Origin of the sequence: Pseudoalteromonas sp. Z1A2 (assembly GCF_011378755.1) — a bacterium.
Lineage (GTDB): Bacteria > Pseudomonadota > Gammaproteobacteria > Enterobacterales > Alteromonadaceae > Pseudoalteromonas > Pseudoalteromonas distincta.
This window is the reverse complement of record NZ_WTKX01000005.1, coordinates 57,672-115,342: the sequence shown is the minus strand read 5'-3', so window position 1 is coordinate 115,342 and position 57,671 is coordinate 57,672. Positions and strand designations below refer to the sequence as shown.

49 protein-coding genes and 2 pseudogenes (2 of these 51 cut by a window edge) are annotated in these 57,671 nt (G+C 38.2%); 29 read left to right on the top strand and 22 right to left on the bottom strand.

Annotated elements, in window-relative coordinates; genetic code table 11:
• The 3 genes from GQR47_RS05990 to GQR47_RS05980 form a co-directional block, all read right to left on the bottom strand.
• Window positions 1-215, bottom strand: partial view of a response regulator transcription factor gene (locus GQR47_RS05990; protein ID WP_002959806.1) — the 5' end (the start) only. 460 nt of this gene lie to the left of the window's left edge; the window shows 215 of its 675 coding nt (coding positions 1-215); it begins with the start codon at window positions 213-215; the stop codon falls past the left edge of the window.
• 3 nt (window positions 216-218) lie between these two features.
• Complete coding sequence (locus tag GQR47_RS05985; RefSeq protein ID WP_024594903.1) at window positions 219-476, bottom strand: PepSY domain-containing protein; 258 nt, start codon at window positions 474-476, stop codon at window positions 219-221.
• A gap of 160 nt (window positions 477-636) precedes the next feature.
• Window positions 637-939 carry a YciI family protein gene (locus tag GQR47_RS05980; protein ID WP_024599115.1) on the bottom strand — a complete coding sequence of 101 codons (303 nt, stop codon included), beginning with the start codon at window positions 937-939 and terminating at the stop codon, window positions 637-639.
• Between the two features lie 189 nt (window positions 940-1,128).
• On the opposite strand from GQR47_RS05980, the gene GQR47_RS05975 reads away from it, so the two are divergent.
• Window positions 1,129-2,553 (top strand): sodium-dependent transporter, encoded by a 1,425-nt coding sequence (locus GQR47_RS05975; protein ID WP_024603391.1) that lies wholly within the window; start codon window positions 1,129-1,131, stop codon window positions 2,551-2,553.
• Between the two features lie 274 nt (window positions 2,554-2,827).
• Window positions 2,828-3,280, top strand: coding sequence for a DUF1311 domain-containing protein (locus GQR47_RS05970; protein ID WP_024594852.1), 453 nt, complete (start codon window positions 2,828-2,830; stop codon window positions 3,278-3,280).
• A gap of 54 nt (window positions 3,281-3,334) precedes the next feature.
• Here GQR47_RS05970 and glp read toward each other — a convergent pair whose 3' ends face one another.
• Window positions 3,335-4,552 (bottom strand): gephyrin-like molybdotransferase Glp, encoded by a 1,218-nt coding sequence (glp, locus tag GQR47_RS05965; protein WP_024594851.1) that lies wholly within the window; start codon window positions 4,550-4,552, stop codon window positions 3,335-3,337.
• Window positions 4,553-4,648: 96 nt separating this feature from the next.
• Here glp and modA point away from each other — a divergent pair, with 96 nt between their 5' ends.
• The 3 genes from modA to GQR47_RS05950 are packed head-to-tail and all read left to right on the top strand — an operon-like array spanning window position 4,649 to window position 7,044.
• The gene (gene modA, locus GQR47_RS05960) at window positions 4,649-5,350 is read left to right on the top strand and encodes a molybdate ABC transporter substrate-binding protein (protein WP_024594850.1); all 702 of its coding nucleotides are present in this window, start codon (window positions 4,649-4,651) and stop codon (window positions 5,348-5,350) included.
• On the top strand, window positions 5,337-6,014 hold the full coding sequence (modB, locus tag GQR47_RS05955; protein ID WP_007375247.1) for a molybdate ABC transporter permease subunit: 678 nt from the start codon (window positions 5,337-5,339) through the stop codon (window positions 6,012-6,014). Before modA ends, modB begins: the two co-directional genes overlap by 14 nt.
• A 1-nt stretch (window position 6,015) precedes the next feature.
• On the top strand, window positions 6,016-7,044 hold the full coding sequence (locus tag GQR47_RS05950) for an ATP-binding cassette domain-containing protein (protein WP_024595621.1): 1,029 nt from the start codon (window positions 6,016-6,018) through the stop codon (window positions 7,042-7,044).
• On the opposite strand, the gene moeB is transcribed toward GQR47_RS05950, so the two are convergent.
• Window positions 7,045-7,803, bottom strand: a complete 759-nt coding sequence (gene moeB / locus GQR47_RS05945; protein ID WP_024595622.1) for a molybdopterin-synthase adenylyltransferase MoeB — start codon at window positions 7,801-7,803, stop codon at window positions 7,045-7,047.
• A 288-nt stretch (window positions 7,804-8,091) separates the two neighbouring features.
• On the opposite strand from moeB, the gene GQR47_RS05940 reads away from it, so the two are divergent.
• The 12 genes from GQR47_RS05940 (at window position 8,092) to GQR47_RS05885 (ending at window position 21,872) form a co-directional block, all read left to right on the top strand.
• Complete coding sequence (locus GQR47_RS05940) at window positions 8,092-9,561, top strand: NarK family nitrate/nitrite MFS transporter (RefSeq protein WP_024595623.1); 1,470 nt, start codon at window positions 8,092-8,094, stop codon at window positions 9,559-9,561.
• 13 nt (window positions 9,562-9,574) lie between these two features.
• Complete coding sequence (locus tag GQR47_RS05935; RefSeq protein WP_024595624.1) at window positions 9,575-11,317, top strand: bifunctional protein-serine/threonine kinase/phosphatase; 1,743 nt, start codon at window positions 9,575-9,577, stop codon at window positions 11,315-11,317.
• A gap of 9 nt (window positions 11,318-11,326) precedes the next feature.
• A complete protein-coding gene (locus tag GQR47_RS05930; protein ID WP_024595625.1) occupies window positions 11,327-12,520 on the top strand; it encodes an alginate export family protein in 1,194 nt (397 codons plus the stop codon).
• Window positions 12,521-12,747: 227 nt separating this feature from the next.
• Window positions 12,748-14,271 carry an FAD-dependent oxidoreductase gene (locus tag GQR47_RS05925; RefSeq protein ID WP_024595626.1) on the top strand — a complete coding sequence of 508 codons (1,524 nt, stop codon included), beginning with the start codon at window positions 12,748-12,750 and terminating at the stop codon, window positions 14,269-14,271.
• 26 nt (window positions 14,272-14,297) lie between these two features.
• Window positions 14,298-16,994: a nitrate reductase gene (locus tag GQR47_RS05920; RefSeq protein ID WP_154903768.1), complete on the top strand. Its 2,697-nt coding sequence runs from the start codon at window positions 14,298-14,300 to the stop codon at window positions 16,992-16,994.
• Between the two features lie 16 nt (window positions 16,995-17,010).
• Window positions 17,011-17,982, top strand: a complete 972-nt coding sequence (moaA, locus tag GQR47_RS05915; protein WP_024595225.1) for a GTP 3',8-cyclase MoaA — start codon at window positions 17,011-17,013, stop codon at window positions 17,980-17,982.
• A gap of 1 nt (window position 17,983) precedes the next feature.
• Window positions 17,984-18,682: a molybdenum cofactor guanylyltransferase gene (locus tag GQR47_RS05910; protein WP_139015406.1), complete on the top strand. Its 699-nt coding sequence runs from the start codon at window positions 17,984-17,986 to the stop codon at window positions 18,680-18,682.
• Window positions 18,679-19,218 carry a molybdenum cofactor biosynthesis protein B gene (gene moaB / locus GQR47_RS05905; RefSeq protein WP_024595223.1) on the top strand — a complete coding sequence of 180 codons (540 nt, stop codon included), beginning with the start codon at window positions 18,679-18,681 and terminating at the stop codon, window positions 19,216-19,218. Before GQR47_RS05910 ends, moaB begins: the two co-directional genes overlap by 4 nt.
• 1 nt (window position 19,219) lies before the next feature.
• Window positions 19,220-19,690 carry a cyclic pyranopterin monophosphate synthase MoaC gene (gene moaC / locus GQR47_RS05900; RefSeq protein ID WP_007375236.1) on the top strand — a complete coding sequence of 157 codons (471 nt, stop codon included), beginning with the start codon at window positions 19,220-19,222 and terminating at the stop codon, window positions 19,688-19,690.
• Window positions 19,668-19,967 carry a MoaD/ThiS family protein gene (locus GQR47_RS05895; protein ID WP_024603480.1) on the top strand — a complete coding sequence of 100 codons (300 nt, stop codon included), beginning with the start codon at window positions 19,668-19,670 and terminating at the stop codon, window positions 19,965-19,967. Before moaC ends, GQR47_RS05895 begins: the two co-directional genes overlap by 23 nt.
• Window positions 19,967-20,425 carry a molybdopterin synthase catalytic subunit MoaE gene (gene moaE, locus GQR47_RS05890; protein WP_024597454.1) on the top strand — a complete coding sequence of 153 codons (459 nt, stop codon included), beginning with the start codon at window positions 19,967-19,969 and terminating at the stop codon, window positions 20,423-20,425. The genes GQR47_RS05895 and moaE overlap by 1 nt, the downstream gene beginning before the upstream one ends.
• A gap of 127 nt (window positions 20,426-20,552) precedes the next feature.
• Window positions 20,553-21,872: a hypothetical protein gene (locus GQR47_RS05885; protein WP_024597453.1), complete on the top strand. Its 1,320-nt coding sequence runs from the start codon at window positions 20,553-20,555 to the stop codon at window positions 21,870-21,872.
• A 143-nt stretch (window positions 21,873-22,015) separates the two neighbouring features.
• On the opposite strand, the gene GQR47_RS05880 is transcribed toward GQR47_RS05885, so the two are convergent.
• Together GQR47_RS05880 and GQR47_RS05875 are read right to left on the bottom strand one after the other, a co-directional pair.
• Window positions 22,016-23,185 (bottom strand): putative zinc-binding metallopeptidase, encoded by a 1,170-nt coding sequence (locus tag GQR47_RS05880; protein ID WP_024597452.1) that lies wholly within the window; start codon window positions 23,183-23,185, stop codon window positions 22,016-22,018.
• A gap of 69 nt (window positions 23,186-23,254) precedes the next feature.
• Window positions 23,255-24,028, bottom strand: a complete 774-nt coding sequence (locus GQR47_RS05875) for an SHOCT domain-containing protein (RefSeq protein ID WP_024597451.1) — start codon at window positions 24,026-24,028, stop codon at window positions 23,255-23,257.
• Window positions 24,029-25,048: 1,020 nt separating this feature from the next.
• Between GQR47_RS05875 and GQR47_RS05870 the strand changes: the two genes are divergently transcribed.
• The 8 genes from GQR47_RS05870 (at window position 25,049) to GQR47_RS05835 (ending at window position 37,115) form a co-directional block, all read left to right on the top strand.
• Entirely contained in the window at window positions 25,049-28,360 is a 3,312-nt protein-coding gene (locus GQR47_RS05870) for a transglutaminase family protein (RefSeq protein ID WP_024603479.1), read from the top strand.
• Between the two features lie 112 nt (window positions 28,361-28,472).
• On the top strand, window positions 28,473-30,992 hold the full coding sequence (locus GQR47_RS05865) for a circularly permuted type 2 ATP-grasp protein (RefSeq protein ID WP_024603478.1): 2,520 nt from the start codon (window positions 28,473-28,475) through the stop codon (window positions 30,990-30,992).
• Window positions 30,989-31,867 (top strand): transglutaminase family protein, encoded by an 879-nt coding sequence (locus GQR47_RS05860; RefSeq protein WP_024590933.1) that lies wholly within the window; start codon window positions 30,989-30,991, stop codon window positions 31,865-31,867. Before GQR47_RS05865 ends, GQR47_RS05860 begins: the two co-directional genes overlap by 4 nt.
• 46 nt (window positions 31,868-31,913) lie before the next feature.
• Entirely contained in the window at window positions 31,914-33,368 is a 1,455-nt protein-coding gene (locus tag GQR47_RS05855; RefSeq protein ID WP_024595285.1) for a circularly permuted type 2 ATP-grasp protein, read from the top strand.
• 1 nt (window position 33,369) lies between these two features.
• Window positions 33,370-34,302, top strand: a complete 933-nt coding sequence (locus GQR47_RS05850) for an alpha-E domain-containing protein (RefSeq protein ID WP_007585221.1) — start codon at window positions 33,370-33,372, stop codon at window positions 34,300-34,302.
• A 123-nt stretch (window positions 34,303-34,425) separates the two neighbouring features.
• Window positions 34,426-35,085, top strand: coding sequence for an MOSC domain-containing protein (locus tag GQR47_RS05845; RefSeq protein WP_024596061.1), 660 nt, complete (start codon window positions 34,426-34,428; stop codon window positions 35,083-35,085).
• A 129-nt stretch (window positions 35,086-35,214) separates the two neighbouring features.
• Entirely contained in the window at window positions 35,215-36,669 is a 1,455-nt protein-coding gene (locus GQR47_RS05840) for a HAMP domain-containing sensor histidine kinase (RefSeq protein WP_024596060.1), read from the top strand.
• The gene (locus GQR47_RS05835) at window positions 36,666-37,115 is read left to right on the top strand and encodes a response regulator (RefSeq protein ID WP_024596059.1); all 450 of its coding nucleotides are present in this window, start codon (window positions 36,666-36,668) and stop codon (window positions 37,113-37,115) included. The genes GQR47_RS05840 and GQR47_RS05835 overlap by 4 nt, the downstream gene beginning before the upstream one ends.
• 146 nt (window positions 37,116-37,261) lie before the next feature.
• On the opposite strand, the gene GQR47_RS05830 is transcribed toward GQR47_RS05835, so the two are convergent.
• The 6 genes from GQR47_RS05830 to nirB all read right to left on the bottom strand — a co-directional run bounded on the left by GQR47_RS05830 (window position 37,262) and on the right by nirB (window position 45,837).
• Window positions 37,262-38,986 (bottom strand): GGDEF domain-containing response regulator, encoded by a 1,725-nt coding sequence (locus GQR47_RS05830; protein WP_154903770.1) that lies wholly within the window; start codon window positions 38,984-38,986, stop codon window positions 37,262-37,264.
• Window positions 38,987-39,044: 58 nt separating this feature from the next.
• Entirely contained in the window at window positions 39,045-40,238 is a 1,194-nt protein-coding gene (locus tag GQR47_RS05825) for an ATP-binding protein (RefSeq protein ID WP_024594749.1), read from the bottom strand.
• 275 nt (window positions 40,239-40,513) lie between these two features.
• The gene (locus GQR47_RS05820; RefSeq protein ID WP_024594748.1) at window positions 40,514-41,776 is read right to left on the bottom strand and encodes a nitrate- and nitrite sensing domain-containing protein; all 1,263 of its coding nucleotides are present in this window, start codon (window positions 41,774-41,776) and stop codon (window positions 40,514-40,516) included.
• A 274-nt stretch (window positions 41,777-42,050) separates the two neighbouring features.
• Window positions 42,051-42,914, bottom strand: coding sequence for a uroporphyrinogen-III C-methyltransferase (gene cobA / locus GQR47_RS05815; RefSeq protein WP_165723647.1), 864 nt, complete (start codon window positions 42,912-42,914; stop codon window positions 42,051-42,053).
• Window positions 42,915-42,923: 9 nt separating this feature from the next.
• Entirely contained in the window at window positions 42,924-43,277 is a 354-nt protein-coding gene (gene nirD, locus GQR47_RS05810) for a nitrite reductase small subunit NirD (RefSeq protein ID WP_165723646.1), read from the bottom strand.
• A complete protein-coding gene (gene nirB / locus GQR47_RS05805; RefSeq protein ID WP_165723645.1) occupies window positions 43,264-45,837 on the bottom strand; it encodes a nitrite reductase large subunit NirB in 2,574 nt (857 codons plus the stop codon). Before nirB ends, nirD begins: the two co-directional genes overlap by 14 nt.
• A 394-nt stretch (window positions 45,838-46,231) precedes the next feature.
• Here nirB and GQR47_RS20465 point away from each other — a divergent pair, with 394 nt between their 5' ends.
• On the top strand, window positions 46,232-46,462 hold the full coding sequence (locus GQR47_RS20465; protein WP_165723644.1) for a hypothetical protein: 231 nt from the start codon (window positions 46,232-46,234) through the stop codon (window positions 46,460-46,462).
• Between the two features lie 34 nt (window positions 46,463-46,496).
• Here the strand turns inward: GQR47_RS20465 and GQR47_RS05795 are convergent, their stop codons facing one another.
• From GQR47_RS05795 to GQR47_RS20460, 3 genes are all read right to left on the bottom strand, one after another.
• The gene (locus GQR47_RS05795; RefSeq protein ID WP_024596346.1) at window positions 46,497-47,348 is read right to left on the bottom strand and encodes a universal stress protein; all 852 of its coding nucleotides are present in this window, start codon (window positions 47,346-47,348) and stop codon (window positions 46,497-46,499) included.
• 10 nt (window positions 47,349-47,358) lie between these two features.
• Window positions 47,359-48,849 carry a SulP family inorganic anion transporter gene (locus tag GQR47_RS05790; protein ID WP_154903773.1) on the bottom strand — a complete coding sequence of 497 codons (1,491 nt, stop codon included), beginning with the start codon at window positions 48,847-48,849 and terminating at the stop codon, window positions 47,359-47,361.
• Window positions 48,850-49,225: 376 nt separating this feature from the next.
• The gene (locus GQR47_RS20460; RefSeq protein ID WP_279167436.1) at window positions 49,226-49,489 is read right to left on the bottom strand and encodes a hypothetical protein; all 264 of its coding nucleotides are present in this window, start codon (window positions 49,487-49,489) and stop codon (window positions 49,226-49,228) included.
• A gap of 146 nt (window positions 49,490-49,635) precedes the next feature.
• Between GQR47_RS20460 and GQR47_RS05780 the strand changes: the two genes are divergently transcribed.
• Window positions 49,636-50,091, top strand: coding sequence for a carbohydrate binding domain-containing protein (locus GQR47_RS05780; RefSeq protein WP_240915872.1), 456 nt, complete (start codon window positions 49,636-49,638; stop codon window positions 50,089-50,091).
• A gap of 184 nt (window positions 50,092-50,275) precedes the next feature.
• Here GQR47_RS05780 and GQR47_RS05775 read toward each other — a convergent pair whose 3' ends face one another.
• A complete protein-coding gene (locus GQR47_RS05775) occupies window positions 50,276-51,229 on the bottom strand; it encodes an MBL fold metallo-hydrolase (RefSeq protein WP_024594959.1) in 954 nt (317 codons plus the stop codon).
• Between the two features lie 278 nt (window positions 51,230-51,507).
• The gene (locus GQR47_RS05770; protein WP_240915869.1) at window positions 51,508-51,840 is read right to left on the bottom strand and encodes a DoxX family protein; all 333 of its coding nucleotides are present in this window, start codon (window positions 51,838-51,840) and stop codon (window positions 51,508-51,510) included.
• A 164-nt stretch (window positions 51,841-52,004) separates the two neighbouring features.
• On the opposite strand from GQR47_RS05770, the gene GQR47_RS05765 reads away from it, so the two are divergent.
• Window positions 52,005-52,892, top strand: coding sequence for a LysR family transcriptional regulator (locus GQR47_RS05765; protein ID WP_002962592.1), 888 nt, complete (start codon window positions 52,005-52,007; stop codon window positions 52,890-52,892).
• 27 nt (window positions 52,893-52,919) lie between these two features.
• On the opposite strand, the pseudogene GQR47_RS05760 reads toward GQR47_RS05765, so the two are convergent.
• The 4 genes and pseudogenes from GQR47_RS05760 to GQR47_RS05745 all read right to left on the bottom strand — a co-directional run.
• Window positions 52,920-53,072 (bottom strand): annotated as a pseudogene (locus GQR47_RS05760) (transaldolase family protein); the annotation flags it as partial.
• A gap of 36 nt (window positions 53,073-53,108) precedes the next feature.
• A pseudogene (locus GQR47_RS05755) lies at window positions 53,109-54,119 on the bottom strand (xylose isomerase); the annotation flags it as partial.
• 282 nt (window positions 54,120-54,401) lie between these two features.
• Entirely contained in the window at window positions 54,402-55,769 is a 1,368-nt protein-coding gene (locus GQR47_RS05750) for a TrkH family potassium uptake protein (RefSeq protein WP_165723643.1), read from the bottom strand.
• On the bottom strand, window positions 55,766-56,425 hold the full coding sequence (locus GQR47_RS05745; protein WP_024596486.1) for a TrkA family potassium uptake protein: 660 nt from the start codon (window positions 56,423-56,425) through the stop codon (window positions 55,766-55,768). Before GQR47_RS05745 ends, GQR47_RS05750 begins: the two co-directional genes overlap by 4 nt.
• A gap of 182 nt (window positions 56,426-56,607) precedes the next feature.
• On the opposite strand from GQR47_RS05745, the gene GQR47_RS05740 reads away from it, so the two are divergent.
• Window positions 56,608-57,671: the 5' portion of a DUF4118 domain-containing protein gene (locus tag GQR47_RS05740; RefSeq protein ID WP_165723642.1), read on the top strand. 241 nt of this gene lie beyond the right edge of the window; 1,064 of the gene's 1,305 nt are visible here — the first part of the coding sequence; the start codon lies at window positions 56,608-56,610; its stop codon lies off the right edge, out of view.

Sequence of the window (57,671 nt, the reverse complement as noted above, 5' to 3'; positions counted from 1 at the left end):
GTAATGCCTTGTGCTCGTGCTTTATTGATTAGCTCAATACCGTCTATTTTAGGTAAACCTAAATCAACTACTGCCATATCAAGCGGGTATTCTGTAATGTGGAAAAGACCTGCTTCACCATCGTGACATAAATCCACGCTGTAACGTTCTTTTTCTAAAGCATTACGTAGGTTATCTGCTAAATGTAAATCGTCTTCAATAACTAAAATTCGCATTTGTTAATCCTTTTTCACTTCGCCGGTTTTTTTATTAATATGTAAATCAACGACGTGGCCGTCAGATTTGAGTATTCGTACGGTATAAAAATCTGTTTTTTCGGTAATTTTTAAGGTCTTACCGCCAATTGTTTTCTTTGCGAGTATTACGGCTTTCTTTTTGTCCACCTCAGCATGAGATGCTTGGGTGGCGGTTGCTGCTTGACTAAAGTTAGCTAAGCTAACACAAGCAATAAAACCGAGGCTTAATAATACGCGCATAATGGAAAACTCCTAGACCAGACTCACTTAGTTTAATTAACTAAGTTACTAAAATTCAAGTAAAAACGGTAAATTCGTTTTTATCCTGATAATTTTAATTAAAAACCTGTGAACAAACCCTGAATTACAGTGCAACGCACGCTCTAGGGTTTAATACTTTTTAAGCAGGAAATACCTTTTTAAAAGGTTTAACAATTGTATTTTCATAGATGCCAGCGGCAACGTAAGGGTCTGCTGCTGCCCACTCTCGAGCTGCTTCAATTGATTCAAATTCAGCAACCACTAATGAACCGGTAAAACCTGCTTCTTGAGGATCTTCACTATCGACTGCCGGTAATGGACCGGCGGTAAGTAGACGGTTTTGTGAATCAAGCTCACTAAGGCGTGCTAAATGTGCCGGGCGTGCTGCTTTTCTAAGCTCTAAGCTGTTTTCAACGTCTGTTGAGTGAATCATGTACAACATAAGGAATCTCATAAAAATTGTTAAATTTGATTAACGCAATACTACCACAGCGTTGAAAATTGGTGAATTAAAAGCGTATTTACACAGGTTTACACTTCGATTTTATTTTTAAGCTGTAATTGCTTGAAAATCTCTGTGTAACACTGGTAGAGTCGCTGAAATATACAAAATAATAAAAAGGTTTTATGCATGAGCGAAAATAGAGAACGATTTAGTTCCCGCCTTGGATTCATAATGGCAGCGGCCGGTTCAGCTGTTGGTATTGGTAATTTAGTTGGTTTTCCGGTTTCTGCTACTAAAAATGGTGGTGGCGCATTCTTATTAATTTACGCTTTATTTGTCATATTCATTTGTTTACCAGTCATGATGGCTGAAATGGCAATGGGTCGTAACGCTCAAAAAGATCCACTTGGTTCGTACAAACTATTATCTAATAACGATAAAAAATGGAAGTTAGCTGGGTTTTTTGCGGTGCTTACACCATTTATGATTGCTGTATTTTATATGGTGATTACGGTTTGGATCTTTGGTTATTTAACGCAAACAGGCCTCGGTAATTTAGATTTACTTGCAGATCCTGGCCACTTTGGTGTTTTTATTAATAGTTACACTGTGTTTGGTTATATGGCTGTTGTGGTTATTATGGTGAACTTAATTTTGTTAGGTGGTGTTAAACAAGGCATAGAAAAAGCCGCCAAATTTTTAATGCCCGCTTTATTAGTTATGCTACTAGCTCTAGTTACTTATGTATTAACGCTTGATAACGCAATGGCCGGTGTTAAATACTACATTATTCCTGATTTTTCTAAGATGAGTGCAAGTGTACTTAATGGCGCATTAAGCCAAGCGTTTTTCTCGCTATCGCTGGGCATGGGCATCTTAATGACTTACGCGTCGTATATTTCTAAAAAGGATGACATTGTAAGTAGCGCTAAAATGGTTGCTATTACTGACTCACTTGTTGCGTTTGTAGCTGGTTTAATGGTGCTACCGGCTATATTTAGTTTTGATCCTAATACAGACCCAGCTGCACTTTCTGACTCGTCTGTATCGATGATTTTTGTATACCTACCTAAAATCTTATTAGCACTGCAAAATGATATTGGCTATGTAGGTGCATCTATTGTTGCATTCTCGTTCTTCTTATTAGTATTTTTTGCAGCAATTACCTCACTTGTTTCAATAGTAGAAGTCCCGACTGCAACCCTAAGTGACCGTAAAGGTATTAGCCGTAAAAAAGCATTGGGCATCCTTACACTTTCAACCGGTGTACTTACTATTTTATGTACAATGTCGTTTGGTATGATTGACAGCCTTACATCTTTCACCAGTTATGGCGGCGTTAGTAAGAGCTTTTTTGATATTATTGTTGATGTATTTTACGACACAATTTTACCGCTTAATGGCTTAATGGTGTGTTTGTTTGTAATGTACCGCTGGAAAAAAGCACGATTAACACAAGAGCTAAGCTTAGGTTCGCCTAATTATGCGGGAAGCTTGATGGAAAAGTACGTTAACTTTTCACTTTCAACGTTTATTCCTGTCATTCTAGCTGTAATATTTATAAATACAGTGGCGACTAAGTTTTTTGATTTAAAAATATTTGGTTTTTAATAGGCCTCTATAAAAGCTTATTGAATAATATAATGCCGCTCAGTTAAGCTTAGCGGCATTTTTTATAGGCGTTTTTTACAGGTATCTGGTCTAACTATTATACCAACCTGCATAAATCTTTGATCAATTTAAGGAATTAAATTGCACTATAACGTCGTTAAAAATTTTTTATTTAGAACAACTAGATACAAAAATTTTTGCCTAGTTCTAGCGTAATTTTCTTAACGTTAAATAGACCCCATATATAAGCAGATTGGTATTAAAGGGATTTAAAATGAATAAAATTATTATTGGGTTTGCTTTTGCTATTTCATCATTTGGCGCATTTGCACAAAGTACTGATGATTGGCCTGAAGGCGGTGCAATGCACACGGGCAATACTTATAATTTAGAGGGCAATAGATACAAAACTAAAATCAGTAAAATGATGGATGAGATCTACTCTCAACTAACTGATGATTACCAAGTAGATGCAGTTAAAGCGCAAATAAAAGCATGGGAGCAGTATATAGATGCTACATGTAACGTTGTTGGCATAGCAACGGGTGCCGGTGGCTCTTGGCCCTCAACGTATAGTGTTAAATGCGAAAGAAGCCTAAGTTATGATAGATACTTTGCGACTAAAAACGCGCTGAAGTGCGTTAATAGATTAAGTAAAGAAGAGTTTGTAGGGCGTAGCGAAAAGTTAAATTGTTTAATTCAAACATTAAATATAAAAATATTTTAAGGTTTGCAGCAGCGCTACAGCTAAATTATACAGTTAGCTGTAGCATTTTAGGCTTTATAGCAACTCAATACTTACTGTTGCACCTTTTTCGATATTGCCGCTTTGTGCTGGCACTACAATTAGGCAGTTAGCTTTACTAAGCGACGAAAGTACACCCGAACCCTGTTTATTAAACGGGGCAACCACTAAGTCACCTTGCTCGTTAATTGTTGCAGTACCGCGTTGAAAGTCAGCTCTGCCAGGGCGCTTTTTAATAACGGATGTAGTAACCGCGTTAAAGCGCATTTTAGGGTTTACTACACCAAGCCCCGACAGCTTTTGCAGTGCAGGCTCTACTAACTGATTAAACGTAACAGCAGCCGACACAGGGTTACCTGGCAAGCCAAAAAAGTAACTGTTAGCTAGTTTACCAAAGGCAAAAGGTTTACCTGGTTTCATGGCTATTTTCCAAAAGTGAATTTCGCCAATTTCGTTGAGAACTTCTTTAGTAAAGTCGGCTTCACCAACCGATACACCGCCTGAGCTTATTACGGCATCGGCAAGTTCGTTCGCTTTCAAAAATGCATTAGTGATGAGTTCTTTGTCATCAGGGATTATTCCTAAATCAAGCACGTCTATATTTTTTTGTTGCAGCGCACTAATAATAACAGCGCGGTTGCTTTCAAAAATAGCGCCTTGTTTAAGAGGCTGACCAGGTTCAATTAGCTCATCGCCTGTAGAAAGCACGGCTATTTTTAAGGTTCTTACCACGTCTATATTGGCAATCCCTAAAGATGCAAGTAATCCCACATCAACGGCTTTTAATTTATCCCCTGCTTTTAAAATAACATCGTCTATTGCAATATCTTCGCCAGCAAAACGTACGTTTTCATTTAGCTCTGGTTGCGCGGTAAACGTAATTTTATCGCCATCTACCGAGGCGTTTTCTTGCATTACAACGCCGTTAGCGCCAGGTGCAATGGCGGCGCCGGTCATTATTCTTACGCATTGCCCTGGGGTAAGTGTTCCTTCAAAAACTTGACCTGCAAACACGCTTCCTACTTGTGTGTAGGTTAAGCTTTTATCTGAAATACACAGCGCATAGCCATCCATTGCTGAGTTGTTATGAGCGGGTACGTTTATAGTTGACTTAACATCGCTTGCTAAAACGCGATCAACACTTTGCATTATAGAAATGGTTTCAACGTCTTTAACAGGCGTTATTGTGCCAAGTATATTTTGTATTGCAGTTTCAATTGGCAATAAACCGGGTGCATTGCAAACATCGTTCATATATATTGCTTACTTAAATCATTTTATTTTGAAACAATACTTATAATGTCAAAGCTTTACAATACATGGTTGGGTTATTTTTTGTGTGTGATATGCATGTTTTCGTGCAGCGTAAACGCAAAAGAAACGCTGCAAGTAGCCGTAGCGAGTAATTTTAAAACTGTATTGGAAACCCTACTAAAAAAATCCCCATTACCTAATGTTGACGTGAAAATATCAGCCGCTTCTAGCGGTGTTTTATATTCGCAAATAGTGCATGGCGCGCCATTTGATGTGTTTTTATCGGCCGACGATTTTCGCCCGCAATCGCTTATTAAAGAAGGTTATGCCGAGCAAAGTAGTTTGATCACTTACGCGTTAGGCGAACTTGCTTTGTGGCAACCCAAAGCTGAAAAAGTAAATGATAAAGTAGCCATTGCTAATCCGCGTTTTTCACCATACGGACGTGCCTCAGAGCACTACGCGAATAACCATTTTAAAAAACCAATAAATTATGTGTACGGGAATAATATTACGCATGCGTTTCAGTTTGTGCAAAGTGGTAATGTAGGAGTAGGGCTGGTGGCTGTTTCATCCCTAAAGGCGGCTTACCGTAACACGCAAGATCAAAAATATTTAGATTATACCGTGCTGCCTACCAATCAATATCCCGATATAATTCAACAAGGCGTTATTATTAGCTCGACTAAAAAACATGCTAGTGCTAAGCAACTTATGCAATTTTTAATGGCAGAAGCTACGCAGCAGCAGTTAATTGAATTAGGTTACAGAATAAAGGACAACAATGCTTCAAAGTGATTTAACCGCGCTGTGGTTAACTATAAAACTTGCCTTTATAACCGCAGTACTTCTTCTTATTTTTTGTATTCCTCTGGCTTACAAGCTCGCTGGCTATAACGGTAAATTTAAACCATTTTTAGAGGCATTAATTGCAATGCCTTTAGTGCTACCGCCTACGTTGTTAGGGTTTTATTTACTTGTTTTGTTTTCGCCTGATCACGCTTTTGGGCAGTTTTGGTTTTGGCTAACGGGTACGCAGCTTGCGTTTAGTTTTCAGGGCGTGGTTATTGGCTCGCTTTTTTATTCGCTGCCTTTTGTAATGCAGCCGCTTGTGGCTGGGTTTAAGCATATTAATCAAACCTATAACGAAGCTGCCATTGCGCTTGGATTAAGCCCATTTAAACGCTTTGTGCATTTAATTATTCCGCTTTTAAAACCCAGTATTGGTAGCGCATTTGCTTTAGGCTTTGCGCATACATTGGGTGAATTTGGTTTGGTATTAATGATTGGCGGTAATATTCAGGGGCAAACACAGGTGGTGTCTATTGCGCTTTATGACCATGTTGAATCGTTAAATTATACGGCGGCGCATCAGCTTTCACTTATTTTACTGGCTATTTCGTTTGCCTGTTTAGTGCTGTTATTTAAGTTTAATAAAAGCATTGTAGGGGTTAAGCAATAACATGATTAAGTTAAGCCTTTTTAAAGCACTCAATAATTTTGATTTAGATATAAACCTTGAGCTTGAGTCGTTTAATGTATTGGGTGTTTACGGTCCTTCAGGCTCCGGTAAGTCAACATTACTGCGTTGTATTAGTGGTTTAGAGCCTGCAAAAAGTGTTCATATTAATAATCAGCCAGTGCATGAGTTGCCAAGTGATAAACGCGGTATAACGCTTCAGTTGCAATCGTGCCCGTTGTTTCCTCATTTAGATGTGGCAGGTAATTTAGCGTTTACACAAAAACACTGCGAAAATAAGCAAACCAGCTTAACGCTTCAATACGTTGTTAAAACACTTGAATTACAAGATTTACTAAATCGTGATGTACAAAGCTTATCGGGTGGCGAGCGCCAGCGTGTAGTATTTGCGCGCACTTTGCTTGCCGGTCAAAAATTTATAATGCTTGATGAGCCTTTTAGTGCGCTTGATTGGTCATTGCGTTTTAAAACGCTCACTAAACTCAATGAGTTAGCCGTTAAGTTTAATATTAAATTTATAATAGTAAGTCACTCATTAAAAGAGCTGCTATTTTGCTGCGATACCCTTATTCAGCTTGATAAAGGTAAGGTGATAAACCAAGGTGCAAGTGCGCACGTTGCAAAGGCTATTTACGCAAACGACAGGCAAACACCGCTGAGCTTAATTAATTACGATGTGGTTAAATTTGATAAAGACTACGGGCTATATCAACTGCAATTACAGCAAAGTGAGCAACCGCTTTTTGTGCTTCCTGCACTTGTCGATAGCAGTAATAAGCTAATTATAGAAAGTGAGCAAATGTCGCTTAGTGTGTTAAAGCCTGAGCAAACAACGCACAGTAATGTTTTAAGGTCGGTATTAACTCAGGCTGAGCTTATTAATAATAAGTGGCAGTTAACGCTTAATGTTGACGGGCAAACTTTGTTTGGCTTGGCTTCAAGGCGAGTGTGGGACAAAAACAACTTTAAAGTTGGCGATGTGCTTTATACAACAATCAGTAATCTAGAATAACTAAATGCTGCACACCGCACATTGACTGTTTTTAGCTATTTTAAAACGATTAAACTCCATGCTTAAACCATCCACCAGCAATAAGTGTTTGTCTAAGCCACTTGGCAAACCAGCAAGCATTTTTAGCGCTTCAGTTGCCTGAATACTGCCTATTAGCCCCACAATAGGAGAGAGCACACCGGATTCAGAGCAGCTTTGTGTTTGTTCACTAAAAAATTGCGATAAACAACCATAACAATGACTGTTTTCATCCATAGTAAAACACGCGACTTGTCCTTCCATTCGTATTGCAGAGCCTGACACTAGCGGAACTTTAGCTTTAAAACAGGCGCTATTAAGTGCATTACGCGTTGCTAGGTTATCTGAGCAATCAATTACTATATCAATGTTATTAAATAGCTGCTCTGTAGAGGTATTTGCATCAAAAAATGCCTCAATAGTATTTATGTTTATTTCACTATTAAGCGCGTTAAGCTGTTTTTTAGCAACACTGCATTTTGAGCTACCAATGTCGCTTTCTTTATACAGTATTTGCCTTTGCAGGTTGGTCACGTCTATTTCATCGTTATCAACTAAGGTAAGCGTGCCAACGCCAGATGCCGCTAAGTATTGACCTACCGCGCAACCAAGCCCACCCACACCAATAATTAAAGCATGCGATTGCCATAGTTTCTCTTGTCCGTCTATATCAAGCTGCGGCAGCATAATATGCCGAGAATAGCGTAGTTGCTGTTGGTACGTTAACGGTGCTTTTTGCATTTTTAAATATCTCATACTTTTTTTGAACAATACCAATTTGTTAAATCCTAGAGCAAGTAGTAACGCTTTTTATTTGCACTGTAACAGCCCTTACCCCCTCACTCATATAGTGCAACTATAACGCATTAAAATAATAAATACATATAACTAGCTGAAATATATGGTTTTTAATTTGTGGCTCAGTAATTGCTGTGTTTGGTTAACTAAAATTTAACAAAGTTTGAGCTACTACTCATATAAAAGAGTGGGGCATTTATAAAACAATAATACGTTTACGAGGAAATAAACATGCAACCGAGTTCTGGATTTAACTTAATATCCTTTAAAGGAAAAATGAAAGTATTACATCTGAGTTGGATGGTCTTTTTTGTGTCATTTTTTGTATGGTTTAACCATGCTCCTTTATTAGGTGCAATTGCGGGCTCGCTTGGTATTACCATGGCACAAGTTAAAACATTACTAATTTTAAATGTAGCGTTAACTATTCCTGCCCGTGTTGTGGTGGGTATGCTGACCGATAAATTTGGTCCCCGGATTGTTTATGCCGCGCTACTTATTACCTGTAGTATTCCGTGTTTTATGTTTGCTATGGCAACCACATTTGAACAAGCCGCTATAGCGCGTTTTGCGCTAGGCTTTATTGGTGCTGGCTTTGTTGTGGGCATTCGTATGGTGAGTGAATGGTTTCCTGCTAACGAGCTGGGCATAGCAGAAGGTATTTATGGCGGCTGGGGTAACTTTGGTTCAGCAGCAGCGGCTATGTTATTGCCAATTATTGCACTTATGTTTGGTGGCGAAGATGGTTGGCGTTACGCAGTAGGTTTAACGGGTGTATTAAGCGTTATATTTGGTATTATTTGGTACTTAAATGTAACCGATACACCAAAAGGCGGTACATACTTTAAGCCTAAAAAAGTAGGCGCAATGGAAGTAACCAGTAAAGGCGACTTTGTATTACTTCTTATTATGAAAATCCCTATGTATGGTGCACTAGCATTACTTACTTGGAAGCTTTCACCAACCGGTGCTAACCTAATTTCGGCTAACTTTGTACTTGCCGTGTATGCTTTTTTAGTTCTGCTTTATATTTACGAAGTGTATAAAACCTTTGACGTAAATGGTCATATTTTTAAAGAGCCTGTACCTGAGTCTCATCGTTATGAATTTAAGCAAGTGGCTGTTTTAAATATTTTATATTTTACAACTTTTGGTTCTGAGCTTGCAGTTGTATCTATGTTACCGCTATTTTTTATGGATGTGTTTGCGCTTGATATGGTGTACGCGGGTATTTTAGCCTCAGCTTATGCATTTATGAACTTAGCATCTCGCCCAGGTGGCGGTTGGATTTCAGATAAATTAGGTCGCCGTATTACCCTTATTGTACTTACAACGGGTCTTGCTGTTGGTTATTTTGTAATGGGCTTGGTTGATGCATCTTGGCCTTTATGGCTTGCAGTTGTTGCGGCTATGGCGTGTTCGTTCTTTGTGCAAGCTGGTGAAGGCGCTGTATTTGCCGCAGTACCGCTAATTAAGCGTCGTTTAACTGGGCAAATAGCTGGAATGACAGGTGCTTACGGTAATGTAGGTGCAGTAGTGTACTTAACGGCATTGTCACTTGTTGATTATCAAACTTTCTTTTTCATTATTGCGGGTAGTGCATTACTTGGTCTAGCTGCACTGTTTTTTATGAGAGAACCAGATGGCCATATTACCGAAGTAAATGAAGACGGCACCGTTGAACTTATTTCAGTGACTTAAGGCATTATTGACTATGTTTGATGAAACACTCCACGCTAAATCGCTAAAAAATGAACTCAACGTTTCATTTGGCGGGCACAGTGCTAAAGGGTTAAAAGCAGAAAACCAAGATGCGTTTGCAGCTCTCAATACCAAAGCGCAAGAAAAAGAGTCTAAAGGCGTTATTGCCTGCTTAGCCGATGGGTGTTCATCAGCAAAAAATGCTAAACAAGCGTCTCAACTTTCGGTTACTCATTTTATAAATGAGTATTTAAATACCCCCGAAAGTTGGGCGGTTAAAAAGTCAGTGTCGAAGGTGTTAGCAAGTTTAAATCAGTGGCTTTATTCGCAATCGGTTAATTACAATCACTTAGGTCAGCGTCAAGCCGATTGGATGACGACTTTTACAGCACTTATTTTAAAGTCGGCAACGGGTTATATATTCCACTTAGGTGATACGCGTATTACTCGCTTGCGAGGAAATAAAATAGAGGCAATAACACGGGATCACAAAGTAAACGATACGCTAACGCGTGCTCTTGGCGCGCAACTTCATCAAGAAATAGATGTATACGAGGTTGACCTAAAAGCAGACGATATTTATATATTAACCTGCGATGGCGTACACGATGTGCTCCCAAGTAGTGATATAGCTAAATTAATTAACGAGTACACTAATTTAGAAAATGCAGCTAAAGCAATTACCGAACTTGCATTAGCACGAGGCAGTGACGACAACGTAAGTTGTTTACTGGTAAAAGTAGAAAATATTGCCGAGCAAAAGTTAGATGAACTTTACCATTCGCTAACACGACGAAAAATTCCACCTGCGCTTAATGTTGGGCAAAAAATTGATGATTACACGGTTATTCGTAAATTACATGCTAGTAGTCGCTCGCACATTTATTTAGTGCAACAAGCGCCCGATATACCGCCAGTGGTTTTAAAAGCACCTTCGGTTAATTTTGAAGACGATGTGCACTACCTTCAAGGCTTTATAAGAGAAGGCTGGGTAGGGCAACGCATAAACCATTTAAACGTGATGAAAGTGCTAAGTACGCAATCGCAGAGTCGTTTTTTGTATCATATTTGTGAGTACATGGACGGGCAAACACTCAGTGATTGGAAGCACGACGTGCCGCACCCAGAAATAACTCAAGTACGCAGTATTATTGAACAAATAGTACATGCACTAAGGGCGTTTCAGCGACTCGATATGGTACATCGTGATTTAAAACTCGATAATGTAATGATAGATGCGCACGGTAAAGTAACGCTAATAGATTACGGCACAGTAAGTGTTGCGGCCATGGACGAGTCGGTTAAACAAATTGCGGATGATTGCCCGCAAGGCACTGCCGACTACACCGCACCCGAAACACTTATTACTATGCACGCCGATTTTAAAAGTGATTTGTTTTCACTTGGCGTGATTGCATATGAGTTATTGTGCTCAAAATTGCCTTATAAACCACTGCCACTTAACCACGTAGCGCCAAAAGATTACAGCCATTGGCATTACACAAGTATTCGTAAATACAGAGCCGATATTCCGTTTTGGTTAGATCAAGCCCTTATGAAGGCGCTTGCCCCTAAACCTGAGCTCAGATACCAAGCTTTTTCTGAGTTTATAAACGATATCAACAAACCTAATCCTTATTTAGAAAGTACCGCTAATAAAAGTTCAATAATGAAACGCGATCCAGTTATGGTGTGGAAATGTATTTCGCTGTGTTTATTTATTGCTTTGGTATGTGTATTAATAATTAAAACTTAGAGAACCAAAATGCTTAATTACAAGAACAACTTACCTATTATTTTTATACTGGGTTGCTTCACTGCGCCTTTAATAAGCCAAGCTGCGCAAACTGATCTTGATTTTAGACTGCGCTTTGAAAGCGTTGATCAAGAAAATGCTCTAAAAGATGCAAGCGGCTTAACACTTAGAACCCGCTTAACGCATCAAACAGACGAGGTGAATGGTTTTTCAGCACTTATTGAAGTAGAAGACACTCGCAGCCTATTGGGCGTAGATGATTACAACAATACAGTGGGGAAAAACACTAATTATTCTGTTATTGCAGACCCAGAAAACACCGAGATAGACCAAGGCTTTGTTAAATATGTACGCGATGGTCTATCGCTAAAAGTAGGGCGCCAAATAATAGCTCTTGATGGGCAGCGTTTTGTTGGGCACGTAGGTTGGCGCCAAGACAGACAAACCTTTGATGCCGCGACCATTAATTACGCATTTAATAACATAAATTTACAGTACAGTTATTTAAATAAGCGTAACCGCATATTTGCTGACGATAAAGACATTAAATCGTCCGATCATTTAATTAATGCAAGCTTTAAAACAGACTACGGTAAAGTGGTTTTATACAGTTACTTATTAAGTGACGATGCACTACAAGACGACAGTTTAGATACTTATGGCGTTTCTTTTAACGGTAATAAAACCCTAAACGACATAAAATTTTATTACAAAGCGGAGTATGCAACGCAGTCTGCTTCAACAAGCGTGAGTGATTTTGATGCCGATTACTATGCACTTGAAGGCGCTGTCGATTTAAATGGGTTGGGCATAAAAACAGTAACATTAAAAGTTGGCATAGAGTCACTTGGCTCTGATAATGGCGATTACGGGTTTGCAACACCGCTTGCCACGTTACATAAATTTAATGGTTGGACAGATACGTTTTTAAATACACCCACACAAGGTTTGAACGACACTTACATAAGCTTAAACGGTAAAGCGTTTGACGGAAAATGGCTGGTGGCTTATCACAGTTTTGATGCTAATGAGCAATCAAATGGGGTTGACGATTTAGGCAGTGAACTAAACGTACAATACGTTAAACCTATTAATAAACAATACGCAGTAGGTGTTAAGTATGCTGATTACTCAGCGGGCGATACTGCTGCTAATAAAGTCGATACTCAAAAATTGTGGGTATGGATGAGCGCTAAATTTTAACCCTCTCTATCTTCTAATATTCACTTGTAATTTATAGCGACACACGATGGTGCAATTGCACCATCTTGTGGGACTTTATGCTTTTCACCTCTGCACCAATGTAGGCAACTTGCTGATTTTAAATGCTTATATATTTGGCTTACATATTGCTACAACAAACCTATAACAAATTATTCGATTTCAATTTTAGTCAATTACTAAAATAGGTATCACTTTAAGGTGGGTGAATGTTAAGCAAGCAGCGTGTTGTAGTGGTAGGAAACGGAATGGTCGGGCACCATTTTGTGCAACAGCTAGTTTCTCAAAATCAAGCTGATGAGCAATTTGAAATTACGGTACTTAGCGGTGAAGACCGTTTAGCGTATGACCGCGTACAACTATCCTCTTTTTTTAAAGGCAAAACCGCAGACGACCTCGCACTTACATGTAATAAAACCTATGACGATTGGCAAGTACGCTTTCATACTCATTCTAAAGTGGTTGATATAAATCGTGATACGCAAACTGTAACGACCGCTAAAGGGGAATTGTTTGAATACGACAAACTTGTGCTTGCTACAGGTTCATTCCCATTTGTACCGCCTATACCGGGTAAAGATCGCGAGCATTGCCTTGTTTATCGCACCATTAACGATTTACACGCAATAAAAAATTCAGCCCACGGCAGCAAAGTAGGCGTGGTAATTGGTGGCGGTTTACTGGGGCTTGAAGCTGCAAACGCATTAAAGCAATTGGGTTTACAGACTCACGTAATAGAATTTGCACCGCAACTTATGGGTGTACAAGTTGATGCTGGTGGCGGTCGGTTACTAAAAAACAAAATTACGGATTTGGGCGTTACTGTACATACAGCGGTAGCAACTGAGGAAATAGTAGAAGGCGAAAGTTGCCGTTATAAAATGTGTTTTAAAGGTGGCAAAACCCTTGAAACAGACATGATTGTATTTTCGGCGGGTATTCGCCCTTATGATAATTTAGCCCGCGAGTTTAATTTAGAGTTAGGCGAGCGCGGCGGTATTGTAATTAATAACCACTGCCAAACGAGTGATAAAAACATATACGCTATTGGTGAATGTGCACTGTGGAATAATTTTATTTTTGGCTTAGTGGCACCCGGTTACGCCATGGCTAAAATAGCAGTTGGGCATATTTTACAAGATACGCAGCAAGGTACTTTGCAAAGTACTGGCTTAGACAATAAAGCCGATGAATTTAATGGTGCCGATATGAGCACCAAGCTTAAATTAATGGGTGTTGAAGTAGGCTCTATTGGCGATGCACATGCACGCAGCGAAGGCGCAATAAGCTATTACTTTGAAGACCAAGCCAATGGTATTTATAAAAAAATAGTCACTAACTCACAAAGTAATAAGCTGATTGGCGCGGTACTTGTTGGCGATACCAGCGATTACGACAATTTGCTGCAATATCATTTAAACGACATTCAACTTACCACCGCTCCCGAAGCGCTCATTATGCCCCTTGCCGGCGACATAGCAGAGCTAAGCGCCGATGACTTGCCTGATGACGCCATTATTTGCGCTTGTCATAAAGTAACTAAACACACCATTGAACAAACAGTCGCTAAAGGCTGCATAGATTTGGCAAGTGTGCAGCAAAGCACCAAAGCCAGTACAGGCTGTGGAGGGTGTGAAAAGCTCGTTCAAAATGTAATAAACAGCGCGCTCGCTAAGGCAAGTAACACTATTAACGTAGTTACCCTTAATGAGCCTGTAAAACAGCCTGCATAAATTAAAGCACACTAAAAGAGAGCAGTATGACAACCGCAAACACATCACCAACTATAAATAAAACGAGTTTAAAACAAACAACATGTGCTTACTGTGGTGTAGGGTGCGGTGTTGATATTTCACTTTTTAATAATGTGCCAACCAAGCTTGAAGGCATGCGAGAGCACCCCGCAAACTTTGGTCGTTTATGTGTAAAAGGCACGCATTTGCTAGACACCACAGGCAGTGATAACCGCTTAACGTCGCCCCTCATTAATAATAAAGCAGCCACGTGGGATGAAGCAACCGACCACGTTGCCAATAAATTTAACGACGTAATACAAAAGCACGGACCCGATGCGGTGGCATTTTATGTGTCAGGGCAGTTACTTACTGAAGATTACTACATCGCGAATAAATTAATGAAAGGCTACATAGGTTCAGGCAATATCGATACAAATTCGCGCCTGTGTATGTCATCTGCTGTGGCAGGTTACAAACGCGCTTTTGGTGAAGACGTAGTGCCGTGTACCTACGAGGATTTAGAGCAAACTGAGCTGCTTATTTTAATTGGCTCAAATGCAGCGTGGACTCATCCGGTTTTGTATCAGCGAATGGAGCGTGCAAAACAGCTTAACCCAAATATGAAAGTGGTGGTTATTGATCCGCGTAAAACTGACACCGCTGAGCTTGCCGACACATTTCTAAATATAAAACCAGGCAGTGACGCCGCACTTTATAACGGTTTGCTTAATTATTTAAATGAGCATAGCCACCTCGATACGCAATTTATTGCTCAGCACACAAACGGCTTTGAAAGCGCATTGCAAGAGGCACAAAAGTGGAGCTGTGAGGCAGTTAGCGACTTTTGCGATATAGCAATTGAGCAAGTTACTGAGTTTTATGCGCTATTTGCTAAAAGCCCAAGTGCGATTAGCTTTTATTCAATGGGTATAAATCAATCAAGCTCGGGTGTAGATAAATGCAACGCCATTATTAATGCACATTTAGCCTCAGGTAAATTACTTAAGCCAGGCAGTGGTCCGTTTTCGATTACTGGGCAACCTAATGCGATGGGCGGGCGCGAAGTAGGTGGTTTGGCTAATCAGTTAGCGGCGCATTTAGATATTGAAAACGAAGCGCATCAATCACTTGTACAACGTTTTTGGCTCTCGCCAACTATCGCTAAAAAAGCAGGCAGCAATGCCATTGATATGTTTGATGAAATAGCCGCAGGCAAAATAAAAGCAGTGTGGATAATGGCAACAAACCCAATGGTGAGCTTGCCAAATAACGCTGCAATTAAAAAGGCATTAGAGACCTGCGAGCTGGTGGTTGTATCTGACTGTATTGCAAAAAGTGATACATTAAAATTTGCCGATGTTGCTTTTCCATCAACCGGATGGGGCGAAAAAAACGGCACAGTAACTAACTCAGAACGCAGAATATCAAGGCAACGCCCGTTAGTAGCGCCTTATTCGGGTGCTAAAAATGATTGGCAAATTATGTGCGACGTTGCTAAAAAAATGGGCTTTGAAGGATTTGATTTTATAGACCCAAGTGGCATTTTTGAAGAATGGGCACAATTAACCGACTTTGAAAATAACGGCAGCCGATTACTAAATCTTTCTGGTTTAGTTGGGCTCACAAAAAGCCAGTACGATAACTTAAAACCCATAATGTGGCCTGTTGTTAAAAATCAGCCTTATAAAAACGGTCAGGTTTTTACAGATAACCAATTTAGCACCGCTGATAAAAAAGCGCGTTTTATACCCATAACGCCGCAATTACCTGTGCAACAAACATCAAGTGATTATCCGTTTATAATGAACTCAGGACGTATACGCGACCAATGGCATACCATGAGCCGCACAGGTAAAAGCACTGCGCTTTCATCGCATATTACACGCCCGTACATTGAAATTAATCCGCTTGATGCCAGTAAATTAGCAATTAAACAAAACGATTTAATAAGTGCAATTGCCCTAACTGGGCAGGTTACCGCGCATGCAAAAGTAACCGATGCCGTGCGCAAAGGTGAATGCTTTATGCCTATTCATTGGAATAAGCAATTTGCGTCATCAGCAACAGTAAGTGGGTTGTATCAATCGGTAGTTGACCCTCTATCTGGTCAGGCTGAGTGCAAACACGGTGCTGTTAATATAGTTAAAGCACCCTTTGTGCAATATATGCAGCTGTTTACTAAAAACGAACTTGTTATAAACAGTGATTTTTGGCTCAAAGTTAATGCTAGTAATTGCTTTAATTACCAATTGGCGCTTAATGAGCCACAAAGTGATTTACTGTATTACTGCCAAACCTTAACTGGTTTACAAGGGCAGTGGTCGGCTATGAATACGGCAAAAGCCATGCATGTGCAGTGTATTCAAAACGATCAATTAGCGTTTGTTGGTGTTATTTCTAATGAACAAAAAGAAATATCACTTGAGTGGATAAACCATTTGTCTGCAGAGCCATTACTGACTTTTACACAGTTACAGTCTTTGCTTTATGCAACCCCCGATGAAGAATTTACCCAAGGCGTGCAAGTGTGTAGCTGCTTTAAAGTAAGAGAGCAGCCAATTATAAACGCCATTAAAAACGGTGCAAACACAGTCGAGCAATTGGGGTCTGAACTTAAATGTGGAACGAACTGTGGTTCGTGTAAAACACAATTAAGCCAATTAATAAAACAACATTACAAAGCAGGTTCTAGCAGCATTGATGTTGCGGTTGTAATGTAAACAAACAAGGAAGCATATGCTTAATGATCAATTTGGTCGGCAGTTTAACTATTTGCGCCTCTCAATAACCGATGTATGTAATTTTAGTTGTAGTTATTGTTTACCAAACGGGTATCAGTGCGATACGCCGCGTAATTTTTTAAATAAAAACGAAATTAGCACGCTAGTAAATGCGTTTGCAGAGCTAGGTACTAAAAAAGTGCGTATTACAGGTGGCGAACCGTGCTTGCGAAACGACGTCACCGATATTATAAAACTCTGTAAAAACACGCGCGGCATAGAAAAAGTAGCCATTACTACCAACGGGTTTAATTTATTAAAGAAAATTGATGAATTTGCAGAAGCTGGGCTTGATGCGCTTAATGTCAGTATTGATAGTTTAAATTCGAGTATGTTTAAACTCATAACAGGGCACGACAAACTTAACCTTATTTTAAAAGGAATTGAACGTGCGGTAGAGCTGGGCATAAAAGATATAAAAATAAATGCAGTGCTTGCCAAGCAGTTTAATAAAAACCAATTGAAGGATTTTTTAGCGTGGGTAAAACACCACAAAGTTACAGTACGCTTTATAGAATTAATGGAAACCGGTGACGGCGCCACCTTTTTTGAAGAAAACCACTTAAGTGGGCAAACGGTTAAAGCCCAGCTTTTAGCTAAAGGCTGGTTACAAGTAGTTAGGGGAAAATTAAACGGACCCGCTGAGGAATTTTGTCATCCTGATTACGATGGTCGTATTGGTTTAATAATGCCTTACAGCAAAGATTTTTGTAAAAGCTGTAATCGCTTAAGGGTATCGGCACTGGGTAAATTACACTTATGCTTGTTTGCCGAGCAAGGTATAGATTTACGCGAACTACTCAACGAGGACGATACTGCAGCGACCGTAAAGGCAATTCGAGCCGCTATGGGCAATAAAGAAATAAGCCATGAGCTGGATAAACGCTTAACAGGTGCGACAACTCACTTAGCCATGTTAGGCGGCTAATATGGAAGCTAATATAAAATCTAATATGAAAGTTAAGCGAGATTTTACAGGCGTTGTGCTTGCTGGTGGTAAGTCATCAAGAATGGGCACAGACAAAGCCGATTTAGTTTTAAAAAATAAAACGCTATTGCACAATGCGTGTGATTTATTAAAAGACGCAGGCGCTAAAAACATACTTATAAGTCGCAACGTTACAAATCCAGTCAAGTCATTGAACCATTATTCACAGAGCGATTATCCCTCAGAAAAGTACGTTAAAGATATATACCCAAATAGTGGACCCCTTGGCGGAATTTATTCCACATTAATAGCCACTGAGCACGACTTACTTATTACTGCGGTAGATATGCCTCTACTTACGAGTAGTTTGTTAAGCGCAATAGTGCTGGCTTCTCAGTCAAATAACGTACAAAGTGTGAGCAATCAATTAAATCAGTCACAAATACATGCTTGGCACTTTGAAAATGAACCACTACCGCTGTATATTCGTAATACAAGCAGTGTAAAAAATCATTTAAAACACATACTCACAAACGCTAACAGTCATAAATCAATAAAACAGTTTACCCAAAGCATTGGTGTGCAAACGCTTTTATGTAATAAAGCGCACGCATTAATAAACACCAATACACCGGCGCAATTTAAAGCTGTAAATGAGCATTTTGACCAAAGCATTAATCAATTAAGAAGAACATTATGAGTCACACAACTGAGTCACAAATAGCATTAAACATTGCCGTAATGACGGTAAGCGATACACGCGATGCGATTACCGATACTTCTGGTCATTACTTAATTAAAGCGCTAACTGAAGCTGGTCATCACTTAGCTGATAAAGACATAGTTAAAGATGATGTTTACCAAATGCGCGCTATTGCATCACAGTGGATAGCCGATGACACCATTCACGCTATTTTAGTGACTGGTGGTACAGGATTTACTGAACGTGATTCAACACCTGAGGCATTTGCGCCGCTGTTTGATAAAAGCGTAGACGGCTTTGGTGAGCTATTTAGACATATATCGTACGGTGAAATTGGTAACTCAACTATTCAATCTCGTGCACTTGCAGGACTTGCTAACAACACCGTTATTTTTTGTATGCCAGGCTCTACAGGCGCATGTAAAACTGCCTGGACAGGCATTATAAAAGATCAACTTAACTCAATGCATAAACCATGTAACTTTGCACCGCACATTACTATTGGTAAAAAGTGTGAATCGCGTGAGCAATAGTATGTTGAGTCACGTTGACGAAAACGGCCAAGCGAATATGGTTGATGTATCGCTCAAAGACGTAACCTTGCGCGATGCCTCAGCTGAAGCATTTATTAGCATGAGCAAGCTTGCCTTTGAACAAGTAATGCTTAATCAAAACAAAAAGGGTGATGTGTTAGGCGTGGCACGCATTGCAGGTATTCAAGGCGCTAAAAAATGCGCTGATTTAATTCCGCTTTGTCATCCGCTTGCACTTAGTAAAGTCGCTGTTGATTTTGAACTTGATGAAGCAAACAGCCAAATTAAAATAACCAGCTACTGCAAACTTGCAGGTAAAACGGGGGTTGAAATGGAAGCGTTAACAGCGGTATCTGTGGCTAGCCTTACTTTGTTTGATATGTGTAAAGCAGCCGACCCACTAATGGAAATTAGCGGCATGCGCGTTACTCAAAAAGCAGGGGGCAAAAATGGTAGTTGGCAACGCGATTAATCCAAACGATGTTGTATCTAGCGCCCAAAATGTAGAGTTATTGTTTTTTGGGCAACTAAAAGAGCGGTTAAAGTGCAGTAAATTAAGTCTTGAGATTACGCAGCCGCTTACTATTTCAGAGCTTAAATTAAAATTAGTGAGTCAATACCCGCACTGGCAACCGTGGCTGGAAGAGCGTGAGCTACTTGCAGCGCTTAACCAAACTATGTCATCAAGCGACGAAATAGTGAAAGCAGGGGATGAGCTTGCCTTTTTCCCGCCGGTTACAGGTGGCTAATGAGCATACATATTCAAGTACAAACCGATGATTTTAATGTAGGTGACGAGCACAATACGCTTTGTAGTAATAATAAAAGCGATGGCGCTGTTGTCACCTTCACAGGTTTGGTAAGAGAGTTCAGCAGTGGCGATAACGTTATTGTACTTGAGCTTGAACACTACCCTGGTATGACCGAGCAACTCCTTCAATCTATTGCAGAGCAAGCACAAACTCGCTGGCAACTGGCGCGAATATCTATTATTCACCGCGTTGGTTACTTAGCACTTGGCGAGCAAATTGTATTTGTAGGCGTAACGTCCCGCCATCGCCAAGCCGCGTTCGAAGGCGCACAATTTATTATGGATTACTTAAAAAACCACGCCACGTTTTGGAAAAAAGAGCACTTTAAAGACTCATCAAATTGGGTTGAGTTTAAACAAAGTGACAAACAAGCGCTGGATAAGTGGGAAAAGTGATGCAGATATTTCATTACTTGTGCTCTACAGAGGTTATATAGCTCTCAGTTTGCGTGTGAAGTCTGCGTTTTTCGTGTTATAAATCAGCAATATTAGATTGTTAGCTCGACCCAAGTCTGGAAGGCATATGCGCACATCAAAAATGTTATATTTTACAATATTATTACTTGTTCTACTTTCAGCTTTTCTTGCTGTATGGGTATATGATTTAAAAGAAGGTAAAGATTTACTGAGCTTTACCATATCAACAGTAAGCTTTTGTATAGCCGTATTAGCTTTATTTATTACTGTTAGAACATATACATCAATTGATAGTGTAAATAATATTAGCAAAATGGAAGGTAACATTTTAGATAATGAAAATTACGTAACCTCACTTCCAGAGTTAATTAACCAGTTTAAGTCCCAAAATGAAAATACACTAGAGAAAGAAATTTTTGACTCTATTGAGCATAAACTAAAAAAAGAGTCAGAAACCGCCGTTCTTTTTGCCGATACCCTTCAGTATATAATTGACCTAATTGTATTATTTCCAGCTGTTTTTAATGCATCAGAAACTAACAAAGTACTTTATAAAAAGCGTATGGATACAATTTTGTCAGAAGTTGATAGGCGCTGTGAAATATTGCACTCGGTGAGTAAAGGTAATTCAATTCAAATAACGGAAACGATAAAGCTATTTAAAGCTGTTGTGTCTTACCAAAGTTTTGTAGCTGATGATAATTTTAATATTCATGCAGACTTACTTCATGTGAGAGGTCCAATTCTTCGTAATCCAGTTACAAAAACCATTTACCATAATTACCTAGGTTTGTATTACAACAAAAAAGGCATGCATTTGCTGCGAGAGTCGCTAAATATGAACTCTGTAGATATTTTGTCGATTGATGGTTTAGAGCTGGCTCAAAAAAATATTAATACCATAGAGCCATCAATACTTGAAGAAGTAATTATGTATCTTAGATCTGCCGCTGAGCAGTTCGATAAAGCACTTAAAGTATCTAGCGAAGATGTTATGTGGCCTGGTTTTATTAATTACAATAAAGCACGTACGGTATATTTTCTAGCTTTACTATCAAATAGCGAACTTAATTGGTTAGATATTCTCGACGAAGCAATAGAGTCTCGCAGCAGGTTAAATCGACTAATTGACGAAATTTTAATGATAGACAGATCAAAATCAGCCAATATTGTTAGCACACATTTAAGAGAATTTTTTCTATATCAAGAAGAGTTAGCACGTACAGTAAAATTGAATATTTTACTGTCGAATAATCTAACCAGACAAAATAATGCACCTATTATATATAAAGGGATTAATATCACTGATATATCAAACGAAAAACTAACTGACTTATTTGTTTCAATACAAAAGTTTTCTACAGTTAGTATTTATCAAGAAAAAATTATAAGTCGACTTAAGAATAACCTCGCTGTGACAAACTAACAAAGCTTCAGCGAGAAAGTAGGGGATATACTATTTTTACGGCTTTTTGCTCATCATAAAAAAGCCACTTACCTATGCATGAAAAGTCATAGCAAGAATAAATGGCTCTTTATTAAAATGTTTTTTGGACTGAACTTATTTTATTACACTTTTCCAATGCTCAAATCAGGCATTAAATTGAGCCTGTTATGGATAGCATGATGGATGAAAGATAACTTAGTTCGCACCGCTTGAGTTAGTACAAATGGGTAGGCATCGGCAAGTCCCATGCTGCGATTTAGTGAATTTAGAATGATCGAAAATTCCATCCAAGTATCTAAAATAGCATCAATCGATGTTTGTGAATTAAAGTAATATGCACTTTGTGGCAATCTAAGCTCGTCTGCTTCATCTAATTCAAACTCATTACCCGTTGTTGAGCCTGTAATTGAAAAGTTTTTGGCTGTTTCTAAAGTATCGATAATATGCATGTAATGCGCCCATGTTTCCGCCCAGTCTTCATAAGGGTGCATAGTAGCGTATTCACTGATAAAGGTTTCATGCCAGTTAGCTGGCGCGCCTTGCTTGTAATGAGTATCGAGCGCTTGCTGGTAATCTAATTCGTCATCACCAAAATATTGCTTACATAAAGCATGTTTTTTTGATGAATTTGCGATTAGTTGATCAAAATAATAATGACCAAGTTCATGGCGAAAATGACCAAGTAAAGTACGGTAACGCTCGCCCATTGCTATTTTAGCTTGAGAGCGTGCTACGTCGTCTGCCTCGGCTAGATTTATAGTGATATGGCCACAGTCGTGTCCTGTAAATACAACGTCTTGACCTATAATAGGGCTTACAAAGTGATCGCTTACGTTACGGTCTGCTATAAAATCGAAGCTTAATCCGCTCTCAGGTTCTTGAATCGTGGTATTTAAAGGGAGTGATAATGATTTTAATGTATACAAAGCGCGACGTTTTGCTGTCTCCATTTTTTTCCATAATGGAATATGTTCAACAATACTTAAATCGGGCACCGTTTCATTAAAGCGGCATGAAAAACACAGCACTTCGGCTTTATCGGCAACGGGTATAAATGTATCTAAATTAACCATACCATTACAAACGTGGTACTGAGCATTGTTATCACATTTTTTATAAAAAACGTCAGGCGCTTCTGCTTTGTAAAATAGACCCGATTGTTCATCAATTTCATAGGGTTCAACTTGGTCGAACTCATCATCTATACCAACGGTTCTGCCACAAGCCAAACAATGGCTGCTTTCAAAAAATAAAATAAGTTGTTCTGTGCAATTACATTTAAATGTTTTCATATGTTACCGAATAAAAAAGAGACCGTATAAACCACTTTTATTGAGCGTTATGCTATTGGAGGATAGTGGTTAAATCCTTTTTAAAAGTTCAGACTTTTTAATATTAAATTCATCATCACTCAACGCATTTGAATCGCGTAGTTGTGCTAACTTTTCAATAATTTGAAGTGTTTCGTCTACCGAGTATTGCCCCGTTGTATTATTAACAGGTGCTTCAATTTGGCTAGGCGTTAATAATGCAAAATTGGGCTGCGTTACTTGCTGTGTAAAGTCTTTTTGTGGTTCTGGAGTCGTTGGCGTTTGCCCTGAAATTAATGGCAGGGTATTTACATTAATTGTCCCCCACTGACTGTTAAATGTAAGGGAGGTATTATTGCCTTGCTGTTGGCTTACACCACCAATATTATGATCTAACGTGTCGTATACGCTCACTTGTCCATTTAATTCAACGGCTAAGCGATTAGGGAATATAGCGTAGCGAATATTATTTTGCGCACCACTGCTAAATGGGCTGCCTAGATTACCTGGCCACCACTGATTGCTGCCAGGCGATCCTGCAGGAATAACCGGAAATATTTGGTTATTGCTCAATATATTAGCAAGTTCGTTGCACAAGTTATCAACGGTTGATTTTAAACCGTTGTTAAACATGTCGCCAACCATTGTCATTCCGCCACGCATCCATTGACCAGAACCACCAAGTTCTGGGCAATTAAACTGTGCCATTGAGCAACCGCCGTTATTAACGCTAACTAACATGTGAATTACTGCATCGTGACTGAGGTTATAACGAGATGCTATACCATTAACTAAGTTTTCACCGACATCTGTTAGCTTTTGCATAAGAGAATATCCTATTAGGTAGATTGGGTTGATTTAAAAAATCTTAAATACGCTAGGGCGTGTTGTTTTTTGGGATTGAAATTTGTTCAATCTAGGGGCGATTTAATCGCGGCGCGAGGTTTGTAACCTAGTGGGCTAAGTAAAAACCGAGCAACAAAGAGTCAATCGTCCCTAGAAAGAACCCAGGGGCAGCGCATGTTTGGCATTTATGCTGCGTTATCGCCTATGTATGGGGAACAACCACACATCATAGACTCTGCCTTGCTTAAATACCAAACACACTGCTGCAAATTCAACCACCAAAGAACAATACGCCCTAGTGCTGCATTACCTTTAGCTTTGATGATAATGAAAAATTAACAGGTTAGTGAGGTGTGCTGGTTTTTCAAATTGGACGTGTTCTGTTTTGTTTGAAATTAAAACACACCACTGCAAAACTAATCTTTAAAGTAAGCATCTATGTATTAAAAGTTGCTTGTTTTATGTCATCGAGATTGTTAGTTTTACTGTAACGTAAGCGGTTAAAAATCGATCTAGTATAGCACCGTTACTTACTTTAACAGCAGCTTTATTGTGAACTATTTCTTACTATTTAATGATTATTTTTAATGATTTTTAAACTCTAAATAAATACTTTTAATTATAACCGTTTAGCGTTATAAATAACGGAGTAAGTATTTTTAAAAATTAACTTTATTTGTTTTATTTCAATATTTTAAATTAATTAGCTTTAATTGTAAGTTATTTTAAAGCACTATTTTGGTGCATTTTCTGCACCATTAAAAATCTAAAATTGATGGTTTAAATTACACTAAGTTTACTATTTATTAAATAGGTGTGTTTTTCCTATTAATTAGGTCAAAACCTTTATGCATAACGTTGCTTTGTGCAAGAGCCGCGAGTGGATGAACAGTACTACTTAAGCAAGTCTTTTGGTATAAAAATTGCACAAGTGAATTAGTCCAAATAATATTTTCAGCGTTATATTGTGGCCATACATTATTAAAGGGGAATTAATAGATGACAATTACAGTTGGGATTTCGCACCATACTCAGTATAAATACGACCGGTCAGTTAATATGGGGCCGCATATATTCCGATTACGTCCAGCGCCACATAGCCGTACAAAAATTAAAAGTTATTCTTTAAAAATAGTTCCAGAAGATCATTATATAAATTGGCAACAAGACCCTTTTGGTAATTACCAAGCGAGGGTGGTGTTTAACAAGCCAACTACCGAATTTAGTTTTACAGTTGATTTGGTCGCCGAACTAACGGTTATTAATCCTTTTGATTTCTTTTTAGAAGATTACGCCGAAAACTTCCCGTTTGTTTACGATGCTATTTCAAAGTCAGAACTCTCTCCTTATTTAAAAAAACGCAAAGCCAGTCCAAAATTTAAAGAGTTAATTAAATCTTTAAACCCTAAAGAGCCGCTTAGAAGCGTTGATTTTTTAGTCGCTGTTAATCAAGCTATTTATGAGTTAGTTGGTTATGGCATTCGTTTAGAACCTGGCGTACAAACACCGAACGAAACAATAAGTAAAAAAACAGGTTCGTGTCGTGATTCTGCTTGGTTGTTAGTACAATTGTTTCGTCATTTAGGGTTGGCATCTCGATTTGTATCGGGCTACCTAGTACAGCTAACCTCAGATCAAAAATCACTAGATGGCCCAAGCGGTCCAGAAGAAGACTTTACCGATTTGCATGCATGGACCGAGGTGTATATTCCGGGTGCAGGTTGGATAGGGCTTGATCCTACCTCGGGTTTATTTGCTGGTGAAGGTCATATTCCATTGGCGTGTACGCCAGAGCCAAGCTCGGCAGCGCCGGTAACAGGCGGCATAGACGACTGTAAATCTGAGTTTAGCTTTTATAATAAAGTAACGCGTGTACACGAAGACCCACGTGTTACTAAGCCGTATTCTGAGGCGCAGTGGGCGGCAATTAACCGCTTAGGTCAGCACGTTGACAATGTTTACAATGAAGAAAACATACATTTAACTATGGGTGGCGAGCCTACGTTTATTTCTATTGACGATATGGAACATCCTCAGTGGAATACTGATGCCGATGGTAAAGAAAAAAGAATATTAGCTCAAAATTTATTTGTAGAAATGAATAAAGTATACACAAAAGGTGGCTTTACTCATTACGGACAAGGTAAATGGTATCCGGGTGAGCCATTACCACGTTGGCAATACGCATGTTATTGGCGCAAAGATGGTGAGCCTTTATGGCAAGATGCTGCACTATTAGCCGATCCTAATAAAGATTACAAATTTGATCATACCGATACTAAAAAGTTTGCTGATAAACTGTGTGACTCACTTGGTCTTGAAACCAAGGCACTTACTACGGCTTATGAAGATATTTTATATCACATGTGGCAAGAAGCCTCATTACCTACCGAAATAAAGCCAGATCAACCAGAGCTTCTTCATGCAATGAGCCGAAAAGGCTTTTTAGCTAAAATGGATAAAGGCATAGAAAAGCCTGTTGGCTATGTTCTACCTTTAAAATGGAACGATAGTAAAAACTGTTGGCAGTCGTGTACGTGGGAGTTTAAACGGGGTCATTGTTTTTTATTACCGGGTGAATCACCACTTGGTTATCGCCTACCTTTAGACAGCCTTGAGTGGAGCGGCAATATTATTGACCGCGACCCGTTTGATATTCCAGAAAATTTTACCAAAGCTAAAAAGCTTAAAAAGGGCTTTATTGGTAAAGAAATGGTTAAAACTGCGCTTGTCATGGAAGTGAGAGAGGGGCGTTTATATATATTTATGCCACCAACAAGTCATTTTGAACATTACATGGGTTTAATAAGTAGTATAGAGAGTGTGGCTAAAGAACTTAAAATGCCGCTTGTTATTGAAGGCTATAGCCCACCTAAAGATAGCCGCGTAGAAAAATACGCTGTAACGCCAGATCCAGGTGTTATTGAAGTAAATATTCATCCTTCAACATCGTGGGATCAATTAGTCAGTCGAACCACAACGCTATATGGTTTAGCAAAAGAATGCCGATTAGGTACCGATAAGTTTATGGCAGATGGTCGCCATACTGGTACTGGTGGTGGTAACCACGTAACGCTTGGTGGCGAAACACCTGATCAAAGCCCATTTTTACGCAGACCTGATATTTTAAGAAGTTTTATTACCTATTGGCAGCATCATCCTGGTTTGTCGTATTTGTTTTCGGGGCTTTTTATTGGTCCTACAAGCCAAGCACCGCGAGTGGATGAAGCCCGTGATGAAGTTTTATACGAGCTAGAAATTGCTTTCTCACATATGCCCGAAGGTGAGGTGCCTGAGCCTTGGTTAGTTGATAGGTTACTGCGTAATTTATTGGTGGATTTAACGGGTAATACACACAGAGCAGAATTTTGTATAGATAAGCTCTATTCACCCGATTCAGCCACAGGTCGTTTAGGGATTGTAGAATTTAGAGGCTTTGAAATGCCTCCACATTCACAAATGAGTTTAGTGCAAATGCTACTGTTGCGTACTTTACTTGCTTGGTTTTGGAAAAAACCTTACCACAAGCCATTAATACGTTGGGGTACTGAGTTACACGATAAGTTTTTATTACCACAATATGTAGAAAACGATTTAGCTGAAGTAAGCCGCGATTTACAACAAGCAGGTTTTCAATTTCAGTTAAGTTGGTTAAATCCATTTTTTGAATTTAGGTTTCCGGTATGTGGCACGCGAGAACTTGATAACGTTACACTTGAGCTTAGAACCGCAATCGAGCCTTGGCATGTACTAGGCGAAGAGGCAAGTGCGTCGGGTACGGCGCGCTATGTAGATTCGTCATTAGAAAGAGTGCAAATAAAAGTACAAGGAGTAATGAGCGATCGCTATGTTGTAACGTGTAATGGTCGAAGAGTGCCGCTTAAACCGGTTAAAGGTAAAGCAAAAGATGAAATGGTCGCGGGTATACGATACAGAGCTTGGCAACCACCTACAGCGCTTCACCCAACTATTGGCGTACATGCACCATTAGTTTTTGATTTAATCGATACGTGGGAAGGACGTTCAGTTGGAGGCTTTGTATATCATGTGAGCCATGCTGGTGGGCGTAATCCTGAAACGCTACCGGTTAATGCATTTGAAGCAGAAGGGCGCAGAGTCGCAAGATTTTGGGAGCATGGGCATACACCATCTTTACTTGCATCAGCAGAACCAAGCTGGAGCCCATCGGCGGTTACGCATAGTTTTCAGTCGGCGCAAAGCGCAAGTGAATACGTGGTACCTGATGAAGAAAGTAGTAATCCTGATTATCCAAATACCTTGGATTTACGCAGGCAGCCTAACTTTAAATAATAATTGATAGTTGTGTCATTCCACTTTGAAATTATTTAAAGTGGAATGACTAAATATTTTTAAAGCATCATTATGAACACGGCTATTTACTATAAATTGGAGCACTTTCAGCTTGTATATTAACAATAACGCGATGCCGGAATTGCCTGAGTGGTTGTCTTTATACCTTGATAAATCACATGGACATGATGAACTAGCAAACCACAGTGGTTTAAACCCAGACCATTGGGATACTTTATTTAAGCGTTTAGCTAGCCTAACAGCAGATGATGTTAGTAGCCGCGCTACAGAAATTAGCCAATTACTACAAAATGGCAATATTAAAAATGAAAGTAATAAGCAATGGCACTTCGACCCGTTGCCTTTTATGTTATCAAAAGCTGATTGGACCTTGCTCGAAGAGGGAATAAAACAAAGAACCCTTCTATTAAATAAAATTCAGCAAGATATTTACGGTGACCAAACTCTATTAGTTGATGGCCATATTCCTGCAAAGCAGCTTTTTCAAGACCCTAATTACTTACGCGAAGGTTTTAGTTTACCTAGTAACGAATTAACACTTTTTTTTACAGCATTAGATGTTTACCGCACGCCAACAGGCGAATTTAAAGTATTAAGCGATCATTGCCAGTGCCCGCTGGGCTTAGGGCTATTAATTAAAAGCCGTATTATTGCAAGGCGTGTAATGGCTGAAGAATTTGCAGAATGTAATGTTCAGCAAATTAAAGAGTTTTTAAACCTATTCCAAGAGGGTATTAATGAATATACCCACTATATGGATGACCCACGCATTGTAATTCTCACCCAAGGAATTGATGACCCTAACTACAACGAGCATGCATTCCTATCTACCTACTTTGGCTACACATTAGTACAAAGCGCCGACTTAACCGTACGTGGTGGTGACGTTTGTTTAAAATCGTTACAAGGCTTGGGTAAAATTAATGTCATTTTACGCTGGGTTTCTGATCGTTGTATTGACTCTTTAGAGCAAACTGAATATTCACTTCATGGTATTCCGGGCTTATTACAATCGGTACGACAAGGGTCGGTTAAGGTTTTAAACCCGTTTGGTAGCGGTGTGCTCTCGTCACCTTCAATAAAGTGCAACTTAGAAAAGTTATCGCAGCAAATTTTAAAACAACCGCTGTTATTAGGTGAGCCAAATTATTTAAGTGTAAAAGAAGCGCAAGCCGTTGATTGGAATAACCTCGAACTACTATCTGCTATAGACCCTACACTCAAGTTAGATGGAGTGTTAGACGAGCAAGAAATAAAGCTACTTATTAGCAAAGAACCCGATAATTACTTTTTCCAAGAAAAACCTTCTTTTAGCAGTGCACCATTTTGGCATGACGGGCAATTAATCTCCAAGCCAGTGGTGTTTAGGTGTTATGCATTAACCACTGAAAATGGCGTAGAAGTACTTCCTTCAGCACTGTGTTTTTCGAACGAAAAAAGTAACAACCCAAGAGTATCTGGTTGGATCAAAGATACATGGATAAATACAGCCGATAGAGTTGATTTAGGCGAGCATAATCCACCGGTGCCAATTAGAAAAAGAATGGATGTAACGCTACTCGAAGGGGTTATTTCGAGCCGTACGGCTGAGCACCTTTTTTGGTTGGGCCGATACTTAGAACGCTGCGAAAACACCATACGTATATTGCGTATTTTTATAGACAAGTACACCGAATTTTCTGTTTACCCAGATTCAATACGAAAAAGTATAGTTGCACGGCTTTCTAATGCCATTAGGTCGCAATATATTGTTTATCCCTATATAGAACCTGATTTAAAACTAGATGGAATTGATGTAAATCTGTCTAAAGAAACTGCCTTTCAACTCCTTGCAGACGAGCAATGCGCTGGCAGTATTATTAATACATTAAAGTACATTGCTAATGCGTCGGTGCAAATTCAAGAATTACTATCTCATGATAGCCGCCGAATAATTGATGATATTAATGAGCAAATTAAAGTATTTAAAAATGTAAATATTAATATCCCAACGCGTGCAATGCAAAGCAGCCTAGATAGAGTTATAGGCTCAATTATGGCTTTTAATGGCTCGATTACAGATTGTATGCCAAATAGTAACGGCTGGTTTTTACTCGAAATGGGCAGAAGAGTAGAGCGGAGCTTACAAATAACATCACTAAGTGCGGCTTTATTAACCAAAGAGTTAGACGAGCCCGAAGAGCTTGGCTTACTTGAAGCAGTGCTAAGTTGCCAAGTTAGTTTAGTTACGCATAAGCGCCGATACAGAATGTATCAAACCATTGGTACAGGGCTTGAGTTATTACTTTTAGATGCTGAATACCCACGTTCTTTATTATTTCAGTTAGAGGAAATTAATAAGTTGTGTAAGCATTTACCCACAAAACGCAGACAAGGCGTAATTGCGGCACACGAAAAAGCAATTTTACTGTCTAAAACAAGTTGCTATGTAACTGAGAAAGATTACCTACAAAAAAGTGAAAATGGGCAACGTAACCAGTTAATCGAATTTAACCATAATACGCGTATGAACTTAGATACATTTTGTGATGTATTATTACTACAGTATTTTTCTCATACCCAAACGGCAAATAAATTGAACTGGACTAATATTGAGCAAGCTCAATCGTGAAATATAAAATAAAGCACTCGACTACATACAACTATTCAGACTTTGTTAGTTTGTGTCAAAACCAAGCGCGATTAACGCCAAAAACGAATCGCGGGCAAATATGCCACAGTAGTCGTGTAGAAATTGAACCTACACCGACTTACTTACAAACATTTACTGATTATTTTAATAATCAGGTAACAGCGTTTGAAATAGCAATACAGCATAAAAAACTTAAAGTAACGATGATCAGCGAGGTAGAACTGTTAGTCGGCGCTAATAGCAATTTAGAGAGTGTTGATATTGCTTGGCGAAAAGTACGTGATTTATTGGTTAAACCAAATACGGCGGAATTATTAAAAACGTCTGAATTTGTACTACCTTCACAGCTTATTCCAATAGATAAAGGAATTAAGGAATACGCATTAATTTCGTTTGATGCACACAAAAATATAATTTCTGCATGCAAAGATTTAATGGCACGGATTTTTCATGAATTTCATTATGATCCTGGTTTTACAACAATTAGTACGCCTTTGAGCACTGTTTTTGCACAAAAAAGGGGCGTTTGCCAAGACTTTGCACACTTTGCGCTTGCATGCTTACGCAGCGTGGGGTTAGCAGGTCGATACGTAAGTGGGTACATAGAAACCATGCCGCCAGAAGGCGAAGAAAAGCTAGAAGGTGCAGATGCAACTCATGCATGGTTTGCGGTATTTGTGCCAAACTTTGGTTGGGTTGATTTTGATCCAACAAATAATGTTTTACCACGCGATCAGCATATTACTCTAGCCGTAGGGCGAGACTTTTCTGACGTAACTCCTTTAAAAGGAGTGGTATTTGGTGGCGGTAGTCAATTGCTTGATGTAGCGGTTGATATGATTCGAATGGAATAGCAGTTTAACTACGTCATATATGATGATGGATAAGGTGAAAGAGTGTATGAAAATTGATTGGAAAGCGTACCAAACAAAAGGTTTCTTTGATGAATTAATTGATGCACAAGGAAACGTTAGATCGCATGGAACACAATTAGCACAATTTTTTGCTAATTTATCAGCAGAAGAATTAGTAAAAGCCAGAGCGGTTGCTGATTTAGCAATTAAAGAAATGGGTATTACTTTCACGGTTTACAACGAAGGTAATATGATTGATAGAGCCTGGCCGTTTGATATTATACCGCGTACCATTGGCAAAAAAGAATGGCAAAGCGTAGAGGTTGGTTTAAAGCAACGTGTTGAAGCGCTTAACCTTTTTATAGATGATTTATACCACGACCAAAAAATAATAAAAGATGGTGTTTTTCCAAAAGGGTTACTAGAAAAATCAGTTAACTTTCGCCAGCAATGTGTGGGAATAAATCCGCCAAATAAAATATGGGCGCATATCTGTGGCTCAGATTTAGTACGCGATGGTAGCGGTACAATGTATGTGCTTGAGGATAACCTGCGTGTTCCTTCAGGTGTATCTTATATGCTTGAAAATCGCTCTGTAATGAAGCGTGTATTCCCTGAATTATTTGAGCAAGTGTCTATTTTACCTGTTGATGATTACCCCTCACAATTATTTGATATGCTAGCGGCAATGTCGGCTCGTCCACAAGATAAACCAGAAGTTGTGGTACTTACGCCTGGGGTATTTAACTCAGCTTACTTTGAACATTGTTATCTTGCCCAAGAAATGGGTTGCGAACTGGTAGAAGGACGGGACTTAGTTGTTGAAAAAGATGATTGTGTATACATGAGAACAATCACAGGGCTACAACGAGTTGATGTTATTTATCGTCGTATTGATGATTTATTTTTAGACCCAGAAGCCTTTTTACCAGAATCACAACTGGGCGTTCCTGGTTTAATGCGTGCTTGGTCTAAAGGCAACGTTGCTTTGGTTAATGCACCAGGTGCAGGTGTTGCTGATGACAAAGTAGTTTACGCCTATGTACCTGAGATGATTAAGTACTACTTAGGTGAAGAAGCTAAACTTGCAAATGTCCCAACGTTCAAATGTTTAGATCCGAAAGAATGCGACCATGTGATTAAAAATATCGATAAGCTTGTTGTTAAACCTGCAAATGAATCTGGCGGATATGGATTATTAATTGGTCCTAAATCGACGAAAAAAGAACAAGAAGCGTGTATTGCTCAAATTAAAGCGGACCCACGAAATTGGGTAGCTCAACCAACATTAGATTTATCAACAGTACCAACATTTGATGGTAATAAACCAGATGGGCGACATACCGATTTAAGACCGTTTATTTTATCATCAGGTAAAGATACGCAAGTTACCACTGGTGGATTAACGCGTGTTGCTATGGTTAAAGGCTCTTTGGTGGTTAATTCATCACAAGGTGGTGGCAGTAAAGATACTTGGATTGTTGACGAAGAGGCTAAATAATATGTTATCAAGAGTAGGCGAAACTTTATATTGGGTATCTCGATACATTGAGCGCGCGGAAAATGTGGCTCGTTTAATCAACGTTAACAATTTACTGATGATGGACTTACCCAAAGGCGTATGTACCGGCTGGGAGCCATTAATTGATATTATTGGTGTGCGTAAAGCGTATTCAGAAAACCATACTGATTTTACTGAACAAAAAGCATTAAGGTATTTACTTGTTGGTAGTGATAACAGCTCGTCAATTTTAAACTCTATTACTTCGGCACGAGAAAGCGCGCGTACAATTCGCGATGTAATACCGCGAGATGTATGGGAAGAAATTAACTCTCTTTATTATTATGTAAAAGATAATCAAAAAGAAGGGATAACAAAGCGCGGACGTTTTGATTATTTAAAAAAGATTATAGATTCAGCCCATCAAATATTTGGGGCGTTAGATGCCACAATTAATCATGATCAGGGCTATGTTTTTATCCGCTTTGGTTCGATTATAGAGCGCGCAGATATGACATCGCGAATTTTAGATATTCGCTCTGCTACGTTAATTACTAATGAAGAAGAAGTGAAGCCGTTTGATAATATTCAGTGGATCAGTTTATTGCGTTCGTTAAGTGCTTATCAAATGTATCGCCAAGAAATGGGCGTTAGAGTACAGCGTGCTGATGTAATAGAATTTGTGATGCACAGCAAAGTATTCCCACGATCTATTTTATTTTGTATGAATGAATTAAAAGCATTGGTTTTACCTTTGCCAAACTCAACAGAAATTATTAAATCAATTGATGATGCAATTGTTGAGTTAGAAAATAAAGACGTACGAGTACTTAAAAATGGTCTGTTGCATGACTTTATCGATGAAATACAAATAGACTTAGCTGGAATACATAACGGACTGGCCGAAACGTATTTTTTAAAACAAGCAGAATAATAAAAACTGTATATTGTTAAATGACTGCTTAGTCTTAAGCGGTCATTTTTTTGCTTAAATTTATTTATAATAATTTTAAAACCTGCATAATTAATCTTTACTTCCTCATCCGTTGGTATCGCAATGAAAATCATCTCGACTAATATCTCTAAAATTAAAACTCTTATTCATAATGGTAAAGAGGTGAAAACGGGAATATTCAAAACGCCAACTAACGAACCTGTTGTTATTGAAAAGCTAAATATTATAGGGGATGAGCAAGCTGATTTAGTTAATCACGGCGGGGTTGATAAAGCGGTTTACGCGTGTTCGCACAATCATTATGATTATTGGAAACAAACCCTCGAGAATGATGATTTGGCAGTAGGTGCCTTTGGCGAAAACTTCACGATTTCTGACCTTGATGAAGCGAATATACACATAGGTGACCATATTCGAATTGGTACTGCATTACTTGAAGTAAGCCAGCCTCGTGTGCCTTGTTTTAAATTAGCTATCGCCCTTAATAATAAAAACAGCCTTAAACTGTTTACGCAGCATTACTGCACTGGCGTGTATTTTAGGGTACTAGAGCAGGGCGTTGCAAAAACGGGTGATAGTGTTGTTATCGAGAAGAAAGCCTCGCACGACATATCAGTAAAAAAACTGTTCCAGGCTTTTTTTGATAAAAAATATCCAGATTATGAAAGTGTATTATTAGCAGCACTCGAATTGCCGGAGCTTGCTCTTGAGTGGCAAACTAAAATTAAAAAGAAGCTTTGTATTAAAAATGAACTAAGTTAAGCGTAAATTGTTATTTATAGAGGAGCTAGTAAAAAAGATAAAACCTGCTATACCTAATGTGATAAATACTATAATTATTATAGTGTTATTAATAAACTGTTGGGTTAGTAGCTAAAATAGGTGTCGTATATGAATATCTCCAGAAAACTGATGCTTATTGTGATTTTAACAGCTGCAGAGGTAAGTATTACTGTTTACTCAGCTTTTGAAATAGCTAAAGGGGCCAAGTTTCACCAACTTAATTTTCTTCACTTAAAATATACTCATCAACTTACTAAGTCAGTTAAAAAAATAGAAAATGATCTCCCCATAGATATAAATACCATTGAGTCAGATATATTGTTAATTAGGCAGCAACCAATTGACTGTATTGAAGAAATAAATCCATTAAATTATGCTGTTATGAAATTTATTAACACAGAGCAAACTTTAACAATTTGTGAAAAAGATATAGAAATTGCGGATAAAACACTACTGTCAGTTACTCAGTATGAAAAAGGTGAACTCAGTAGAGCTGATTTTTTACTAAACCTTAATGTTGCACTTGTCAGCTTTAACAAACACTCTGAGATGTTTGAAGAACCAATCAGAAAAACAGTATCGTTTATACTAATGACGTTAATTCCACTTGTTATCGTCATATCTTTTTTTAATATTATTTTTATAAGTTACCTTTCTCGTACTATATCCAGCTCTATTCGAAATCTTACCCTGCTCTTATCAAGTAAACCCGAAAGCAATATTAACCTAGATGATGAGCTTGATATAAAAACGTCGGGTGAATTAAAAGCACTCGTTATCGCGGCCAGGCAGCGGATTAAAAATGATCTTTTAAATATTGAAAACAGTATTGAACTCAAAGAGATTATAAATAGCCAAACAGCCTCCCTGCAGCAAGCAAATGACGAACTTGCACAGTTTGCTTATCGAGCTTCTCATGACCTGAAATCACCGTTGTCAGGGGCTAAATCCCTAGCGCATTTTGTTATTGAAGATATAAAAGCAGGAGATACTGAAGAGGCAAGTCGAAATGCATTGGTTATCTATCAACAAATGGAAAAGTTAGAGACACTTGTTGTTGATATTTTACTATTAGCTAAAGCTGAAATTGGTAGTGAAGATAGATATGTAATTGATTTTAATCAGTTGATTATTGATATGAAAGAGCGACTCACTTGGCTTATGAAAGACAACCCTTGTAAGCTCGAGACAACAATTAATCTATCAGTACCTATAAAGTCAGAAAAAGCGCGTTTTGCTCAAATTATTGAAAACTTAATTTCAAACGGGTTGAAGTATTACGACAGAAATAAAGACTCCCCTTATGTCCGCTGTAATATTTTTAATGAACAAGAGACGTTTTTTATTACTGTTACAGATAACGGAATGGGAATACCACAAAAGCATCAAGGTGAAGTGTTTGATATGTTTAAGCGATTTCATGCACAGACGAGTACGGGCTCTGGTTTAGGGATGGCGTTGGTTAAAAAACATATTGAGTACTTAAACGGTGAAATATCACTGCAAAGCTCTGATAAAGGCACAACATTTAAAATAGTAATACCATTGGATAAGCTAATATGACAAAAATTAAACCCCCTATATTAATTGTCGATGACAACGAAGTTGACCGGTATATTCTTAAAAGGCTAATAAAAGAAGCCAAGTTAGACCTTACAATTTTTGAAAAAAAAGATGGTCAAGAAGCATTAGAATTTTTAGAAAATTATGAATCTAATAGAATAAAGTACCCTGATGGATTTCCTCCAATTCTTATATTTTTAGACATTAATATGCCAAAAGTTAATGGCATTCAATTTTTAGAGAAGTTCTCTAAACTCAGAAAAATGATAGAGATAAGCTCGTGTGTAGTTATGATGTTTAGCTCATCTGAAAGAGAAGAAGAAAAAAAGATTATAATGTCACACGACTTTGTAAAAGGTTACCTTGTAAAAGGAAGTTTTCAGGCAGCAGAGTTAAAAGAAAAAGTCATGGCTGTTATTGGTCAGCATTTAGATAAATACAGCTGATGTGCATGTATTTTAAGTTTTAACCTATTAGGCTGTGCCAATTGAAGAGCCTTTAGTTTGAGTATGTGGCTCAAACCAAAGGTTTTTAGCTTAAAGTTATATAGGTGTCTGATTTAAGCTTCAATTTTACAGAGGCTCAAAATAACCTATTTATTTAAGGATGATTTTTTACAATAGTCATCGAGTATCAAGTTAATCTCGTTTGCAGGCATAGGTTTTGAAAATAGAAAACCTTGCAAGTAGTCTATGTTTAGTTTTTTACATAGCTGATGTTGGGCTTTCGTTTCGATTCCTTCAGCTACCACAAAAAAATCTAATTTTTTTAGCATTAAAGATAAACTCTCGATTATTTTTAATCGCTTATTATTTTCTCCATCCAACGACTGCATGCTTTTGTCTAATTTTACTATATCAATAGGGTAAGATATTAGATGAGATATGGATGAGTACCCCATACCAAAATCGTCCAAAGCAATCCTAAATCCCTTGTTAGACAAAGAAGTTAATATCTCAATCACTTCTTTACTATTTTCCATAAAAGCTGTTTCTGTTATTTCAAGAATAATACTGTTGGTTTTTAAGTTGTATGTTTTGACTGTCTCTAATAAATAGCTCTCTAAAATCTCTTTTTGTAGCTGAATAGGTGAAATATTGATAGATAGTGTTAAGGGAGTTTCATAGCTTTGCTGCCATAAAGATAACTGCTCTAAAGCGCTCGCAATTATCCATTTTCCAAGAGGGGCTATTAATCGGCACTCTTCAGCAATAGGAATAAATTCATCAGGAGTATAATGAATGGTTGTATCTGGCCAACGGATAAGGGCTTCGACACCTGTCATTATTTGTGTTTTTGAACAATAAACAGGTTGATAAAATAGCCTAAAGTTTTTTTCCTCTATATGCTCTTTTATACTATTTTGAATATCCACTCGGCGACTAAATTCGTACTGATATTGCTCTTTGTAAAAGCTAATTCTACTTTTACCACTTTGCTTTGAGCGATACATTGCAATGTCAGCACATTTTAGCAGTTCATGAGATTCAGTCGCATCGTTTGGGTATAAAGCACTTCCTATACTAACACTGCAATTTAAAGTTCTACCTTCATGCAAAAAGGGTTTAGACACTTCAGCTAGTATTCTATTTGCTATCATACCTATTTGATTAATATTGCAAATTCCACCTATTATAACTGCAAATTCATCACCACCTAATCGAGCAAATCCTTCATTTTGTCTCAGGCAACTATGAATTCTTTCTACTGTTTGTATTAAAATTTCGTCGCCGACACTATGGCCAAGCGTATCATTAATATTTTTAAAGTTATCTAAATCTAAAGCAAGTAACGCCACGCAGTTTTTAGCACGTTTATTGTTAGCTATCATTACTTTTAGTATTTCTTCAAAATGATATCGATTAGACAAACCAGTAAGCTGATCCCGTTCTGCCATATGCTTTACAGCAAGATAACTGTTGTGCATACGTTGTTCTGCCTCGAAGCGTTTTTTGGCATATATAAGTGCTTTATTTAAACTGCTTCCTGTTATATCTCCTTTAGGTAAAAAATCTTGAGCACCGGCTTCTATACACTCAATTGCCAAGGTTGAATTTTCTGAAGAGCTGATCATGATAATTGCGGTATTACCGAGTTTAGGTTTTTTGCGCATTTCAATTAGCATTTCAATACCGTCTTCTTTGGGCATATTATAATCGAGTAAAATTATGTCAAAGTGGTTGTTTTCAATTACTTTTAACCCTTCGCAAACGCATGTTACTTCAGTGATGTTATGAAGTTGAGAGCCATCAGAAATAAGCATTTTTTTAATTAATTTGCGATCAACTAAGTCATCATCAACAATTAAAATATTCATACGTTCCTTCTAAGAGCAGCATCAACATGATGCTCGTTTATAATTGATAATTTCATAGTTAAAATTTTGGCCAATAAATAGTGAATGTACTGCCAAGCTTTCCACCGGAGGCTACTTCAATTTTTCCCCTGTAATTAATAATGAGCTTATTGGCAATGCAGAGTCCAATGCCGCTACCTTCAACGTCATCTCGAGATTGTAATGTTTGAAATAACTTAAATATGAGTGAAAAATATTTAGGGTCAATTCCAGGGCCATTATCTTTTATTTCAATAATGTAATATTGATTAGAGGGGATAAGTGAAATGTCGATAACCGAGTGCTCTTTATTGTTATGTTTTATTGCATTACTAATAAGATTTTGAAAAACAGTTTTAAAAGGGATCAGTGGTATATCGAGTACTTCGTTATTGGCATGTATATCAACAGTGACAGCTTGTGGAACTTCTAAAATTTTTTCTATATCTTGGTAAAGACTTTCTAAAGATATGTTTGCACGAGTTGAATCACAGCTATTTATTCTCGAGTAGCTTAGTAAATCTTCTAGGAGTACTTGCATTCTATTAGCTCTGCTGAGCACAAGCTGAAAATTTTCTAGGTGCTCTTGAGGGAGTAAATCTTTGCAATCATCATAAACCCATTCTAATAAACGTTTTATAGCATTTAATGGTGACTTGAGATCGTGTGAAGCAATACTGGTAAATTCATCAAGTTCATCGCTCATTTTTTGTAATTTTTTAATTAAGCGATCTTTTTCAGTTTCGTCTTTTTTGTTTTGCTCGCAAATTGTTGAATTATACTTAGCACTGTTTATTTTATCTAATAAGTTTTTACGTTGGACTAACTGATTTACAAAGTTTTTTTGTAAACTATTTAAAATTGATTTTTCTTTTTCTGTAAGTAGTGAATCACTTGCTCGCTCGAATATCAACCATCCAAACTTAAGGTTTGAGGGCAATATAATAGGCGATATAACTCTAAATATTTTAAGGTCATGCTCAATAATCGATTCATTAAAAATATCATCAGCTAGTTGCTCTTCAGCTACTGCTATTTCTGAACCTGATTTATATAGCTCAACGACACCTGAAGGCTGATTAGCAACAATAGAAAATGAGCTCGCATCAAAAATGTTTAAAATTAGCTCAGCAATGTTTTTTATGTTTGTTTGAATGTCATTATCAAGAGAAGTTGTTAATTGCTGCTCATCTATTAATGATACACCTTCTATATAACTCTCTACATTGGGCATTCAAACTCCTACAACAGTATTAAATATGCCTCATTAAAATGAGATGCAACAAATGATTAACTTATTGTAGTTGATTATTTTGAATGCGTTGAATAATTTGCATTATAAATAGACTTCAAATTAGGGTTTTACCTTATTATAGTCAGCAGGTTATGAATCAATTTTAAAATAAGGCAAAACTCAATATGGGTGTGAAATTTGTAACTTAATAAATAACTATTATTTAGGGTAGTGGTATTACTAAAGATCAACATGCCCAAGTAAAAACAGCATATTTAATCGCTCATTTGTACAATTGTTTGCGCTACGCTAAATAAGGTTTTATGCGTATCCATTGCTTGTTTTTGTAGCTGTTTATGGGCTTGCTCTTCGGTGAGCTTTAACTGCTCAATAAGTATGTACTTGGCTTGGTGAATTACCTTTTGCTCACTAATAACTTTTTTAGCGTCAAGTAACGCTTGGTTTATTTGTTTTATATGCTGGCTTTGCTCGATAATTAAATCATACATAGTTTTATTACTGTTGAGCTTATCGGCCGCTATATTTTGGTTTACTTCTGGCTCTGGTTGCTTAATGGCTAATTGGCCAAAAGTAGGGGCTATGTGTTGCTCTGCCATATTGTTAAGTACTTGCTTATTTGTATTTAAACTACGTTGAGCAAAGGCTATTTGCATTGCTGCGGTATCAATTAATTGATCTGCTATATTTTGTTCAATTTTGTGCATTATATCTATGCGCGTAGTGGTTACTTCGTACCATACTTCGCTTAGTTGCGAGAGCGGTTGAGCATTCTCGTCATCGAGTTTTTGCAGTAAACTTCTAAGTTGCTCTACCTGATTATTAACCTGATGTGTTGTTAGTGTGGCAAAGCATTTTAAAAGGTGCGCATCGGCGTACTCATTAAAAAAGTCAAAGCTGTGGTTTTGCTCTTGTTCAAAATGCGCGAGTTGTTGTTTTTGCTCAGTGGTAAATTTACTCGCTGCAAATGCTTGTGCACCACAGGCGCGCTCTTGTCCTGCGTACTCTTTACCTTGCATAAAATTGAAAAATGCGACTAACAAACGCGTTATTTTAGGATCGCTTGCGCCATCTGCTGCCTCTAAAATAATATTGAGTAAACTAGCAATTAACTGAGTGAATGACTGCGTAGCATGCACTGCACTAATGTTTTGTTGTGCTATTTGATTGCGTAGTTCGGGCAATGCGTCAAGTGTTTGCAGGCTATAGGTAATTAAATTAAATAACCGAGTATGACCAGTATCGGCGTTGTCGTTTATAAATGTTTGTTTAAGAGAATCATAAAATGCAGTTTGTGCGCTGCTGCTTAAAGGGATTTGTTCTTGTAATTGGGTTTTAAATCGCTCGCGATTTGAGGCCAAAAAGATATTACTCATTGCACGTTCTTTTTGTAACTGATGTACAAAATCGCCTAACTTAGTAAGCGAGGCACAACTGTTTTGTAATTGCTTTAGCGCGTGTATTTCTTGATACTTAGCCGCTAATAAAAACTGTTTTGTGAGAGGGTTGCTTGTCGCCATTGGTATTATTCCACACTTTTTTGTTTTTAAAGTGCAACCACTGTTCCAATCATTAATAAATTTCATCATTGAATTTAAAATCAAGCTAATACAATTGCTTAAAGTATTATTTTTATTTGTCACTGTGTTTCTATAATTTAACTTGCCATTACTTTTAACTTATTTGGTGCATTTAAGTATGTTATTGCACACAACTTGAACCCAAATTAAAAACAAAAAAAGCGCCTACTCCTGGGGAGGTAGTAAGCGCGAAAAGTGCATTATTCATTTTACGTCATGCGTTAACATTTACACTGTTTAGTAACTCAGGACTAATAGCCATTTTATGATTTATTACTTCACCAATCATAATTAGGGTAGGGCCTTGAAGGTTGTGTTTAGCATGCTCATTTACTATTTTCTCAAGCGTACTGGTAATTACTTTTTGCTTAGTACTAGTGGCATTCTCTATTAGTGCGATGGGTGTATTACTTGGCCAGCCCACTGATTGCAAACCGCAGCTTAGCGTTTGTAAGCGCGAAAGCCCCATATAAACCACTAAAGTGGGGTTGTTGTTTGCAGGCATAAACGCGTAATTTTGCCAATGAGGTTGCTTGTTAGGATCGGCAAACTGCGCTGTTAAAAATGTAACACTACGCGCTACATCGCGTGCAGTGAGCGGAATACCCGTATAAGCGGACGTAGCACAAGCCGTTGTCACACCCGGAACAATAGCAAAATTAATATTATGCTCACTAAGCGCATCGGCTTCTTCGTTAATACGTGCAAATATACTCGGATCGCCGCCTTTTAAACGCACTACGTTTAAGCCTTGTTGTGCGTATTTAACCAGTAGTTCGCAAATGTTAGCTTGGGTCATCGAATGTTTACCCGCACGTTTACCTACAAATACTCGCTGTGCTTTTTTAGGAAGCGTTTTTAATAAATCATCGCTTACTAACCAATCGTATAAAACAACATCGGCGGTATTAATTAAACGCTGCGCTTTTACTGTAATTAGCTCTGCGTCTCCTGGGCCCGCACCAATTATATAAACGTTGCCGCTTTTGACGCTGCGACTATTTGAGCTCGTTAACTTAGCAACAAGCTTATTTAGCCACACGTTTTCAATACCCGAAAAATAAGACAATACACTCATACTATTCCCCTAAGCCACAGCTGTTGTAACTTTTGGTTCAGAGCTTATAAATACACTTCCACCTTCAATTTTTGCATTAAAAACCGGTAAGTGTATTGCTTCTGCTTCTAAACATTCGCCTGTTTCTAGGCAAAAGTGTTGCTTATATAAAGGCGATGCGACAACTAATTTATTGTCGATTGAGCCAATAATACCACGTGATAATACATTAGCTTTGCCAATTGGGTCGTAGTTACTAATAGCAAACACAGCCGTTGGATTTTGTGGAATGTAAAAAATAGCCACTTGCTGATTATTAACTAATGCACATACGCCGCTATTAGCCACTAGGTTGTCGATTGTTCCAATATTATGCCAAGACATCAGCTTGCTCCTCTTCAACTTCAATTACTGGAATACGGTTTTGTGTATTACGTTGCTCACGTTTTTCGGCTTCTGTAGCAGGGCGAATTTGGTTACGCTCTTGCACAAATAGAATGTTGTCGTCGGTTTCGGGGCTATTAACAAACTGGCGGAATCGTTTGGCAGCATCTGGATTTTCAATTGCTTTTTTCCACTCACACGCATAGGTTTGTGTAATTAATTCCATTTGCGCTTCTAACTCGTCGCAAATACCTAAGCTGTCGTCAATAACTACGCTTTTAAGGTAGTCTAAACCGCCTTCAAGATTTTCCATCCATACCGATGTACGCTGTAATTTGTCAGCCGTTTTAATGTAAAACATAATTACACGGTCAATGTATTTAATCAGTGTTGGTGTGTCTAAATCGGTCGCAAATAAATCAGCATGGCGAGGGCGCATACCGCCATTACCACACACGTATAAGTTCCAGCCGTTTTCGGTGGCTATAATGCCAATATCTTTACTTTGTGCTTCGGCGCATTCGCGGGTACAACCCGATACCGCCATTTTAAATTTATGCGGTGCACGTAACCCTTTGTAGCGGTTTTCAATTTCAATTGCGTGTCCAACGCTGTCTTGCACACCATAACGACACCACGTAATACCCACACACGATTTAACGGTTCTGAGTGACTTACCATAGGCATGACCGGTCTCAAATCCGGCTTCTATAAGTCGCTCCCAAATAACAGGAAGCTCTTCTAAGCGCGCACCAAATAAATCAATACGTTGACCGCCAGTTACTTTGCAGTACAGGTTAAAGTCTTTGGCTACTTGTCCAATTACAATGAGTTTGTCGGGCGTTATTTCGCCACCCGCAATACGCGGTACCACAGAGTACGAGCCATCTTTTTGCATGTTTGCTAGGTACGTATCGTTAGTGTCTTGTAAGCCAACATGAGCGGGTTCTAAAATGAAGTCGTTCCATGTTGAGGCTAAAATAGAGCCAATGGCAGGTTTACATATTTCACAGCCATGACCGCTACCCTGTTTAGTTAGTAAGTCATCAAAGCTTTTAATGCTTTCTACTTTTACCATGTGCAGTAGTTCTTGGCGTGAATACGCAAAGTGCTCACATACATGGTTGTTTACTTCAACTCCACGACTTGCTAATTCGTTATCAACAACTGATTTTAATAATGCCGCACAACCACCACAGCCGCTTGCTGCTTTAGTACATGATTTTACCGAGGCTAAATCGCATGAGCCGCCATCAATTGCACCTACAATGTCGCCTTTACTCACATTGTGACACGAACAAATAGTGGCGGTGTCGGGTAGGGCACTGCCCGATAACGACGGCGCGCCGCCGCTGTCTGGTAAAATTAAACACTCAGGGTTTTCTGGTAAGTCCATGTCGTTAAGCATGTACTGTAATAAAGTATCGTAATCGCTGGTATCGCCAACAAGTACAGCGCCCAGTAATTTATCGCCTTTTTCACTTAGTATGATTTTTTTATAACAGCCGCGAATAGCATCTTGATATATAAGTTCTTTACAGTCTGGCGTTTTTGCATGAGCGTCGCCAATTGAGCCTACTTCTACGCCTAACAACTTAAGTTTAGTACTCATATCAGCACCTAAAAACTCAAGCTCGCCACCACTTAACTGGCTCGCTGCAACGCGCGCCATGTTGTAACCTGGTGCAACTAAACCAAATAGTTTTTTGTCCCACAGGGCACATTCACCAATGGCTAAAATATCAGGATCTGACGTTTGGCATTGGTTATTAATAATAATACCGCCGCGTTCACCAAGCTCTAAATCAGCAATTTTCCCTAGCTGATCATACGGGCGAATACCGGCAGAGAATAAAATTAGGTCTGTTTCTAAAAATGTTTCGTCCGAAAAATTTAATCTAAAGCGTCTGGTTTCGCCTTTTACTATTTCGCTGGTTGCCTTTGATGTATGTACCGTTACGCCAAGTTTTTCTATTTTATTTTTTAGTAGCGTACCGCCTTGCCCATCAAGTTGAACAGCCATAAGCTGCGGTGCAAACTCAACTACGTGGGTATCAAGCCCCAGTTGCTTAATGGCATTTGCAGCTTCAAGCCCCAACAAACCACCGCCAATAACAACACCGCTTTTACTTACAGAGGCACTGGCTTTTATTTGTTCTAAATCTTCTAATGTGCGATACACCAAACAATGAGGTTGGTCGTTACCTTTTATAGGCGGCACAAACGGAAACGAACCTGTCGCGAGTATCAGTTTGTCGTATGGGTATTGCTCACCGGTTAATGTGGTCACTATTTTTGCTGTTCTATCAATGCCTTCAACCCACTGGCTGGTATGCACATTAATATTAAGCTGTTTGTAGTTGTCGTGAGTGGTAAGTGCTAAATCGGCGGCTGTTTTGCCATCAAATACACTTGATAAGTACACGCGATCGTATGCAAGATTTGCTTCTCCGCAAAGTACAGTAATGTCTGCGTTGGCATCGCTTTGGCGCATTTGCTCAACAAAGTGGTGTCCGACCATACCATTACCAATAATGAGTATTTTTTGCGAGGTTTGCATAGGGCATTCCTTAAAGTGACGGTTTAAATACAATTAACAAAAAAGCCCGCCACAAATACGCATTATGCATAACTGTGTGCGGGCTTCTTTGCCGATGGTTGCTAATAGCTATTGTGCTAACAACCTAAATTTTTGCCGTAAGTAAAACGGGCTTGTTAATAGAATGTTTGCAAAAATACAGCCAGTTTTTTAAGTTATTGTTTAAATAGTATTAAATGTGTTTTTAGAGTGAGGATAAAACCTGTTTTGTTATATGTTGGTGCGCGCCTGGCACTAAGAGGGTGCAAGTATTGTCATTGTATTGTGCATTATCAGTCAATAAAACACCCATTATCATTCATTGTGTATTGCGTTAAATTTAACCCATGAAATATGCACACGAATTACGAGCAAAATGACTAACACAAACTCAATAGATGCTTCCCCTTTTCATGAAGGCGAGCTGGCAATACAAGACAAACTCGGTAAACGAAAAATAATGGCAACATTTAGCAAACGTGGCGTGCGCTCATTTATGCCAGAGCAGCATAGAAAGTTTGTGGCTCAAAAGGTTACGTCGTTTATTCAGTTTTTATTTGAAAAGTTTGAAGCTAAGCCAAAAACAAAAAAGCCTAAAATCAGTTAAGTGATTTTAGGCTTTTTGGTGCAGGTTATTAAATTTATTTTAAAATAACCACAGGCACATCGCTGTTCTCGAGCATTTTAATGGTGTTACTGCCCACAAAAAACTGCCTTAGTTTAGAGTGCCCAAATGCACCCATTACAATTAGTTCTACATTATTTTGTTCTTTATATTGCATTAACGAGTCAAAAATATTGCCCTCTAAAAAGCTTGCCGACACTTCAAAGTCCATACTGATAAGCTTGTGCTGTGCGTTAACAAATTTTTCTTCAAGGTCTTTTTCGTTATTTTTAATACTCACTAAATGACAATGCAAACCATGTAACAAGCCGCCATCAATCACTTGTTGTAGCGCTTTGTCGGCTGTTTCGCGGCCGTCGTACGCAATCATAAATGATTTAGGCTGTTTAAATGTTTCAGGAATAAGCAAAATAGGTTGTGTTGCATTGCGCACTAAGGTTTCTATATGTGAGCCCAGCACCGCGAAGCTATTACTATGTCCAGCACCATTTTGGCCAATAACAATAAGGCGTGTATCGTCTTTTAAGTCTATAACGGTATCGAGCAAATCACCGTGGCGCTTAATTAGTTCAAAATTAGTAACACCTGCCGATTTAGCATGCTCACTTACTGAATTTAATAATTCGTCAGCCATTTTTAAACTTACTTTGCAGCGTTGTTCGTCAAGCTTAGTCATTTCATCAAGAAGTGTTGACTGTGCACCAAGCCCAATACTACCAGAGTAGTCGCCGATATTAGTTTGCTGCGTTTTTTCAATTGTATGCACAAAGCTAATTGGTTTATTTAGCTTTTTTGAAGCCCAAATAGCAGCATCGGTTACATTTTTAGTAATGGCTGAGCCATCTACATAGGTAATTATTTTAGTCATTGCATTCTCCTTAATGTCCGCCAAGTAGTTTTTCGACTTCTTCAGGGTTGTTATGCACACCAAATTTATCAATTACAGTTTCGGTTGCGCTATTCATACCAATAATACTAACCGTTGCGCCTTCACGCCTAAATTTAATAACCACCTTGTCGAGTGACGATACACCAGTTATATCCCAAAAATGTGCATGGGTTAAATCAATTACCACGTTAGAAACCGCATTTTTAAAATCGAACGATGCAATAAATTGCTCAGCTGAGGCAAAAAATACTTGGCCAACGACTTCATAGGTTATTTTATCGTTGCTTTCATCATGCTTGGTTTTAACCACCATAAAGCGACCAATTTTATTGGCAAAAAACAACGTAGCTAACAACACACCAACTAAAACGCCAATGGCTAGGTTATGCGTGGCAACAACCACAATAACGGTGGAAATCATCACTACATTTGATGAAAGCGGGTTCTTTTTTAAATCCTTAACAGATGTCCACGAAAACGTACCAATCGATACCATAATCATTACCGCAACTAAGGCTGCCATAGGAATTAACTGCAGCCATTCATCTAAAAACACCACCATGATGATTAAAAATGAGCCTGCAATAAAGGTAGAAAGCCTGCCGCGACCACCCGATTTAACATTAATAATTGATTGCCCAATCATAGCGCAACCCGCCATACCACCAAATAAGCCTGCGCCAATATTAGCAATACCTTGGCCCTTACATTCTTTATTACGATCGCTCGTTGTATCAGTTAAGTCATCAACAATAGTGGCGGTCATCATTGACTCAAGTAAGCCCACAACAGCAAGACCAATTGAATACGGTAAAACAATTTGCAGTGTTTCGAGTGTTAGGGGGACATCGGGCCATAAGAATATAGGTAGAGTGTCTGGTAGTTCGCCCATGTCGCCAACGGTTCTTATATCAAGACCCAAAAATATTGAAACCAGTGTAATAACAACAATACACACTAAAGGAGAGGGAAATATTTTGCCAATAGTTGGAATATACGGAAATAAGTAAATAATACCTAAGCCCGCTGCGGTCATCGCATAAACATGCCAAGTAACATTAGTCAGCTCAGGTAACTGCGCCATAAATATTAAAATCGCCAGCGCATTTACAAACCCTGTTACAACAGAGCGCGATACAAAGCGCATTAATTCACCGAGCTTTAAAAAGCCTGCAAATATTTGTAGTACACCAGTGAGTAAGGTAGCAACCAGTAAGTATTCCAAACCATGGTCTTTAACCAGCGTTACCATTAACAGTGCCATTGCACCGGTAGCCGCCGATATCATGCCAGGACGTCCGCCTACAAAGGCAATAATAACCGCAATACAAAATGAGGCGTATAAACCTACTTTTGGATCAACACCGGCAATAATAGAAAAGGCAATCGCTTCAGGTATTAGGGCAAGCGCCACAACAATACCAGCAAGCACATCGCCACGAACATTAGAGAGCCAATCTCTTTTTACGTGATCAAACATGTAATAAACCTAATTAGTTAGTTTCCCAAAGTATAGGGGAGTATTTTATTTAAATAACAGTGATTCTCGCGCAGGCGGCGATTAAGGTTGCACGTAACGTGCTGATGAAAAAGGGGAGTGGTTGCCTAGGGCGGCGTAAGTTTCAAGAAAAAAGCTCCTTTTGATTAGTTTATATTAATAATGCGGACGAATTATAAGCATCACATATATATTAGCAATATGTTATTTGGCCTTAAAGACCAAACATTAATTTAATTATGCATTTGCTTATTTAAAACTCAAATGTAAAACCAAACTCTCTTAGTTTTTCGTATACGTTTATATCAAAACGGTACAAAGTAGCAGCTCGGTGAGCTACGTTGGTTTGTTTTGCTTTTCAGTTTATTAGTAAGTTCATTTTTTGGAACTTACGTCTAAAGTTAGGCTTATCGAGTGATTTATTCAAAATCGACTCGTAAATTCCTTGTAGCTCAAGCAAGGTAAACTTTTCAGGGAGCAGGCTAAAACCAATCGGCTCGTGCCTTACTTTATAGCGTAAGTAATCTAAGCCACTTTTTAAAATGTCGGCGTGCTCAAACATTAAAGGGGGAACGTTATTTAAATCAAACCATTCACATTCTAAAGCATTGTCGCCGCTCACAAGATTGGTTTCTTCAAAGCGTACGAGCGAATAGTAAACAATAGTTATAATACGTCTAGCAGGGTAGCGGTCAACGTTACCAAACGCACCTAACTGATCTAAATAAAGGTTTTCAACACCGGTCGTACTTTTAACAACACGCAGAGCTGCTAACTAATGGTGACTTTGAAGCTGGGCTTGATTCATGGCAATCACGAGGCAGTGCTACTATTTCACTTGAAACAACCCAAGCTCACAGTGGTAATAATAGCGCTTTAGTACAAGGGCGAACTGAAACGTGGAATGGGTTACAAAAAGATGTAAAAGGCTTATTTACAGCAGGTAAAACCTATAATGTATCTGCGTGGGTTAAGTTATCTGACGATAGCACCGCGGTATCGCCAGGAATTAAACTTACACTGCAAATTGAGCATGCGAGCACTGAATACCTCGAGCTAACCACTGTTACAAACGTAGTTGCAGGCGATTGGGTAAAGCTTTCGGGCACTTATACCCATTCAATAACAACCGAGGAAAGTGCGGCTTTACTTTATGTGGAGTCAAACGAACTGACTGCTGATTTTCATGCAGACGACGTATCGGTCATTTTGGTAGAACAATAAACCAAACTAAAAGTAATTAACCCCACATTTGATAGTCTGTATTTTTATACAGACTATCAAATGTGGGGTTTCATAAAAAGAAGTGCACTATGCTTTTATATTAGTAATGAGTAACGCTTTAAAGCGACATATACCGTCATTATAAATACATTAGCACGATAACGCCGGTGCGTGAAAAGCTATATTAGTTTGACTCAAATGACGAAAGTTTCTTTTGAACGTTATTTCGCAATACATCGTCTATGTACTCATTAAATGCCTTATTACCGGTTATCACGGGGTTTCGTTGATCAGATTTACGATTTTTTAATGTATTAATTTGATTAATTAGATCATGTGAAAACGGGTGGTTTGAGATACTTCCATCAACATCGTTTTTGTTTGCAATTTTTTGAAAATAATTTAAAGAGTGCAAATAAGTTTGATTTGCTTCTTTAGTATCCGGTAAACCGGTACCTCCCCAAAGTGCAACTGTATGAGGTATGCCATTATCTGTAACAGGTATTATCAAAGACAACCCACCAGGCGTATGTCCTGGTGTAGCAAGTACAGTTAAATTAGTTTTACCTAAACTTATTTTTTCGCCATCGATAACTTGGGTGTAAGTGCTAGGTAATGGTATTTCGGTAGAAAAGTTACCGAAAGGATCAGTTAATACAGGTGCATTTGGATTATGGATGTAGTCCCACTCATTTTTTCTCATTAAAATTTTAGCGCCATAATGTGATTCAAAGTAGTGAGCGCCGCCATAATGGTCGCTGTGGCCGTGAGTAACTATTACGTATTTAATATCTTCAGGATTTAAGCCTAACTCTTTTAGTCCAGGAACAATCACATGTTTGGCATCGTGCGGAGTCCACATGGTATCGATTAAAATAATGCCCTCAGTTGTAGTGATAACAAAAGTGCCTACGCTGATATATCCTACAAAATAAAGGTTATCAAATAGCTGAGTGGGTTCAACAACAGTGGTATTGAACAAATCACTAGAGGTTAGCGAGGAAGGTAATTTATTTAATCTAGTACTTATTTTATCTTCACTCAATTTTGTAATATTACCGTTATTTGATGTTGTGCAGCCGCTCAGTAAGTAAGTTATTACTGTAATCGAGAAAATGCCTAAAAATGTTTTTTTCATATTTTACACCTTAGTTAATTAGGCATATTAAAAGCCCAAGTAATAAACTTTAGTACGCCGTTTATTTAATTATTAAATACAGGGTATGAACTCAAAATTAAAATTTAATGGATAAAACAACCTTAGCCTTTGTTTGTTTAGAGATCGAGTTTGTTATCTTTATTCTAAATGAGAGATGCGAAAGCATTAGTCATTTTGTAAATGAGGGTTTGAATAACGATAGAAGCGAATATATCGTTATTCATTGTATTTAAAATAGCTCTAGGTTACTTACTATCCTAGGCGTTTATATCATTGACTCGGTTAATTATGATATTAATTAAAAAAGCACATAAAATAACGGCAGGTATTGCATTGGCAACACTGTCGTAAACTACATGAAAAAATGTTGCACCAGCCATAATAACTAACAAACCACTTGCAGCTATAATGCTTAGTTTTTTTATCCAAATAGCAACAGCACCTGCAAGTTCACTTGCACCAATAAAATAGCCAAACCAAGCAGGTAAACCCATGAGTGCAAAAGATAAGTGCATTTGCTCAACTCCTGCTAGTTTTGCAGAGCCTGCAGCTATAAAGGCAAGTGTTGTTAATCCTAGTGATGTATACATAAAAATTCTTTTTACTTTTGTGCTCATGTTATTCCCAGCTTTAATAAGAGTGATTTAAGCAGATGCTTAGCTTTTGACGTTAGAATAATCACAGTTCTTATTAATTAATATTGAATGTTTTTTTATAAGATATAAACTTTAGCTTTACATGTTTGGCGTAAATTATGAAATTAGAACAGCTTAGTATGTTTGTTACTGTTGCTCAGGTTGGATCATTGAGTGAAGCAAGTGCTCTTTTACACAAAACTCAACCAGCTATAAGTCAAGGTATTAAGCAACTAGAAAATACCCTTAACTTTGCCTTATTTAGTCGTAATGGTTATCGGTTAGAGCTTACCAGTGCAGGAAAAACTATGTTTCATAAGGCTATGAAATTGCTAGATGATGCAGCACAACTTAAACAAGTTGCACACCACATAGCACAGGGAAACGAGGTAAGTATAACGATTGCAATTGAAGCATCATTTAATTTAAAAGGTATTTTACCATTACTAAAAAATATGCAAAATCAGTTCCCTGAAACTCAAATAATAATCAGGCAAGAGTACATAACAGGTGCAATTGAAGCCTTACTTGATGGCGGTGCCGATCTGTGTATAACACCAACAATGGAATTTTCTGCACAAGAAGAGAAAATTGAAAAGCATTTGTTAAATAGCGGCTCATTAATCAATGTAGCTTCCCCTTTGTTGTTAAAGCGAAATCCAAACCTTAGGCAAGCCACTGATTTGTTGAACGAATACCAAATAATTGTGCAGGACTCAGGCACTGGTTCAAAAAACATAGAGTGGGGTGTACAGCAAGGTCAGCGACGATGGTATGTAAATGACTTTCCAACTAAAAAAATGCTTATCGAAAGTGCAATGGGTTGGGGCAAATTACCAGGTTATTTAGCTGATGAAGGTATTGCAAATAATACTCTGAAAATGCTGTCACTTAGTGATGTGCAAAATATAACGCCTCTAAAATATTACATTATTAAGAAAAGGGGAGAAGTGTTGGGACCTGTAGGTGAGGCCGTGTGGGAGCAATTTAAAAACTATCAGATATAACAATCTTATATATGTGAAAAACTTATTTAAGTGTTTATATTGAGGTAATTTTGCAGCTTGTAAAATTAACGAAGGATTGGTTGTTGCATCAACCGGTTGTAGGGCTTTGATTGACTCTACATCGCCACTGTCGGCAACGACCGTGGTTACTTTTTTGAGTTGTTCTAACAAGTTCATAATGATGTACGCCTCGGCTTTAAAACCGAGGAGATGTCCTTATACGTAGCGGTTAACAATATTCTCAAGCAGCTCTTGTCGGCCAGAAACTTGCTTAGGATAGATGTCGTTTTCGTGTACTAACGCAGCAAGGCTCTCAAGTGATTGTTCACCTTTTAAAATGCTTTGGCCTAGGTCTTCTTTCCAACCTGCGTAACGTTTTTCTACAAAGTCAGAAAGCTCGCCGCCTTCAATCATTGCTGCTGCATTGAGTAATGCTTTTGCCATCGTATCCATACAACCAATGTGACCGATGAATAAATCATCGCGTTCACACGATTGACGACGAAGTTTAGTATCAAAGTTAAAGCCACCGGTTGTAAAACCGCCATTCTTTAAAATTTCGTAAACGACAAGTGTGCACTCAGCTACATCGTTAGGGAATTGATCTGTATCCCATCCGTTTTGCATATCACCACGGTTAGCATCAATACTACCCATAATACCTTTAGCGCAAGCAACGGCAATTTCGTGGTGGAAGCTATGACCTGCAAGTGTTGCGTGGTTTGCTTCAATGTTTACTTTAATTTCGTCTTGTAAGCCGTGCTTGTGTAAAAAGCCTGCAACCGATGCTGTATCGTAATTGTACTGGTGCTTAGTTGGCTCTTGTGGTTTTGGCTCAATTAATAATGTGCCTTTAAAACCAATTTTTTTCTTGTGTTCTACAACCATTTTCAAAAAGCGTGCGTACTGCTCGCTTTCTTGCGCAAGGTCTGTATTTAGTAGTGTGTCGTAACCTTCACGACCACCCCAAAGTACGTAGTTTTCGCCGCCTAAACGATGCGTAATTTCCATTGCATGTTTAACTTGCGCTGCTGCATATGCATACGTATTAGGATTTGTTGCATCACCGGCACAAAAACGTTTGTTTGAGAACAAGTTAGCAGTACCCCACAGTGGCTTTACACCAGTGCGCTGCATTTCTTTTTAGATAATGTTAGCTATGTGCGTTACGTAATCGAGGCTTTCTTGTAGTGTTTTGCCTTCAGGGGCAATATCAACATCATGAAAAATATTTGTATTTAAGTTTTTACACGAAACCAAAGGCAAAGAGCTTGAACAAATGAAAGGGTAAATATTACCCCTTTAATAAGCGCCAAAACTATTGTAATGGTTTGGCGCTTATTTTATTTATTTTCATACCTATAATGAAAAAGAGTGCTTATATTCATTTTTATTTTCCTATAAAAGACTCCTAATAGATAAAGTTATATTTAGGAGTCATTAATTTTCTATCTTGCACCGCAATAATACCTTACATAAATTATGCTGGCTAAGTGGTCTTAATAATAGTTACCCTATTTGTATGGTTGTTTTAGCAAATTTAAGAGGTTGTAATTTAGGTTTTGCAAAACAATAAGCAAATGTCAGTGGGCCTACTCTGCCAATCAGCATAAGTAAAATAATTATTAGTTGGCTTGGCATACTTAAATTACTAGTAAAATCACGAGATAGCCCTACAGTGCTTAATGCCGAAATTACTTCAAAAGTAATATCTAAAAGAGACGTTTTCTCGATTTTACTCATAATCATGATGCTTAAAAAAGCCGTAAATAAGTATAAAATTACAACGCTTAGTGCTTTTATCACAAGTTTGTCGCTTAGCTCTCTGTTAAGTACGGTTACCTGTGGTTTTTGGCGTAAATAGCTATACATAGCAAGTAGTAAAATAACAAAAGTTCCAATTTTAATACCGCTTGCTGTACTTACCGAACCACCACCTATTACCATTAATAACAATGTAAGTAATGTTGAGTCGGAAGTTAGCTGGCTAATAGGTAAAGTATTAAAGCCTGCAGTACGCGGTGTTACAGCTTGAAACCAGGCTGCAATTACTTGCTCGTTAAAAGGTAGGTTGGCCAGTGTGGCTGGATTTGAATATTCAAATAAAAAAATAAGCAAAAATGCACAGCAATTAATTACAGCACTTGCAATTAATACAATACGTGTATTGATTGCTAATTTATGCCAGCGACGTTGTTGATATATATCTATTAAAACGGTAAACCCCAAACCACCGATTATAAATAATGCACTGATAATAAGATTAACAGATATATCACTTTTAAAAGCCATTAAGCTATTACTGTCTAGCGCAAACCCGGCATTGTTAAAAGCCGAAATAGTATAAAATAGACTTTGGTAGGCGCTACCCGCAATACCATAGTCATCTACCCAGCTAATAAAAAGTAAGCAAAATGCTATAGTTTGAATTATTAGCGAGTAAGTTATTACACATTTAGCTACATGGATCACTCCATTTAAATCGCTTGTATCGAATGCTTGGCTTGCAAGTAGACGTTGTTTTAAGCCTAAATTTTTACCAATACTTAAAAACGAAATAACGGCTACGGTCATAAAGCCGATTCCTCCAATTTGAATAAGTACCATAACAACACATTGCCCAAATGTGGTTAGCGCAGTACCTGTATCAATAACAACTAAGCCTGTAACTGTAACCGCAGAGGATGCAGTAAAAAAAGCTTGAATAAAGCTAAGCGATTCAACACTTGCAAAAGGTAATAGTAATAAGCAAGTGCCGAAAATAATGAGTGTAAAAAAACCAGCAGTTAAAATTAAAGGGGGATTAACAGGCCTTTTGAAATTATTTAAACGGCGATTAAATTGCTTTGGAAGTACGTTTGCTTGCCAGTTGATCATAAGGCTTTAAACCGTTTGGTAAGTTTTGTTAAATAATGCTTGGAGCCTAGTAATACAAGGCTATCACCATGGCGTAACTCGGTGTCGAGTGTTAGGTCTGTATTAAAATTATCATCTCGGCGTAAGGTGAGCGGTTTTATATCTGAGTTACGCTCTTTTAAAAGCCAGCCAATATTGCGCCCTGATAAATGTAAATCTATGGCAAGCTCAACAATAAATGTAGATTGTGTAAGTGCAAAGTATTGGTTAACCATAGGGTAGTTAAGTGCATGTGCTACTCTGATCCCCATTTCTTCCTCGGGGTGAATAATACGAGATACGCCAAGTTTACTTAAAATTTGATGGTGACTTTTAGAGCACGCCTTAACCCATATTTGTTTAACACCAAGGTTTTTTAAATGCAGCACGCATAAAATACTCGCTTCTATGTTTTCACCAATTGCAACTAATACAGCTTGGCAGCTGGTTAAGTCGAGTCGAGCAAGCTGTGTTTCATCACTGGCATCTAAAATGACAGTGTAATTTAACTGATTAGCAAACGTGTTAATGGTGCTTTCGCTTATATCGGCTGCGCAAACGTGATGCCCCTGATTAGCAAGCTCAAGCGAGGCGGTAACACCAAAACTACCTAATCCAATTACTGCAAACTGTGCCATGTGCGTTCCTATTTAAAAAATACTACATAGCAAAGACTATGGAATTTTAAAAAAGAGTCACCCCATATCAATTAAGCTTTATAAACATTTAACACTACAGCCAAAAATCTTTATAAAAACTTTATACACAACGTATTAAAAAGCAGTAACCTATAAAAAGAGAATTTTATGGGAGTGCACAAATGGGTATTAATAAATGGCTTAAGCCGCTTTTATTAACAACAATTGCGCCTATTTTTATTGTGCTGGCTATTTTTCCAGTTCGAGAGTGGCTAACGACCACCGACATTGTCATGTTGCAATTACTTTGGGTGGCATGGGTTGCGGTGCGTCAAAATGCCGCCTTAGCGGGGATTACAACGTTAGTTAGTGTGGCATGTACCGACTGGTTTTTTGTACTGCCGTACTTTACATTTCATATCGAAAAAATTGAATACTTAGTCACTTTTACTGTCATGCTTATAGTTGGCTTGATGATAAGCAAATTGGCGGGCGAGCTAAGTAAAAACGTTCGTGATACCCAGTTACATGCCAGTAATACACGATGTTTATATGAGTTAGCTAAGGCGCTTAATGGGCTTGATGATATAAACGCTCAGCGCCAAGTATTTACAACATCGATTAAAAACCATCTAGGTATTACGCTTCGTTGGAACAATAATACAATGGATAATGGAGAGTACTTCAATATCGAACAAAACACACAATGGGGCGGCTTTATTTCAGATGCCGAACTTAGTCCTGAAAACCGTGCATTTATAGATACGGCACTGTCCTTGCTGTTTCAGGTTCACGAAAACTCAAATCTTAGAAACCAGTCGGCATCGATGAAAGTACAAGCAGAGTTAGAACGTGCTAAAAACGCATTGCTGCGTAGTTTATCTCATGATCTACGCACGCCTTTGGCTACTATTATGGGCTCATCAAGCATGTTAGCTGACGAAAATATTGAGCTGAGTAAGGCATCAATTACAGAACAAGCAAAAAATATTTATGAGCAAAGTGAAATCTTAAATCAGCATTTTAATAAAGTGATGGAGCTTAGCCGGGTAAATAAAATAGGAGAGCAGCTAGCATGGCAAGCTATCAACGTACATACACTTATTACTGAGGCTAAAGCACGCAGGCAGCAGCAATTAAGTGGTTTTAACTTAGCGTTAGTCTTTGATAAAGCCACTTGTTGTATAGGTGATATAACACTTTTAGAAATCGCGCTTGCGAATATATTCGAAAACGCGGCACGTTA

Coding starts and splice junctions, on each gene's coding strand:
- GQR47_RS05985 (WP_024594903.1), bottom strand. CDS start 476: ATGCGCGTATTATTAAGCCTCGGTTTTATTGCTTGTGTTAGCTTAGCT.
- GQR47_RS05980 (WP_024599115.1), bottom strand. CDS start 939: ATGTTGTACATGATTCACTCAACAGACGTTGAAAACAGCTTAGAGCTT.
- GQR47_RS05975 (WP_024603391.1), top strand. CDS start 1,129: ATGAGCGAAAATAGAGAACGATTTAGTTCCCGCCTTGGATTCATAATG.
- GQR47_RS05970 (WP_024594852.1), top strand. CDS start 2,828: ATGAATAAAATTATTATTGGGTTTGCTTTTGCTATTTCATCATTTGGC.
- glp (WP_024594851.1), bottom strand. CDS start 4,552: ATGAACGATGTTTGCAATGCACCCGGTTTATTGCCAATTGAAACTGCA.
- modA (WP_024594850.1), top strand. CDS start 4,649: ATGTTTTCGTGCAGCGTAAACGCAAAAGAAACGCTGCAAGTAGCCGTA.
- modB (WP_007375247.1), top strand. CDS start 5,337: ATGCTTCAAAGTGATTTAACCGCGCTGTGGTTAACTATAAAACTTGCC.
- GQR47_RS05950 (WP_024595621.1), top strand. CDS start 6,016: ATGATTAAGTTAAGCCTTTTTAAAGCACTCAATAATTTTGATTTAGAT.
- moeB (WP_024595622.1), bottom strand. CDS start 7,803: ATGCAAAAAGCACCGTTAACGTACCAACAGCAACTACGCTATTCTCGG.
- GQR47_RS05940 (WP_024595623.1), top strand. CDS start 8,092: ATGCAACCGAGTTCTGGATTTAACTTAATATCCTTTAAAGGAAAAATG.
- GQR47_RS05935 (WP_024595624.1), top strand. CDS start 9,575: ATGTTTGATGAAACACTCCACGCTAAATCGCTAAAAAATGAACTCAAC.
- GQR47_RS05930 (WP_024595625.1), top strand. CDS start 11,327: ATGCTTAATTACAAGAACAACTTACCTATTATTTTTATACTGGGTTGC.
- GQR47_RS05925 (WP_024595626.1), top strand. CDS start 12,748: ATGTTAAGCAAGCAGCGTGTTGTAGTGGTAGGAAACGGAATGGTCGGG.
- GQR47_RS05920 (WP_154903768.1), top strand. CDS start 14,298: ATGACAACCGCAAACACATCACCAACTATAAATAAAACGAGTTTAAAA.
- moaA (WP_024595225.1), top strand. CDS start 17,011: ATGCTTAATGATCAATTTGGTCGGCAGTTTAACTATTTGCGCCTCTCA.
- GQR47_RS05910 (WP_139015406.1), top strand. CDS start 17,984: ATGGAAGCTAATATAAAATCTAATATGAAAGTTAAGCGAGATTTTACA.
- moaB (WP_024595223.1), top strand. CDS start 18,679: ATGAGTCACACAACTGAGTCACAAATAGCATTAAACATTGCCGTAATG.
- moaC (WP_007375236.1), top strand. CDS start 19,220: ATGTTGAGTCACGTTGACGAAAACGGCCAAGCGAATATGGTTGATGTA.
- GQR47_RS05895 (WP_024603480.1), top strand. CDS start 19,668: ATGGTAGTTGGCAACGCGATTAATCCAAACGATGTTGTATCTAGCGCC.
- moaE (WP_024597454.1), top strand. CDS start 19,967: ATGAGCATACATATTCAAGTACAAACCGATGATTTTAATGTAGGTGAC.
- GQR47_RS05885 (WP_024597453.1), top strand. CDS start 20,553: ATGCGCACATCAAAAATGTTATATTTTACAATATTATTACTTGTTCTA.
- GQR47_RS05880 (WP_024597452.1), bottom strand. CDS start 23,185: ATGAAAACATTTAAATGTAATTGCACAGAACAACTTATTTTATTTTTT.
- GQR47_RS05875 (WP_024597451.1), bottom strand. CDS start 24,028: ATGCAAAAGCTAACAGATGTCGGTGAAAACTTAGTTAATGGTATAGCA.
- GQR47_RS05870 (WP_024603479.1), top strand. CDS start 25,049: ATGACAATTACAGTTGGGATTTCGCACCATACTCAGTATAAATACGAC.
- GQR47_RS05855 (WP_024595285.1), top strand. CDS start 31,914: ATGAAAATTGATTGGAAAGCGTACCAAACAAAAGGTTTCTTTGATGAA.
- GQR47_RS05850 (WP_007585221.1), top strand. CDS start 33,370: ATGTTATCAAGAGTAGGCGAAACTTTATATTGGGTATCTCGATACATT.
- GQR47_RS05845 (WP_024596061.1), top strand. CDS start 34,426: ATGAAAATCATCTCGACTAATATCTCTAAAATTAAAACTCTTATTCAT.
- GQR47_RS05840 (WP_024596060.1), top strand. CDS start 35,215: ATGAATATCTCCAGAAAACTGATGCTTATTGTGATTTTAACAGCTGCA.
- GQR47_RS05835 (WP_024596059.1), top strand. CDS start 36,666: ATGACAAAAATTAAACCCCCTATATTAATTGTCGATGACAACGAAGTT.
- GQR47_RS05830 (WP_154903770.1), bottom strand. CDS start 38,986: ATGAATATTTTAATTGTTGATGATGACTTAGTTGATCGCAAATTAATT.
- GQR47_RS05825 (WP_024594749.1), bottom strand. CDS start 40,238: ATGCCCAATGTAGAGAGTTATATAGAAGGTGTATCATTAATAGATGAG.
- GQR47_RS05820 (WP_024594748.1), bottom strand. CDS start 41,776: ATGGCGACAAGCAACCCTCTCACAAAACAGTTTTTATTAGCGGCTAAG.
- cobA (WP_165723647.1), bottom strand. CDS start 42,914: ATGAGTGTATTGTCTTATTTTTCGGGTATTGAAAACGTGTGGCTAAAT.
- nirD (WP_165723646.1), bottom strand. CDS start 43,277: ATGTCTTGGCATAATATTGGAACAATCGACAACCTAGTGGCTAATAGC.
- nirB (WP_165723645.1), bottom strand. CDS start 45,837: ATGCAAACCTCGCAAAAAATACTCATTATTGGTAATGGTATGGTCGGA.
- GQR47_RS20465 (WP_165723644.1), top strand. CDS start 46,232: ATGACTAACACAAACTCAATAGATGCTTCCCCTTTTCATGAAGGCGAG.
- GQR47_RS05795 (WP_024596346.1), bottom strand. CDS start 47,348: ATGACTAAAATAATTACCTATGTAGATGGCTCAGCCATTACTAAAAAT.
- GQR47_RS05790 (WP_154903773.1), bottom strand. CDS start 48,849: ATGTTTGATCACGTAAAAAGAGATTGGCTCTCTAATGTTCGTGGCGAT.
- GQR47_RS05775 (WP_024594959.1), bottom strand. CDS start 51,229: ATGAAAAAAACATTTTTAGGCATTTTCTCGATTACAGTAATAACTTAC.
- GQR47_RS05770 (WP_240915869.1), bottom strand. CDS start 51,840: ATGTATACATCACTAGGATTAACAACACTTGCCTTTATAGCTGCAGGC.
- GQR47_RS05765 (WP_002962592.1), top strand. CDS start 52,005: ATGAAATTAGAACAGCTTAGTATGTTTGTTACTGTTGCTCAGGTTGGA.
- GQR47_RS05750 (WP_165723643.1), bottom strand. CDS start 55,769: ATGATCAACTGGCAAGCAAACGTACTTCCAAAGCAATTTAATCGCCGT.
- GQR47_RS05745 (WP_024596486.1), bottom strand. CDS start 56,425: ATGGCACAGTTTGCAGTAATTGGATTAGGTAGTTTTGGTGTTACCGCC.